Source organism: Rhodococcus mengyinensis (assembly GCF_048381435.1).
GTDB lineage: Bacteria > Actinomycetota > Actinomycetes > Mycobacteriales > Mycobacteriaceae > Rhodococcus_F > Rhodococcus_F opacus_D.
On the sequence record NZ_JBLWIT010000121.1, the window covers coordinates 115,344 to 172,011 of the forward strand.

General features: G+C 67.8%; 55 protein-coding genes and 1 pseudogene (2 of these 56 only partly in view). 32 read left to right on the plus strand and 24 right to left on the minus strand.

The annotated features are described in order from the left end of the window. From ACNJ7E_RS27490 to ACNJ7E_RS27500, 3 genes are all read left to right on the plus strand, one after another. Window positions 1-410, plus strand: the final stretch of a protein-coding gene (locus ACNJ7E_RS27490; RefSeq protein ID WP_418341450.1) for a CitMHS family transporter. 901 nt of this gene lie to the left of the window's left edge; only the last 410 of its 1,311 coding nucleotides appear in the window; the start codon falls outside the window, past its left edge; the stop codon is at window positions 408-410. Between the two features lie 67 nt (window positions 411-477). Next, a complete protein-coding gene (locus ACNJ7E_RS27495) occupies window positions 478-1,851 on the plus strand; it encodes an acyclic terpene utilization AtuA family protein (RefSeq protein WP_418341451.1) in 1,374 nt (457 codons plus the stop codon). Further along, window positions 1,848-2,168 carry an AtuA-related protein gene (locus ACNJ7E_RS27500; RefSeq protein ID WP_283330936.1) on the plus strand — a complete coding sequence of 107 codons (321 nt, stop codon included), beginning with the start codon at window positions 1,848-1,850 and terminating at the stop codon, window positions 2,166-2,168. The genes ACNJ7E_RS27495 and ACNJ7E_RS27500 overlap by 4 nt, the downstream gene beginning before the upstream one ends. A gap of 4 nt (window positions 2,169-2,172) precedes the next feature. Here ACNJ7E_RS27500 and ACNJ7E_RS27505 read toward each other — a convergent pair whose 3' ends face one another. Genes ACNJ7E_RS27505 through ACNJ7E_RS27535 form a run of 7 tightly spaced genes read right to left on the minus strand, consistent with a single transcriptional unit; the run spans window position 2,173 to window position 8,594 of the window. Next, a complete protein-coding gene (locus ACNJ7E_RS27505; RefSeq protein ID WP_418341452.1) occupies window positions 2,173-3,567 on the minus strand; it encodes an AMP-binding protein in 1,395 nt (464 codons plus the stop codon). Next, complete coding sequence (locus tag ACNJ7E_RS27510) at window positions 3,560-4,162, minus strand: energy-coupling factor transporter transmembrane component T family protein (RefSeq protein WP_105417355.1); 603 nt, start codon at window positions 4,160-4,162, stop codon at window positions 3,560-3,562. The genes ACNJ7E_RS27505 and ACNJ7E_RS27510 overlap by 8 nt, the downstream gene beginning before the upstream one ends. Continuing rightward, on the minus strand, window positions 4,159-4,839 hold the full coding sequence (locus ACNJ7E_RS27515; protein WP_317570041.1) for an energy-coupling factor ABC transporter ATP-binding protein: 681 nt from the start codon (window positions 4,837-4,839) through the stop codon (window positions 4,159-4,161). The genes ACNJ7E_RS27510 and ACNJ7E_RS27515 overlap by 4 nt, the downstream gene beginning before the upstream one ends. After that, window positions 4,836-5,963 carry a thiolase family protein gene (locus tag ACNJ7E_RS27520; RefSeq protein ID WP_317570040.1) on the minus strand — a complete coding sequence of 376 codons (1,128 nt, stop codon included), beginning with the start codon at window positions 5,961-5,963 and terminating at the stop codon, window positions 4,836-4,838. Before ACNJ7E_RS27520 ends, ACNJ7E_RS27515 begins: the two co-directional genes overlap by 4 nt. Next, window positions 5,960-7,081, minus strand: a complete 1,122-nt coding sequence (locus tag ACNJ7E_RS27525) for a class I adenylate-forming enzyme family protein (RefSeq protein ID WP_418341453.1) — start codon at window positions 7,079-7,081, stop codon at window positions 5,960-5,962. The genes ACNJ7E_RS27520 and ACNJ7E_RS27525 overlap by 4 nt, the downstream gene beginning before the upstream one ends. Further along, a complete protein-coding gene (locus ACNJ7E_RS27530) occupies window positions 7,078-7,662 on the minus strand; it encodes a biotin transporter BioY (RefSeq protein ID WP_007299149.1) in 585 nt (194 codons plus the stop codon). Before ACNJ7E_RS27530 ends, ACNJ7E_RS27525 begins: the two co-directional genes overlap by 4 nt. A gap of 41 nt (window positions 7,663-7,703) precedes the next feature. Beyond that, window positions 7,704-8,594, minus strand: coding sequence for an EamA family transporter (locus tag ACNJ7E_RS27535; RefSeq protein ID WP_418341454.1), 891 nt, complete (start codon window positions 8,592-8,594; stop codon window positions 7,704-7,706). A gap of 83 nt (window positions 8,595-8,677) precedes the next feature. Between ACNJ7E_RS27535 and ACNJ7E_RS27540 the strand changes: the two genes are divergently transcribed. Beyond that, a complete protein-coding gene (locus ACNJ7E_RS27540) occupies window positions 8,678-9,556 on the plus strand; it encodes a LysR family transcriptional regulator (protein WP_283351666.1) in 879 nt (292 codons plus the stop codon). Here the strand turns inward: ACNJ7E_RS27540 and ACNJ7E_RS27545 are convergent. Together ACNJ7E_RS27545 and ACNJ7E_RS27550 are read right to left on the minus strand one after the other, a co-directional pair. Then, window positions 9,553-10,554: a sugar phosphate isomerase/epimerase family protein gene (locus tag ACNJ7E_RS27545; protein WP_418341455.1), complete on the minus strand. Its 1,002-nt coding sequence runs from the start codon at window positions 10,552-10,554 to the stop codon at window positions 9,553-9,555. The two genes, ACNJ7E_RS27540 and ACNJ7E_RS27545, sit on opposite strands and share 4 nt — an antisense overlap. Window positions 10,555-10,619: 65 nt before the next feature. Beyond that, entirely contained in the window at window positions 10,620-11,798 is a 1,179-nt protein-coding gene (locus ACNJ7E_RS27550) for a Gfo/Idh/MocA family protein (RefSeq protein WP_283330927.1), read from the minus strand. A gap of 299 nt (window positions 11,799-12,097) precedes the next feature. Here ACNJ7E_RS27550 and ACNJ7E_RS27555 point away from each other — a divergent pair. Beyond that, window positions 12,098-12,142 (plus strand): annotated as a pseudogene (locus tag ACNJ7E_RS27555) (hypothetical protein); the annotation flags it as partial. 428 nt (window positions 12,143-12,570) lie between these two features. Beyond that, entirely contained in the window at window positions 12,571-13,113 is a 543-nt protein-coding gene (locus ACNJ7E_RS27560) for an FAD-dependent oxidoreductase (protein WP_418341456.1), read from the plus strand. 13 nt (window positions 13,114-13,126) lie between these two features. On the opposite strand, the gene ACNJ7E_RS27565 is transcribed toward ACNJ7E_RS27560, so the two are convergent. Continuing rightward, entirely contained in the window at window positions 13,127-14,194 is a 1,068-nt protein-coding gene (locus ACNJ7E_RS27565; protein ID WP_280780680.1) for a LacI family DNA-binding transcriptional regulator, read from the minus strand. A 158-nt stretch (window positions 14,195-14,352) separates the two neighbouring features. Between ACNJ7E_RS27565 and ACNJ7E_RS27570 the strand changes: the two genes are divergently transcribed. The 6 genes from ACNJ7E_RS27570 to ACNJ7E_RS27595 all read left to right on the plus strand — a co-directional run bounded on the left by ACNJ7E_RS27570 (window position 14,353) and on the right by ACNJ7E_RS27595 (window position 20,538). Continuing rightward, entirely contained in the window at window positions 14,353-16,257 is a 1,905-nt protein-coding gene (locus ACNJ7E_RS27570) for a helix-turn-helix domain-containing protein (protein WP_418341457.1), read from the plus strand. A 150-nt stretch (window positions 16,258-16,407) separates the two neighbouring features. Next, window positions 16,408-17,682, plus strand: a complete 1,275-nt coding sequence (locus ACNJ7E_RS27575; protein ID WP_418341458.1) for a hydroxymethylglutaryl-CoA reductase, degradative — start codon at window positions 16,408-16,410, stop codon at window positions 17,680-17,682. Between the two features lies 1 nt (window position 17,683). After that, window positions 17,684-18,652: a hydroxymethylglutaryl-CoA lyase gene (locus ACNJ7E_RS27580; protein ID WP_418341459.1), complete on the plus strand. Its 969-nt coding sequence runs from the start codon at window positions 17,684-17,686 to the stop codon at window positions 18,650-18,652. A 31-nt stretch (window positions 18,653-18,683) separates the two neighbouring features. Next, on the plus strand, window positions 18,684-19,163 hold the full coding sequence (locus ACNJ7E_RS27585; RefSeq protein WP_418341460.1) for a hypothetical protein: 480 nt from the start codon (window positions 18,684-18,686) through the stop codon (window positions 19,161-19,163). Continuing rightward, window positions 19,160-20,116 (plus strand): tripartite tricarboxylate transporter permease, encoded by a 957-nt coding sequence (locus ACNJ7E_RS27590; RefSeq protein ID WP_418341461.1) that lies wholly within the window; start codon window positions 19,160-19,162, stop codon window positions 20,114-20,116. Before ACNJ7E_RS27585 ends, ACNJ7E_RS27590 begins: the two co-directional genes overlap by 4 nt. 137 nt (window positions 20,117-20,253) lie before the next feature. Further along, complete coding sequence (locus ACNJ7E_RS27595; RefSeq protein ID WP_280780679.1) at window positions 20,254-20,538, plus strand: hypothetical protein; 285 nt, start codon at window positions 20,254-20,256, stop codon at window positions 20,536-20,538. A 9-nt stretch (window positions 20,539-20,547) separates the two neighbouring features. Here ACNJ7E_RS27595 and ACNJ7E_RS27600 read toward each other — a convergent pair whose 3' ends face one another. Then, window positions 20,548-21,246 (minus strand): GntR family transcriptional regulator, encoded by a 699-nt coding sequence (locus ACNJ7E_RS27600; protein WP_418341462.1) that lies wholly within the window; start codon window positions 21,244-21,246, stop codon window positions 20,548-20,550. Between the two features lie 93 nt (window positions 21,247-21,339). Here ACNJ7E_RS27600 and ACNJ7E_RS27605 point away from each other — a divergent pair, with 93 nt between their 5' ends. Continuing rightward, window positions 21,340-22,458, plus strand: a complete 1,119-nt coding sequence (locus ACNJ7E_RS27605; protein WP_418341463.1) for an AbrB family transcriptional regulator — start codon at window positions 21,340-21,342, stop codon at window positions 22,456-22,458. Between the two features lie 206 nt (window positions 22,459-22,664). Here ACNJ7E_RS27605 and ACNJ7E_RS27610 read toward each other — a convergent pair whose 3' ends face one another. Then, complete coding sequence (locus ACNJ7E_RS27610) at window positions 22,665-23,153, minus strand: FBP domain-containing protein (protein WP_280780676.1); 489 nt, start codon at window positions 23,151-23,153, stop codon at window positions 22,665-22,667. 296 nt (window positions 23,154-23,449) lie between these two features. On the opposite strand from ACNJ7E_RS27610, the gene ACNJ7E_RS27615 reads away from it, so the two are divergent. The 15 genes from ACNJ7E_RS27615 to ligD all read left to right on the plus strand — a co-directional run bounded on the left by ACNJ7E_RS27615 (window position 23,450) and on the right by ligD (window position 40,852). Beyond that, a complete protein-coding gene (locus ACNJ7E_RS27615) occupies window positions 23,450-24,406 on the plus strand; it encodes a glycosyltransferase family 2 protein (RefSeq protein ID WP_283351655.1) in 957 nt (318 codons plus the stop codon). A 129-nt stretch (window positions 24,407-24,535) separates the two neighbouring features. Continuing rightward, window positions 24,536-25,390 carry a glycosyltransferase family 2 protein gene (locus tag ACNJ7E_RS27620; RefSeq protein ID WP_418341464.1) on the plus strand — a complete coding sequence of 285 codons (855 nt, stop codon included), beginning with the start codon at window positions 24,536-24,538 and terminating at the stop codon, window positions 25,388-25,390. Then, the gene (locus ACNJ7E_RS27625) at window positions 25,380-26,375 is read left to right on the plus strand and encodes a glycosyltransferase family 2 protein (RefSeq protein ID WP_418341465.1); all 996 of its coding nucleotides are present in this window, start codon (window positions 25,380-25,382) and stop codon (window positions 26,373-26,375) included. The genes ACNJ7E_RS27620 and ACNJ7E_RS27625 overlap by 11 nt, the downstream gene beginning before the upstream one ends. Continuing rightward, window positions 26,375-27,757 (plus strand): glycosyltransferase family 2 protein, encoded by a 1,383-nt coding sequence (locus ACNJ7E_RS27630; protein ID WP_283330921.1) that lies wholly within the window; start codon window positions 26,375-26,377, stop codon window positions 27,755-27,757. The genes ACNJ7E_RS27625 and ACNJ7E_RS27630 overlap by 1 nt, the downstream gene beginning before the upstream one ends. Continuing rightward, window positions 27,754-29,088, plus strand: coding sequence for a lipopolysaccharide biosynthesis protein (locus ACNJ7E_RS27635; RefSeq protein ID WP_418341466.1), 1,335 nt, complete (start codon window positions 27,754-27,756; stop codon window positions 29,086-29,088). The genes ACNJ7E_RS27630 and ACNJ7E_RS27635 overlap by 4 nt, the downstream gene beginning before the upstream one ends. After that, entirely contained in the window at window positions 29,072-29,917 is an 846-nt protein-coding gene (locus ACNJ7E_RS27640) for a glycoside hydrolase family 16 protein (protein WP_418341467.1), read from the plus strand. Before ACNJ7E_RS27635 ends, ACNJ7E_RS27640 begins: the two co-directional genes overlap by 17 nt. Continuing rightward, the gene (locus ACNJ7E_RS27645; RefSeq protein WP_418341468.1) at window positions 29,910-32,033 is read left to right on the plus strand and encodes a hypothetical protein; all 2,124 of its coding nucleotides are present in this window, start codon (window positions 29,910-29,912) and stop codon (window positions 32,031-32,033) included. Before ACNJ7E_RS27640 ends, ACNJ7E_RS27645 begins: the two co-directional genes overlap by 8 nt. 323 nt (window positions 32,034-32,356) lie before the next feature. Next, window positions 32,357-33,286, plus strand: a complete 930-nt coding sequence (locus ACNJ7E_RS27650; protein WP_283330917.1) for a hypothetical protein — start codon at window positions 32,357-32,359, stop codon at window positions 33,284-33,286. A gap of 24 nt (window positions 33,287-33,310) precedes the next feature. Further along, entirely contained in the window at window positions 33,311-34,363 is a 1,053-nt protein-coding gene (locus tag ACNJ7E_RS27655; RefSeq protein WP_418341469.1) for an NAD-dependent epimerase/dehydratase family protein, read from the plus strand. Next, window positions 34,360-35,550 (plus strand): DegT/DnrJ/EryC1/StrS family aminotransferase, encoded by a 1,191-nt coding sequence (locus ACNJ7E_RS27660; RefSeq protein WP_418341470.1) that lies wholly within the window; start codon window positions 34,360-34,362, stop codon window positions 35,548-35,550. The genes ACNJ7E_RS27655 and ACNJ7E_RS27660 overlap by 4 nt, the downstream gene beginning before the upstream one ends. Then, a complete protein-coding gene (gene rfbF / locus ACNJ7E_RS27665) occupies window positions 35,547-36,356 on the plus strand; it encodes a glucose-1-phosphate cytidylyltransferase (protein WP_283330915.1) in 810 nt (269 codons plus the stop codon). The genes ACNJ7E_RS27660 and rfbF overlap by 4 nt, the downstream gene beginning before the upstream one ends. Further along, on the plus strand, window positions 36,340-37,572 hold the full coding sequence (locus ACNJ7E_RS27670; protein WP_418341471.1) for a methyltransferase domain-containing protein: 1,233 nt from the start codon (window positions 36,340-36,342) through the stop codon (window positions 37,570-37,572). The genes rfbF and ACNJ7E_RS27670 overlap by 17 nt, the downstream gene beginning before the upstream one ends. A gap of 100 nt (window positions 37,573-37,672) precedes the next feature. After that, entirely contained in the window at window positions 37,673-39,274 is a 1,602-nt protein-coding gene (locus ACNJ7E_RS27675) for a serine/threonine-protein kinase (RefSeq protein ID WP_418341472.1), read from the plus strand. Between the two features lie 57 nt (window positions 39,275-39,331). Further along, the gene (locus ACNJ7E_RS27680; protein ID WP_418341473.1) at window positions 39,332-39,766 is read left to right on the plus strand and encodes a PAS domain-containing protein; all 435 of its coding nucleotides are present in this window, start codon (window positions 39,332-39,334) and stop codon (window positions 39,764-39,766) included. A gap of 114 nt (window positions 39,767-39,880) precedes the next feature. Beyond that, window positions 39,881-40,852, plus strand: a complete 972-nt coding sequence (gene ligD / locus ACNJ7E_RS27685; protein WP_418341474.1) for a non-homologous end-joining DNA ligase — start codon at window positions 39,881-39,883, stop codon at window positions 40,850-40,852. Window positions 40,853-41,266: 414 nt separating this feature from the next. Here ligD and ACNJ7E_RS27690 read toward each other — a convergent pair whose 3' ends face one another. The 10 genes from ACNJ7E_RS27690 to ACNJ7E_RS27735 form a co-directional block, all read right to left on the minus strand. Further along, a complete protein-coding gene (locus tag ACNJ7E_RS27690) occupies window positions 41,267-42,484 on the minus strand; it encodes a vWA domain-containing protein (protein ID WP_418341475.1) in 1,218 nt (405 codons plus the stop codon). Further along, complete coding sequence (locus ACNJ7E_RS27695; RefSeq protein WP_280780671.1) at window positions 42,481-43,122, minus strand: SRPBCC family protein; 642 nt, start codon at window positions 43,120-43,122, stop codon at window positions 42,481-42,483. Before ACNJ7E_RS27695 ends, ACNJ7E_RS27690 begins: the two co-directional genes overlap by 4 nt. A gap of 12 nt (window positions 43,123-43,134) precedes the next feature. Further along, complete coding sequence (locus ACNJ7E_RS27700; RefSeq protein ID WP_255968770.1) at window positions 43,135-44,022, minus strand: AAA family ATPase; 888 nt, start codon at window positions 44,020-44,022, stop codon at window positions 43,135-43,137. Next, window positions 44,019-44,912 carry an XdhC family protein gene (locus ACNJ7E_RS27705; RefSeq protein WP_418341476.1) on the minus strand — a complete coding sequence of 298 codons (894 nt, stop codon included), beginning with the start codon at window positions 44,910-44,912 and terminating at the stop codon, window positions 44,019-44,021. The genes ACNJ7E_RS27700 and ACNJ7E_RS27705 overlap by 4 nt, the downstream gene beginning before the upstream one ends. A 29-nt stretch (window positions 44,913-44,941) precedes the next feature. Continuing rightward, window positions 44,942-47,344 (minus strand): aerobic carbon-monoxide dehydrogenase large subunit, encoded by a 2,403-nt coding sequence (locus ACNJ7E_RS27710; RefSeq protein ID WP_418341477.1) that lies wholly within the window; start codon window positions 47,342-47,344, stop codon window positions 44,942-44,944. Next, a complete protein-coding gene (locus ACNJ7E_RS27715) occupies window positions 47,341-47,925 on the minus strand; it encodes a (2Fe-2S)-binding protein (RefSeq protein ID WP_105417316.1) in 585 nt (194 codons plus the stop codon). Before ACNJ7E_RS27715 ends, ACNJ7E_RS27710 begins: the two co-directional genes overlap by 4 nt. Before the next feature lie 2 nt (window positions 47,926-47,927). Beyond that, complete coding sequence (locus ACNJ7E_RS27720; RefSeq protein WP_418341478.1) at window positions 47,928-48,833, minus strand: FAD binding domain-containing protein; 906 nt, start codon at window positions 48,831-48,833, stop codon at window positions 47,928-47,930. A gap of 76 nt (window positions 48,834-48,909) precedes the next feature. Continuing rightward, complete coding sequence (locus ACNJ7E_RS27725; RefSeq protein ID WP_043781187.1) at window positions 48,910-50,052, minus strand: XdhC family protein; 1,143 nt, start codon at window positions 50,050-50,052, stop codon at window positions 48,910-48,912. Between the two features lie 51 nt (window positions 50,053-50,103). Then, entirely contained in the window at window positions 50,104-51,915 is a 1,812-nt protein-coding gene (locus ACNJ7E_RS27730) for a DUF4873 domain-containing protein (RefSeq protein ID WP_418341479.1), read from the minus strand. Beyond that, window positions 51,912-52,838 carry an AurF N-oxygenase family protein gene (locus ACNJ7E_RS27735; RefSeq protein ID WP_418341480.1) on the minus strand — a complete coding sequence of 309 codons (927 nt, stop codon included), beginning with the start codon at window positions 52,836-52,838 and terminating at the stop codon, window positions 51,912-51,914. Before ACNJ7E_RS27735 ends, ACNJ7E_RS27730 begins: the two co-directional genes overlap by 4 nt. A 125-nt stretch (window positions 52,839-52,963) precedes the next feature. On the opposite strand from ACNJ7E_RS27735, the gene ACNJ7E_RS27740 reads away from it, so the two are divergent. Genes ACNJ7E_RS27740 through ACNJ7E_RS27755 form a run of 4 tightly spaced genes read left to right on the plus strand, consistent with a single transcriptional unit; the run spans window position 52,964 to window position 54,883 of the window. Then, window positions 52,964-53,581, plus strand: coding sequence for a TetR/AcrR family transcriptional regulator (locus ACNJ7E_RS27740; RefSeq protein WP_280780664.1), 618 nt, complete (start codon window positions 52,964-52,966; stop codon window positions 53,579-53,581). A gap of 32 nt (window positions 53,582-53,613) precedes the next feature. Further along, window positions 53,614-53,931 carry an ArsR/SmtB family transcription factor gene (locus ACNJ7E_RS27745; RefSeq protein ID WP_009478258.1) on the plus strand — a complete coding sequence of 106 codons (318 nt, stop codon included), beginning with the start codon at window positions 53,614-53,616 and terminating at the stop codon, window positions 53,929-53,931. Continuing rightward, the gene (locus ACNJ7E_RS27750) at window positions 53,928-54,491 is read left to right on the plus strand and encodes an SRPBCC family protein (RefSeq protein ID WP_418341481.1); all 564 of its coding nucleotides are present in this window, start codon (window positions 53,928-53,930) and stop codon (window positions 54,489-54,491) included. The genes ACNJ7E_RS27745 and ACNJ7E_RS27750 overlap by 4 nt, the downstream gene beginning before the upstream one ends. Before the next feature lie 41 nt (window positions 54,492-54,532). Further along, window positions 54,533-54,883 (plus strand): VOC family protein, encoded by a 351-nt coding sequence (locus tag ACNJ7E_RS27755; RefSeq protein WP_280780662.1) that lies wholly within the window; start codon window positions 54,533-54,535, stop codon window positions 54,881-54,883. A 6-nt stretch (window positions 54,884-54,889) separates the two neighbouring features. Here ACNJ7E_RS27755 and ACNJ7E_RS27760 read toward each other — a convergent pair whose 3' ends face one another. Continuing rightward, window positions 54,890-55,372: a sigma factor-like helix-turn-helix DNA-binding protein gene (locus ACNJ7E_RS27760; RefSeq protein ID WP_418341482.1), complete on the minus strand. Its 483-nt coding sequence runs from the start codon at window positions 55,370-55,372 to the stop codon at window positions 54,890-54,892. A 103-nt stretch (window positions 55,373-55,475) separates the two neighbouring features. Further along, on the minus strand, window positions 55,476-56,668 hold the 3' portion of the coding sequence (gene tnpB, locus ACNJ7E_RS27765; protein ID WP_418341483.1) for an IS607 family element RNA-guided endonuclease TnpB. Its footprint extends 352 nt past the window's final position; the window shows 1,193 of its 1,545 coding nt (coding positions 353-1,545); its start codon lies beyond the right edge, outside the window; its stop codon occupies window positions 55,476-55,478.

The window sequence follows — 56,668 nt, forward strand, 5'->3', positions numbered from 1 at the left end:
TGCTCACCGGAATCCTCAACGGCACCGGGATGATCACCGCGATGGCGCAGACGTTCGTCTCCTGGATTCCGCAGTCCGCCGGGTCCCTGATCCCCGTCATCACCGCCGTCACGTCGATGCCGCTCAGCCTGGTCTTCACCCCGGACGCCTACTACTTCGGCGTCGTACCGGTGCTGGCGGAAACCACGGCATCGTTTGGTGGCGATCCCGCGGAAATCGGCCGCGCCGCCATCCTCGGCCAGATGACCACCGGGTTCCCGCTCAGCCCGCTGACCGCCGCGACGTTCATCCTGATCGGACTGAGCAAGGTGGACCTCGGCAAGCACCAGCGGTTCATCTTCGGCTGGGCCTTCGGAACCACGATCGTGATGACCGTCATGGCGCTGCTCACCGGTGCCATCTCGCTGTAATCGTCCGCGGCATCACCGCAGCCGAGCCACCCCACCACCCGTCGAACAAGCAAAGGACTTCGAGCCCGTGACACCATCGAGCACCCGCGACAGAGCCTCGCGGAGCGTGCGACTCGGCGCCGGATCCGGGTTCTCCGGGGATCGCATCGACCCCGCCGAGAAACTCGCCCGGCACGCCGACCTCGACTACCTGATCTTCGAATGCCTCGGCGAACGCACTGTCGCCGCCGGAAACTCTCGCCGACTCGAGAACCCGGACGAAGGATACGATCCGCTGCTCGCCGCACGCATGCGTGCGGTTCTCCCGCACACGCTCGCGTCCGGGACCACGGTGATCACCAATGCCGGTGCCGCGAACCCTCTCGCCGCTGCTGAACTGGTCTCCGGCATCGCGGCCCGGTCCGCCGACCGGCAGGTGCGCATCGCTGCGATCACGGGCGACGCGGTGCTCGAGCAGGTGCTGCGCCACGACCCCGTCGTGTGGGAGACCGGGAGACGACTGTCGGAGCACGACGAGGAACTCGTCTCCGCGAACGCGTACATCGGGGCGGAGGCCGTGATCCCCGCGCTCGAACTGGACGCCGACATCGTCGTCACCGGGCGGCTGGCCGACCCCTCTCTCTACGTCGCCCCACTCGCCCACCATTTCGGATGGGACCTGGCCGATCACGAGACCATCGGCGCCGCAACCGCGATCGGGCACCTGCTCGAGTGCGCCGGACAACTCACGGGCGGGTACTACGCGGATCCCGTCACCAAACCGGTGAAGGGCATGGCCGATCTCGGCTTCCCGTTCGCCGACGTCCTCGCCGACGGATCGGCGACGTTCGGCAAACTCGACGGGTCCGGCGGCATACTCACGGAACGAACCTGCGCCGAGCAGCTCCTGTACGAGGTGGGAGATCCCACCTCGTATCTCACGCCGGACGTCACCGCGGACTTCGGCAACGTGTCGTTCACCAATGTGGGACCCGACCGGGTCGCCATCACCGGTGCGACGGGGCGCCCCCGGCCGCAGCAGCTGAAGGTCACCCTCGGCTTCCGTGGCGGCTGGCTCGGTGAGGGGCAGATCAGTTACGCGGGCCCGCGCGCCCACCCCCGCGCCCGGCTCGCCGCGGACATCGTCACCGAACGACTCGTCGACGTGCACGGTTTCACCGAGGACGCCGTCTCCGTCGAATACATCGGCGCCGGTGCGGCTTTCCGCGGCCTCGACACCGACACCGATGCGCACGAGGTTCGACTGCGGGTGACCGCCCGCGCACGCACCCGCGAGGAAGCCGACCTCGTCGGCTGGGAAGTGGAAAGCCTGTACACCAACGGACCGGCCGGCGGGGGCGGCGCCCGGCGCTCGGCGACCGAGGTACTCGCGATCCGCTCGTGCACCCTCCCCCGCGACCTCGTGCCCACCCGGGTGCACCTCACGGAGGTGACGACATGACCACGCCCGCAACGGTTCAGAAGATGGACTCCCTCGCCGACGTTCGTGCCGGCGACAAGGGAGACACGCTCATCCTTGCCGTGCTGGCCCGGGACCACGCCGCCTACCGTTATCTCGCCCGGAGACTGACCGAAGACGTCGTCGCCGCCCACTACGGCGAGCTGATCACCGGTCCGGCCCGGCGCACCTGCCAGCCGAACCTGATGGCGATGGTGTTCGAGTTGCCGGGCGTCCTCGGCGGCGGCGTCACGGGTTCCCCCGCACTCGACGGACACGGCAAGACGCTGGGCTATCACCTGCTGAGCCTCGAAATCTGACGGGCTACACGGGATTCCGGTCCCGCGACGCCGACAGGGTGACGGCGAGCGCCTGACGATCGAGCTTGCCGCGCGGCGTGCGCGGCAAGCTGTCGACCGCGAGTACCTGAACCGGCATGCTCGGGCTGGGTAACGTGGCGCGCAGATGCCGCCAGATCTCGCTGGAACTCGGCCCGTCGCCGTCCACCACGATCGCGGCGGCCGGTGCCTCGCCCATCCGGCTGTCGGGCACTCCGATGCACGCAGCCTCCGAGACTCCGGGGAGTGCGGTCAACGCCGCCTCGATGGCCGCGGGTTCCACATTGAGCCCCGCCCGGATCACCGTGTCGCTGTCGCGGCCGAACAACTGCAGGCTGTTGCCCGCCACCCTGCCTCGGTCCCCCACGGTCATCCACCCGTCGGCGGGGCCGTTCAGCACGCCGTCCTCGGTGAGGTAGCCGTCGAACAGCATGTCGCTGCGCACGTGAACGAGGCCCGCGCGAATCTCTGCGTCGACGCCGTGGAACAGTTCGCCTGCCGCATGCTCGTCGGCGGCGCCGAGACCCCGGTCGAAGGACACGAAGCTCAGTTCGGAGGCGCCGTAGAAGTGCACGAGCGACGCCTTCGGCAGCACCTCCTGCAACGCCTCACGCCCGGTGCGCGGCCACCGGGCCGCCGACGACAGCACCTCACGGACGCTGCCGACCGGACCGATGCCCGACCGCACCACATCCCAGGCGATGGTGGGTACCGAGTACAGATGTGTCGCTGCGTCGCGCAGCGAGTGGGTGACCGGTCGCAGATCCACCGTCGCACCACGAGTGAGCCCGTGCAGCGCGCCGTACAGGAAATGGGTGTGGTCGAGAACTCCGGGCACCGCCACGCGATCCCCGCTACCGATGTCGAACGTCGTGTCCGAGCGGTCGAGGGTCGTGGCCCACGATCGCTGGTTGCGCACGAACAGCTTCGGCTCACCGGTGGTGCCGGACGTGATGCCGACCAGCAGTTCGGTGCCGGGACGCGCCCGGCCTGCGGTGCCGTCGGATTCGAGGCTGTCCGCCGTCTCGACGGTCCCGTCGAATCCCAGTCTCCGTAGCCTGGTGTGCTGGTGCGACGCGGCCACCACGGCGCCGGGTTTCGCGAGCTCGAGCACCCGCGTCAGCTGCGCGGGCAGGAGATGCCGATGCAGTAGCACGACGCTGACTCCCGCGTGCATCGCCGCCGTCACCACGACCAGCGACCCGACATCCGACGTCGGCAGCACGGCGACCCGGTTCATGCCGTCGAGCCCGGCGGCGGTGCGTGTGACACGCGACCAGAACCGGCCGTAGTCGACGGTCTCGCGTGCGGACACGACCGCTGTCGTCTCCGGGTTCTCGGCGGCCCGTCGAGCGACACGCTCGGCGAGCAGCTCAGTCATCGTCCACTCCCCGGGCGACGAGGGCGTCGCCCATCGCATCCGCGGTCCGGAGGGCGCGGACCAGAACCGGTGTGGCCAGCGCCGTCATCGACCATTGCAACCCGCGTGCCTTCCGCGCCTGCGCCACCTCCTGCACGATCCCCGTCAACAGCGGGATACACCGGATCGCCAACGCGAGCAGGAGTCCGATCCGATCCGGGTCGACCCCGAACCTCCGGAGGGGCCCGAGTGCGCGCGACACCGTGTCGAGCATGTCGGTGACCCGGGTGGTGAGCGTGACCAACGCGGCGAGCGCCACCGAGATCAGCAGCACCCCGCACACGACGACCGCCCGCGCGGGCGACGTGATCAGCACCTGGAACACGGCGATGATCAACAACATCCACACCACCGGACGCAACTGCGCCACCGCGACCCGCCACGGAATGGCAGCCACCGCAAATAGCAGGCCCACCACCAGGATGACGACACCGACCTCGAGCGGGGTGCGCACGAACACGGTGGCCGTGACGATCGACGCGATCAACAGCAGCAGTTTCAGCCCGGCGGGCATCCTGTGCAGGAGCGAGTCGCCCGGGCGGTACAGGCCGATCATTCGACCAACTGCCGGTACGCGGGGACGGCGTCGTCCGGGCTGCCGTCGAATGCGACGAGACCGTCGTCGATGACGATGACCCGTTCGAAACTGTCCAGCAGCGCCAGTTGGTGGGTCACGACGATCACCTGCTGGTCCATCGAATCGAGTGCTTCGGCGACGACGCGGGCGTTCCGCAGATCCAGCAGTGTGGTCGGCTCGTCGGCGATGATCACCTCGGGCCTGCGGATGAGGACGGCGCCGATGGCGAGCAGCTGCTTCTGGCCACCGGACAGCAGGTGCGCGGGGTGATCGCCGTGCTGGTCGAGCCGGAACCGCACCAGGATCTCCTCGACGCGGGCGGCGATCTCCGGCTTGCTCAGACCGGACCGGCGCAGCGAGAACGCCAGGTCCTCGGACACCGTGGGCATGACGATCTGGGTGTCGGGGTCGGTGAACACGAACCCGACCTTGCGGCGCACCTGGGCGCCCTTTTTGGCGGCGTCGACACCGTCGACCGTGACGGTGCCGGAGGTGGGCTTCAGCAACCCGTTGATCATGCGGGCCAGGGTCGACTTACCGGAACCGTTGGATCCGATGATGCCGACGCGGCGCTCGGAGAAGCGCAGGTCGACGCCGCGGAGCACCGGGCGGTCCCCGAAGGCATGGGTCACCGAATCGAAGACGATCTCACTCACGACACGCGCTCCACGAGCATCGCGATGCCCTGTCCGCCGCCGATGGCGCAGGCCGCGAGCCCGAGCGCGGGTCCGTCCTCGCGCAGCATCTGACTTGCCAAGCGCACCAGCAAGATCGCCCCCGACGCTCCCCATGGGTGTCCCATGGCGATGGCGCCGCCCTGTGGGCAGATCACGGATTCGTCCAGGCCGAGTTCGTCCGACACCGCCAGGACCACCGACGCGAAGGCCTCGGTGATCTCGACGACGCCCAGATCCGCCACGTCGTATCCGGTTCTCTTCAGGAGTTTGCGGATTGCGGGGACCGGTCCGAGTCCGGGCAGCGCCGGGTCCGATCCCGCGACGGCGGAACCGAGGATTCGCAACGCAGGCAGTCCGGCGGCCAGCGACTCCGTCGTCACCGCCAGCACGGCGGCGCCGTCCGAGATGCCGCAGGAGTTCCCCGCCGTGGCCGTTCCGCCCGCACCGAAACTGGGGCGCAGCCGCGCGAGCCTGGCCTCGGTCATGCCCGCGCGAATGCGCTGGTCCCGCGCGATGTCACCGATCGGCACGATTTCCGACGAGAAGTCGGCGGCGGCCGCGAGCGTGTGCGACCGCGCCGCGTACGCGTCCTGCCGCTCACGGCTGATGCCGCGTACCCGCGCGAGCTCGTCCGCGGCCGCCCCCATGTCGGGGTCGGGGAAGCCGTGCGGCGCAAAGGGAGCACGGGTGTAGCGCACCGGATCGGCGCCCGACACCGGCGGCCAGAACCGCCACGGCGCCGTGCTCGCCGATTCGACGCCGCCGGCCAGAATCAGCTCGTCGGCACCGCTGCGCACGCGGAGCGCGGCCTGCATCACCGCGTCGAGGCCGGAACCGCACTGCCGGTCGACGGTGACCCCGGGAACCTCCACGCCCATCCCCGCCTGCAGGGCCGCGACCCGCGCGGGATCACCGCCCGGCCCGAGGCAGTTGCCGAGGACGACGTCGTCGACCTCGGCGTCGAGGCCCGACTCCCGCAGCGACGTCAGAACGTCGCGCAACACCGGGGCGGCCAGATCGGTGGTGGTCAGATCGGCGAACCCGTGCCCGGCATTGCCGATCGGCGTCCGACGCGGCGCCACCAGAACAGGGACAGAGCTCATGCCAGCCAGTCTCTCACTCGGCCACGGGCGACCTTGCCACTGGCGGTCCGCGGCATCGACTCGATCGGCACCCAGCGGCGGGGCAGGGCTTCCTTCGTCAGCATCCGGCGTGCGCGCGAACGGACGTCGCCGATGTCCGCGGTGCCGTCGAGCTCCACCACGGCGGTGACGGTCTCGCCGAGCACCGAATGCGGCGATCCGACGACGGCGGCCGCGGCGATACCGTCGACCGTCTCGAGGATGCGCTCGACGTCCTCGGCAACCACCGTGGTGCCGCCGACGTTGATCGCGGATTCGCCCCGGCCGCGCACCGTCAGCTCGCCGTCGTCACCGAGTTCGGCCAGATCACCGACGCCGAACCACTCCGGGACCCCGATCACGCTGTACGGCGACCGGACGTACAGCAGACCGTCGCGGATGTCGGCGTCGACGCCGTCGAGCAGCCGGAGCGGTTCGGGCACCCGGCGCGCCGCTACGAGGGAGAGTTCCGCGGCGCCGTAGTACTCGACGATCTCGATACCGTCCGCCACCGCGCGGGCGCCGTCGTCCAGGGCGGTCCCGGCGACGATCGCCGTGCGCAGCTTCGGGGCCTTCCCCACCACCTCACGGAGAACGGCGGGAACGGCGTGCACCACCGTCGCCCGGGACGGGTCGTCGGTGACGCACGCCCCGCGCCACAGTGCGTGCACGGCGCCGAACAGGTGCATCGTGGCGTGCAACGGGCCGGTGATCAGCACGTGGTCCGTCGCGTCGATGCCGGTGATCGCGGTGAAGGCGGGGAAGCTGTCGAACCAGGAGGCCGCGGTGCGCGCGAGCGGACGCGGGCTGCCGGTGGAGCCGGACGTCGCGACCAGCAGAAACGCGGACGGCGGAACCGCCGTGCGGTCCGGGCGCGCGTCGGGGTTCTCGACGATCACCGCCGTCCCCTGCCGCGCCGCCGCGCACACGCAGATCAGGGCGTCCGGGACCGGCAGCGTCGACGCGTCGTAGGCAGACGCACCCGAGCCGTGCTCGAGGATCCATCGGTCGATGGCACGGTCGAGTTCGGCGTAGGTGTAGGTGCGGTCTTCGAAATCGAGAGCGGGCTGATCGCCGGAGCCGCCGAGTTCGGAACTCACGTACGGATCAGGCCGGGGTACGCGCGATGCACGCTCTTGGCGACCACGGTCGCGACGACGACCTTGAGCAGGTCGCCGGGGATGAAGGCGAAGTTGGTGGTGATGGCGGCGCCGACACCCAGATCGGTGCGGAGCAGGAGTCCGACGGTGCCGAAGACGTAGATGACGACGATCCCGCCAAGGGCGTTGATCAGGAGACCGAGCGCGATCGGGTACTTCGGCAGGATCCGGGCGGTGAGGAGGCCGATGATCAGCGTCGCGGGAATCCAGCCGATGAGGTATCCGGCGCTCGGGCCTGCGAGCGCGGTCAGTCCGGTGCGGCCACCGGACAGGAGGGGCAGGCCGATGAGGGTCAGTGCGATGAAGACCGCGACGGCGGCTGTGCCCTTGCGAGCGCCGAGCACCGCGCCGGCGAGGATGACGCCGAGCGTCTGCAGTGTGATCGGCACTCCGCTGAAGCCGACCGTGATGGCGCCGGGCAGTCCCAGCGCCGCGATCAGTGCGGCGAAGACCGCGATCTGCGCCATGTCCCGCGCTGAAATACCGAGCCTCGACACCCGAGCACTCTCGACACCTGCCATGACGACTCCTCTTGCCTCAAACTTGAACGACGTTCAAGGTATCAGGTCGGTGCGGACAACGGTGCGGCAGACTCCGCGGCGTCGCCCTGGTCGGGCGTCGTACGCGACCCGGCCCGCGCCGCTCCTATTCCCGCCGCGACCACGAAGCAGATACCGGCGACGGCCGCGTGGTCCGGAATCTGGTGCAACACCACGAGCCCGATGATCAACGCGAACGCCGGTTCCAGACTCATCAGCGTCCCGAACGCGGCGGTGTTCAGCCGGCGCAGGGCGAGCATCTCCAGCGTGAACGGCACGACCGGCAGCAGTATCGCCAAACCCAGCCCGATGATCAACAGGTCCGGCGTCATCTTTCCGAGCATCGACGGCCCGCCCACCGCAGTCGCGACCAACCCGGCGACCGGCATGGACACCGCGAGCCCGTTGAGACCGGCCACCTCGTCGCCCACGCGCTGGGTGAGCACGATGTAGAGGGCCCAGCACGCGGCCGCGCCCAGCGCGAACAGGATTCCGACCGGGTCGACGCCGCCGGCCCAGGGTTGCGTCAGCAGCAGCACCCCGACGGCCGCCAATGCCGGCCACTTCAGGCGCCCGCGTCCGTGCAGAACAGCGACGCCGAGGGGCCCGAGGAACTCGATCGCGCTGGCGGTTCCCAGCGGGATCCGGTCCACCGCGGCCATGAACAGCAGGGTGACCGCCGCCGTGACCACTCCGAGCAGGACACACGCGCCGAGGGACGAACGCGTGAACGCCTTCGGACGAGGCCGCACGATCACGGCCAGCAACACCCCCGCCCATGCCAGGCGCAACCAGGCGGCACCCTCGGCGCCGACGCGTTCGGACACGCCGACGGAGATCGCGAGTCCGCTCTGCACGCACAGCATCGAGGTCAGCGCCATCGTCGCGCCGACGTGGGTCGAGTTCCTGGTCATGCCTGCATTGAATGACACCTCGACCGTTCACGTCCACGTGACTTTCATGGACAAACCGTTCGGATATCGCGAACAATGCGTGGGTGGATACCCGACGCCTCCATCTCCTGCTTGAGCTCTCCCGTCTCGGCTCCATGCGCGAGGTCGCCGAGACACACCGGCTGACCACCTCGACCGTCTCCCAGCAGATCGCCGCACTGGCGAAGGAGACGGGTGCGCAGCTCGTCGAACCGACCGGCCGCCGGGTGCGGCTCACCCCGGCCGGTCGCCGGCTGGCCGACCACGCCGTCACCATCCTCGCGGCCGTCGACGCCGCCCGGCTCGACCTCGACCCCCACGCCGAGCCGGTCGGCACCCTGCGCGTCGGGGGTTTCGCGACGGGCATCCGGGTGTCGCTGCTCCCGGTCGTCGCCGAACTGGCACGCACCCACTCTCAGGTGGACGTGGTGATCAGCGAGTACGAGCCGGTCGAGGCGTTCGCGTTGCTCGCCGACGACGAACTCGACCTCGCCCTGACCTACGACTACAACCTGGCACCGGCATCCCCGGGCACCGCGCTCGAGGCCGTCCCGTTGTGGTCGACTCCCTGGGGACTCGGCGTCCCCACGCCCGCCGGGAACGGACCCGCAGACGTCGCCGCCTATGCCGGTTCGCCCTGGATCGTGAACTCCCGCAACACTGCCGACGAGGACGCCGTCCGCACCCTGGCCTCGCTCGCGGGTTTCACACCGCACATCGCCCATCAGATCGACAGCCTCGACCTCGTCGAGGACCTCGTCGCCGCCGGCTACGGGGTGGGCCTGCTGCCCGCCGACCGTCCCACGCGCAAGGAAGTCACGGTCCGCCCGCTCACCAACCCGAAGGTCGTGCTGACGGCCTACGCCGTGACCCGTCGTGGGAGGTCGACCTGGCCGCCGCTCCGGTTGGTCCTCGACCGCCTGGCCGCCGTCACCGGTTTCTAGCGGGAGGCCACGGCGGAAGCCGCATCCTTCAGGGTGCGGGCCGCGACCTGCAGTCCTTCGAGCTGTCCCAGTTCGACGTCCTCGTGTTCGATGTTGACCGCCATGTCGTGGTCGACCCGCTGCAGCGCGGCGAGGAAACGGGACCAGAAATCGACGTCGTGTCCGCGGCCGACGGCGACGAAGTCCCACGCCGAGTCCTCGGGCCACTTGTTGACCACGTGCTTGCCACCGAGTCCGGTGGGGTTCTGGTCGGCCGGGATCCGGGTGAACCGGTCGTCGAGAACACCGTAGATCTTGCAGTTCTCGTTGATCCGGGTGTCCTTCGCGGCGGCGTGGAAGACGAGGTCGCCGAGCCAGTCGACAGCGGCGACCGGATCGATGCCCTGCCAGAACAGGTGCGACGGGTCCATCTCGGCGCCGACGTTCGTCGCACCGGTCTTCTCGACCAGACGCTTCAGGGTCGGCGGGTTGAACACCAGGTTCTGCGGATGCATCTCGATCGCGACCTTGACACCGTTCTCACGGGCGAGCGCGTCGATCTCCTTCCAGAACGGCACCGCCACCTGATCCCACTGGTAGTCGAGGGAGTCGAGATAGCCGCTGTCCCATGTGTTCACGTGCCATGCCGGCCACTGGCCGCCGGCGTGCGCGGCGGGCAGCCCGGACATCGTGACCACCCGATCCACACCGAGCAGGCCCGCCACCTTGATGGCGTTGCGCAGGTCCTCGGCGTCCTCGGGGCCCACCTCGGGATCCGCGTGCAGCGGGTTGCCGTTGCAGTTCAGGCCGGCGATGGAGACGCCGGTCTCGTCGAAGACCTTCAGGTAGTCCTGCGGTGACACCTCACCGGAGAGGAGTTCCTTGACGGGCAGGTGCGGGGTGGGCAGAAATCCGCCCGCGTTGATCTCCGCGCCCTCGAGCCCGAGGGACGCGATGGTCTCCAGCGCCTCGCGCAGGCTGCGGTCGTGCAGGACGGCGGTGTACACACCGAGTTTCATGAGGGTTCCTTGCGTCGTGGGAAGAAGTTGCGGTTCAGTAGTTTTGCGGTTCAGGGTTGTGCGGTTCAGCCGATCTTGACGGCTGCTCCGTCGGCGCGGGCGGACTCCGCGACGGCGGTGACGATCTGCATGCCGCGCAGGGCGTGGGCGAAGGACGGCAGCGGGCCGAGGACGTCGATGCCCGCGATCTGGTCGAGGAACGCCCGGGCCTGGTAGGCGAAGAACTCCGCCTTGCCGTGGCCGACTCCGCCGGCATCCATCGGCAGGCCACCCTGGATGTACGGGTGCTGCGGTCCGATGATCACCCGACGCTGACCGTTCACGGTGCGGTCGAGGCCCTCGCTGGACACCGAGAATTCCGCGGCGCGAGCCAGGTCGAACGCCGCGGAGCCGGACGTCCCGAACAGCTCGAAACCGAGTCCGTCCGGAAGCTGGTGCGCGACACGGGAAGCGGAGAACGTGCCGACCGCGCCGTTTTGGAAGCGCGCCGTGAACGTCGCGAGGTCCTCGTTCTCGACGGGTGCCATCTCACCGGTGGTCTCGGCCTTGGTGTGGCCGTAGGTGACTCCGGCAGGCACGGGACGCTCCGTGATCACCGTGGTGAAGGTCGCGCCACTGATCTCGACGATCGGCCCGCAGACGAATTCGGCCATGTCGAGCAGGTGGCTGCCGACGTCTGCCAGCGCGCCGGTTCCGGGACCTCCGCGGTACCGCCAGGTGATCGGCGAGGCGGGGTCGAGGCCGTAGTCGCACCAGTAGTGCCCGTTGAAGTGGATGATGTCGCCGAGGCGGCCCGTCGCGAGTTCGTCGCGGATCGCCTGGATGGCCGGCGACCGGCGGTAGGTGTACCCGACGGTCGCGATCGTGTCGGCGTCCGCGGCGGCCGCGACCATGGCCTCGGCGTCCGCGATCGACCCGGCCAGGGGCTTCTCGCACAGCACGTGCTTCCCGGCAGCGAGGAGGCCTTCGACGATCTCCCGGTGCAACTGGTTCGCGACGACGACGCTCACTGCGTCGATGTCCGGCGATTCGGCGATGGCCTGCCAGCTGTACTCGGCCCGCTCGTACCCGTACCGCTTCGCGGTGTCGTCGGCGACTGCCTGGTTGGTGTCGGCAATCGCGACCAGACGCACGTCGGGGCGGTCGGTTCCGAACAGCGTCGACGCCATGCGATATCCGGCGGCGTGTGCTCGTCCGGCCATGCCGCCGCCGATGACGGCGACACCGATCGAGTTGGAAGTCATGAGTGGAAGCCTTTCGGTGTGATGTTGACCCGGCGGGAGTGCACGTCGGCTACCCATAGACACCCGCACGAGTGTGAAGACGCCCTCCGGCTAGTTCGGTCTATTTAACCGGTCTAGTACGACTACTATGAGCTGAGTCACGACACCCTGTCAACCCCCGCCCCGGCGGGCCGGCTAACAGGCCGCACCCCTTGACGAACGCCCCCTTCCTGCGCACACTGAACAGAATTTCACTGAGTGTCGATTCAGTGAATAACAGTTCACGAGGGGGCGTGGAGGCCATCGTCGCAGGCGGAGGTGTGTCCGGGACCGCGACTGCAATCGCATTGCGCCGCATCGGCTCCGACGTCACCCTCTACGAAACACATCCCGACCCGGCAGGACAGGTGGGCTCATTTCTGAGTCTGGCATCCAACGGACTGCGGGGGCTGGAGGCGCTCGGTTGCCTGGACCAGGTGCAGCAGGCCGGTTTCGCGGTGCCCACTCAGCGAATGTGGTCCGGTACGGGCAGGCTGCTCGCGGATGTTCCGCGCGGACGGCTGTCGGGGGATCCGCTGTTCAGCGCGACGCTGATGCGCGATTCCCTGGTCGAGGTGCTGCGGAGGTCGGCTACTCGGTCGGTCCTCGATCCGGGCGCGCCCCGACCCGTATACGGCGGGCTCTACAGCGTCTCGGGCGTCGCCGACGGCGTCCCGGCCGAGACCGGCACGTTCAACATGGTCTTCGCGCGCTGCGGCGCCTTTCTCCACATCCCGGCTCCGGACGGAACCGTGTGGTGGTCCGCGCAGGTTGCCGATCCCCGGCACCGAAACCGACAGATATCGGCGACGACCGGTGGCTCGACCGACTCGCCGAGCTGTACCGGTTCGAGCCGAAAGCGCTCGAGATCATCAGGGCGACCACGCAATTGCACCGTCCGACGCTCATGCACACGCTGGCCGAAGTCCCCATCTGGCACGACGAACGCGTCGTCCTCGTCGGCGACGCCGCCCACCCGGTCGGCGCGGGGCAGGGCGTCTCCATGGCCATCGAAGACGCCGTGGTCCTGGCTCGGGCACTCGCCGATGCCGACTCGACCGGGGAAGGTTTCGCCGAGTACGACCGGCTCCGCCGCGCCCGAATCGGGAAGATGGCCAAGGCGGCCCGCACCAACCGCGACGCCAAGACCGTCGGCCCGATCGCGCGCCGGTTTCGCGACCTCGTCATGCCGGTCGCCTTCGGGCACTTCTACGAAAGGGCCACCACCTGGCTCTACACCCACGATCTGGGCACATTGCCCGCGCAGGCGGTGCAAACCCGGCCCGCCGAACACTGACGGCCGTCGCAGGTCAGGACACGCCCGACCGGGATCCTTCCATCGGCTCGGGCGCGGGCCCGGTGGTACGGCGCGCGACGAGCCGCGGGCGGAGGACGGTAGCCACCGATTCGGTCCTCCCCCGGTCCAGCCGCTGGATGACCGCATCCACCGCGGTGGCGGCCTGCTCCCGCGGTTGCTGATTGACCGACGTCAGATCGATGTGCGCCAGCTGGGCGAGCACGCTGTCGTCGTATCCGGAGACCGAGACGTCTTCGGGGATCCGCACACCCCGGCTGCGCAGTTCGCCGATCAGCCCGATGGCACTGCGGTCGTTGGCCGCGATCACCGCGGTGGGAAGTTGCGACCGCCCGAGCAGAGTGCCCGCGGCGACCGTTCCGGCGCTGTCGGTGAAATCGCCCTCGACGACGTCGATATCGAGTCCGTGACGACGCATGGCACGGGTGTATCCCGACCTCCGGTCGGCTGCAATCGTGCCCGTACCACCGCTGAGGTGCGTGATCCGGCGGTGTCCCAGCTCCACGAGATGGTCGACGACCGTGCCGATCCCCTTGCCGTCCGCCGTCCGCACGACGTCGACGGCGCCGTCACCGACGCGGCGACCGACCACGACCACCGGTACCCGCTCCCCGAGCGTGTCGAGCACGTCGGTGCCGAGTTCGGTGCCGAGCAGGATCAAGGCTTCGCAGCGGAAATCGAGCAGCGTTTCGACGACTTTCGGTTCGGCGTGCGTGGGAGTCAGGGCGCCGAGCACCACCTCGTACCCGTGCTCGTCGGCGGCGGCGACGATGTACTCGACCATCTCGGCGTGGAAGCTGTTGCGAATATCCGCCATCACACCCACGAGGTGGGTTCGCCGGAGCGACATCAGTGCGGCCGTACGGTTCGGTCGGTACCCGAGCTCGTCCGCGACGTCGAGGACCCGCTTCCGCGTCTCCGCACTCGGCCCGGGAACACGCCGAAACACCATGGAGACCAATGCCTTCGACACGCCCACCCGGTCGGCGATGTCCTGCATGGTGACGGCCTGCCGGGGCATCGGAACGGAGCCGCCACTCCGGGCGTCGTCGTCGCTTCGCATGTGCAGACCCTTTCGCTCGCCGAGCACGAGGCACACCCAGAGTATCCGACATAGACCGAAGTACTAGACCGGGCTACCTGACCGGACCTGACATCCCGAACACCGGCGCCGGTCTCAGCCAGTAGTTACTTCGACAACTGCCAGGGCAGAGTGTGGTCATGGATTCACGGGAGAACGGCGACGCGCTGGGGGTACTCGCCGATGCGATGGTCGGCGAACTGACGGCCGACTCGGCCGCAGTGCGCGATGCGCTCGACCGGGTCGCTGCCGGTCCGGCCGACCGGGCGGCGTTCGCGGAGAAGGTGCGCCGGCACCAGGTCGAGCTGACGCGTTTGCGGCGACGGGAGCGCGAACTCGGGGTGTTGTTCTCGAGCGCCCGTGAACTCGCCGAACTCCGTGACATCGACGCACTCCTCGGGCGGTTGGTGAGCCGCGCCCACGAGATGATGGGCACCGACGTCACCTACCTGTCCGAGTTCGATCCGGCGACCCGTGAGCTGAACGTCCGCAAGACCGCCGGCTCGGTGACGCCGCAGTTCCAGCACCTGCGCGTTCCCCCGGGAATGGGGCTGGCCAGCCAGATCGCCGATTCCCGTGCCGCGCACTGGGTTCTGCGTTATCAGGATTACGCGGAGGGACCGCACGAGGAACTCATCGACGACGCGGTCGCAGCCGAAGGGATCGTGTCGATCCTCGGGGTGCCGATGCTGTCCGACGGTCACGTGCTCGGTGTACTGTTCGCCGCCACCCGCCAGGAGTACGCCTTCACCCCGGACGAGATCGCCGTGCTGTCCGCGCTCGCCGATCACGCGTCGGTGGTGCTGCAGACCGCCAGCACCCTCGAGCAGGTTCGCAGGTCCGAAGACGAGGCCCGCACGGCACTCGACCGGCTGACCGACTACCTGCAGGTCCGCGACCGGTCCACCGTGGTGCACCAGGAACTCATCGAGGCGGTTCTGGTCGGAGGCGGATTCGAGCAGGTGGCCGACACGCTGTCCACGGCGCTCGGGCGAACGGTCACGATCGTCGACCGGGATCTTCACGCCGTCGCCTCCCACCCCCCGCCGGACGGGCAGGTGTCCGTCGAGTTGCCGCCGGTGGTGCTCGACGCCATCACGAGGAGCCGGACCACCGGCCATTGTGTTCGCGTCGACGACCCCGGGACGACGATCGTGGCCGCTGTCATCGCGGGCGAGTTGTACTTCGGCGCGGTGCTGGTCGGGTCCGGGGACCTCGAACTGGGACCGGTCGACGAGCGCACCATCGAACGCGCCGCGCAGGTCGGCGCACTGCTGGTGCTGCAGCAGAACGCGGTCGCCGACGCAGACCTGCGGGCGCGCGTCGAGTTGGTGGCGGACCTGCTCGACCCGGCGCCCGAGCGGCGCCGCGATCTGGAACGACGGGTGCGCGCTCAGCGAGTCACGCTCGCCGCCCTCGACACCGTCGTGCTGATCTCGGTCCAGGCCGAGAACCGTGCCACCGCCGCCCGCGCGGCCAGCGCCTTCGTCGGTGATCGCGGCCTGGTCGGGGAACACGCGGGTGTCGTCGTGGCCGTTCTCACCACCACCGCCCCACCCGAACTCGTCGCGGAACTGCGCGACTACCTGCGCGAAACGCTGCACGGCCCGGTCCTGGCGATCACGACGCCGCGGGCGGAGTCGCCGGACGCGCTCCCCGCCCGATTCGAGTCCGGGCTCCGCACCGCTCGCCTGCTGGCGGCGCTCGACACCACCGACGCGGCGGTCAGCACCGATGCGTATCTGCCGTATGCGCTGCTGTTCGACACCGATGCGCGGACGCTGAACGCGTTCATCGACGAGACCATCGGTCCGGTGCGCGCGTACGACGACGGTAAGGGCACAGACCTGCTCGCCACCTTGCGCGCATTCGTCCGCAACGAGGGCAGCCCGACGAAGACGGCGCGGGCTCTCAACTACCACACCAACACGATTTTGCAGCGCCTCCACCGACTGGAGATGCTGCTGGGGCCCGAGTGGCGGAGCGACGAACACCTGTTCCGCATCTCGGCTGCGGTCCGCCTCGACGAACTCCGGGAACAGTGACAGTCACACATTCCTGAAGGAAATACATGTGCGATCGATACATGTCAAGGTCGGCGGAATGCCCCTACCGTGTGAACCGAAGCACATGACAGGGTTGTCGTCGGGACGCACCACACATCCGGCCGCCCGTGATTTACGTGGAGGAACACAGTGCCCGTCAACAGCCGCATCCCCGGCCTGAAGGATTCCAGCGCGCAGCAGCGCCGCACGGTGGTCGCCGAGAGGACCGGCCTGTCCGACCTCGACGTCGCCGTGTTCGATCCCGGGCAGGGCCTCGGCGTCGAGCAGGCCGATCACATGATCGAGAACGTCGTCGGGGTGATGGGGATCCCGGTGGGTGTCGCGACCAACTTCACGGTCAACGGGCGTGACCACCTCGTGCCGATGGCCACCGAGGAACCGTCCGTGGTGGCGGCGGCCAGCAACGCCGCCCGGATGGCCCGGGTGCACGGCGGCTTCCACACGTCGAGCACCGACCCGGTGATGCAGGCCCAGATCCAGCTCCTCGACTGCCCCGACCCCGAGGCATCCCGGCTGCGGATGCTCGAGGCCCGCACGGAGATCATCGAACTGGCCAACGCGCAGGATCCGATGCTCGTGCGATTCGGCGGCGGCGCCCGCGACCTCACCGTCCGACTCGTCCCGACGCGCACCGGCGTGCACGTCGTGGTGCACATTCACGTCGACGTGCGAGATGCCATGGGCGCCAACGCCGTCAACACCATGGCCGAGGCCATCGCTCCCCGGCTCGCCGAGATCTCCGGTGGCCGCACCCTACTGCGGATCCTGACGAACAAGGCGGACCTGCGCATCACCCGGGCCCGGGCGGTGTTCGACAAGGACCTGCTCGGCGGCGACGAAGTGGTCGACGACATCGTGCATGCGTCCGCGCTCGCCGAATCCGACCCCTACCGCGCCGCGACCCACAACAAGGGCATCATGAACGGCATCACGGCCGCCGTCCTGGCCACCGGCAACGACACCCGCGCCGTCGAGGCGGGCTGCCACTCGCATGCGATCGCCGCGGACGGCCGGTACACGGCGCTCTCGCACTTCGAGAAGACCGCGGACGGTCACCTCTCCGGCACCCTCGAGGTGCCGATGGCCGTGGGACTGGTCGGCGGCGCCACCAAAGTTCACCCCGTCGCGCAGGCCGCGGTGAAGATGCTCGGCGTGTCCACCGCCTCGGAGCTGGCGGACGTGATCGTCGCGGTGGGACTCGCGCAGAACCTGGGCGCCTGCCGTGCGCTCGCCGCCGAGGGCATCCAGCGCGGCCACATGAGCCTGCACGCCCGCACCATCGCCGCCTCGGCCGGCGCCACCGGCGACGAGATCGACGTCGTGGTCAAGCGGCTCATCGACGACCAGCGCATCCGGGTCGAGCACGCGGAAAAGGTGCTCGCCGACCTTCGTTCCGGACACTGACATGACCACTCCCTCGGATCTCGAACCGGGGTGGCGTCCGGCGCCGCACGAGTTCGCCGACCCGTCGCTGCCCTCTGCGGTTCGCGTGTACGAGGTCGGACCGCGCGACGGGCTCCAGGCCGAGTCGACGCTCGTACACACCGCGGTCAAGGCCGAGTTCTGCCGTCGGCTCGTGTCCGCCGGTATCCGAACACTCGAGTTGACGAGTTTCGTTTCCCCGAAATGGATTCCGCAACTCGCCGACGCCGAAGCGCTGATGTCGAAACTCGACCTCCCCGACACCGTCCGCCAGGTCGTGCTGGCCCCCAACGCGCGGGGACTGGAGCGGGCGCTTGCCGCCGGCGCCCGGGATATCGCCGTCTTCGTCAGCGCCACCGAGACGTTCGCCGCCAAGAACCTGAACACCACCGTCGCCGGGGCACTCGACAACGCCCGGCCGGTGGTCGAGGGTGCGCGTGCCGCGGGTATCGGCACGCGTGGCTACATCTCGATGTGTTTCGGTGATCCGTGGGAGGGGTGGGTCGATCCCTGCCGTGTCGCCGACATCGCGGCGGAACTGACGGGCATGGGATGCTCGTCGATCTCGCTCGGTGACACGATCGGCGTCGCCACCCCCGGACACGTCCGCGCCGTGCTCGACGCAGTGCAGGCCGCGGGCGTTCCGGTCGGCTCGATCGCGGGACATTTCCACGACACCTACGGCCAGGCGCTGTCCAACGTGCACGCCGCGCTGATCGCGGGAGTCACCGAATTCGACACCTCGGCAGGAGGTCTCGGCAGATGTCCCTACGCGAAGGGCGCCACCGGGAATCTCGCCACCGAGGACCTGGTGTGGATGCTGCACGGCCTCGGCATCACCACGGGCATCGATCTCGACGCACTGACCGACACCACCCGCTGGATGGCCGGGCACATCGGCCATCCCAGCCTGTCGCGGGTGGCGACGGCCCTGACCGCCGCCCGCTCCTAGAGCACGACACCCTCACACGGAAGAACAGACGATGTCCATCGAAAGCCAGTCCGCACCGCAGGCTCCCCCGCCCACCGACGATCAGACGCCTCGGCCTCGTTACCTCGAGGTGTGGGGCGACACGGTGGCCGGGCGAGATCTCGCCGTCTCCGTCGTCATCGGCATCGTCGTAAGCGTCTGCGCGCTCCTCGGCGCAACCGCACTCTTCAACTCCTTCGTCACGGATTCGTCTCTGGCAGAGGCATATGCGCTGCTGGTCGGGATCGCCGCCTGCCTCGTCGCGGGCGTCGTCAGCGGGAAGCTGTTCCGCCCCAAGCGGAACATCGCCGTCGACTCGTCCGAGGGCGACACAGTCGGCTACGTCATCCGGGTGCTGCAGGACGAGCGGCAGGGGCTGGGGTCGGTCGGCGACCTGCCCGCCCAGACGGTCCGGGAGTTGAAGGATCTCGACCTCTACGACCGGTTCGTCGAGGCGGAGACGCAGGCACGCGGGACGGGAGGACGATCATGAGTGTGCTGTTCACCAACGACGTCCTGATCGCGATCGCGCTCGGCGCGATCGGCGCCATCGTGTTCTCCCTGATCGGGCTGGTGTCCGGGACCGACGAGACGGCCACCATCGCCCCGCTGACGCTGCTGGTCATCCTGCTCGGTGCCCCGCCCGCGGCGGTGTTCACCTTCTTCCTCGCCGGCGCCGTCGCCAAGCACATGACCCACGCGGTGCCCACCACGTTGCTCGGCATCCCCGGCGACACGATGGCCGTGCCGCTGATGCGGGAGGCGCGGTTGCTGCGCAGCCTCGGTGTGCCGCACATCGCCCTACGCAAGGCGATCTCGGGTGCGATCATCTCCGCGTTCATCGCCGTCCCCGTGGCGGTGCTGTTCGCCACCCTCCTCGCACCGGTGGCGGACACGGTCCAATCGGTGGCACCCTGGTTGTTCCTCGTTGCCGCCGTCGCGATCGCCTACACGACGCCGGGCAAGTGGTCCGGCGTGGCCGCGCTCGTGCCGTTCGTCGTCCTCATCCTGGCGCTCAAGTCGCTGACGACGAGCTACGACGTCTCCCTGAACATCAGCTACTTCCTCGGCATCGCGGTCGGCCCCCTCATCGCGGACCTGTTCCTCGTGCTGGGTGCGTCGGGACGCAAGGACATGGCCCGCACCGAACCGGCGACGGTCTGGCTCGCCCCGGAGATCAAGGGGTGGAAGGGATACTTCCCGAACCCGTTCCGGATGCTCGACGGAAAGCAGACCGCACAGGTCGCGGCGACCGCGACCGTCTCGAGCGCCACATTCGTCTTCAGCCCGGTCGCGATGACCGTGCTCATGGGCGAGGTCGTCGGATCCCGGGTCAAGCAGGGCTACCACCGGTTGACGTCGGTGATCGCCGCCCGCAACGGAACCACCGAATCCACCTACATCGCCGAGGCGCTCATCCCGCTCATCGCGTTCGTCTGCCGCTGAGCCCGGTCGCCGCGGGGCCCGCCGCCCCGCTGTTCAACGCGCCACCGGTCTTCACCACCGACGACGGCACCGGGCAGATCCGCAACCTGTCCACGGCACTGACGAACTGGGAGTTCCTGCTCTACGGTCTCGGCGCGGTGGTGATCGCCGCGATCATCGCGTACCCGTTCGCGATGAACTTCGCTCACCGCGCGGCCACGCTCGTCGTCCGGTACGTCAGCCACGAGGCGATCATCGCCACGTTCACCGGCCTGGTCGTCGTCATCAGCGTCTGGGAGGGCGGCATCCTCGGCCTCGCCGTCACCCTCACCGTCGGACTCGTCGGAGGCCTGCTGTCGCGGGCGTTCAAGATCCACGCAGGCGTCCTGTTCATGGGGTACTACGTGGCAGTCCTCAGCGTCCCCGCCATCCTCGCCCTCTGACCGCGCCGACTACGCGGTGATCAGGTCGATGGCGACGGCCGCTCCCTGCGGATCGACGACCGCGTCGAGAATGGTCTTCTGCGTCTGGGTCAGGTGCTCGGTGCAGGCAGCGGCAGCCGCCGGCCCGTCGCCGGCGAGGATCGCACGGCACATCGACAGGTGCTCCGCCAGCGAGACGTCCAGACGAGCCGGGCGGGAGTGGGCGATGTTGCGAAGCCTCTCCGTGTGCGGCCGGAGTTCGGCAATCGATCGGGCCAGTTGCGCGTTCCGGGTGTGCGCGATCACGGCCTGGTCGTACGTTTCCGTGAGTTCGTAGAAACGATCTCGCCGGGACTCGGACGGGGCCTCCTCGGAGATCGCCCCGAGTGCGTCCGCTACCTCTTCGAACTGCCGCCGGGCCGCGGCGTCCCGGGCGACGGCCTCGGCGACCATGCGCGCGGCGGCCGCCTCGAGCAGGATGCGTAGCTCGAACAGGTCCCGAACGCTTTTGATCGAGATGGGAGCGACCCGTGCGCCCTGCCGGTCGATGAGCGAGACCAGCCCCTCCCCCTCGAGCCGAAGGAAGGCCTGGCGAACCGGGGTGCGAGACGCCGAGAACCGCGCGCCCACGTCGATGGCACTCAGCGACTGGCCCGGGGACAGGGACCCGTTCAGGATGTCCTGCCTGAGCTGCTCGTATACCTGCTCGCTCTTGCTCCCACCCGTCATGCATACATCCTAACGTTCGCAGTGGCATCCGTTAAGGTATACATTGATGCACACTATAGAGCAGGGACAGCATCCCGGAGTAGGCGTCCACCCGTGAACGACGTGCAATCCCCCGAACGATCCGTGCCGACGCGCACGGCCGCACTGCGTCGTCACGGACTCCGATGGTTCGCACTGATCGCACTCTCGATCGGCGGCTGGGCGGTCGGCGAGAGCGTCGGACTGACAGCGGCCGGACTCTTCTCGGCTCTGATCGTCGGGGCGACCCTGGCCGTCACCGGCTGGGGCCCGTCCCGCGTGCCCCGCCCGCTGGGGAGCCTTGCCCAGGGAGTGCTGGCGAGCGCGGTCGGGCTGATGGTGCACCGGGACACAATCGCCGCCCTGGGCTCGATGTGGGTGCCGGTGGTCTCGATCGCGGCCGCGACTCTCGCGCTCAGCGTGGCGGCCGGCGCCCTCCTCGCGCTGCACCGCGACGTGGACGCGGTGACCGGATCCCTCTCCATGACCGCGGGCGGCGCCACCGGACTCGTCGCGATGGCCCGCGAACTCGGCGGCGACGACCGGGTCGTCGCAGTGGTGCAGTACCTGAGGGTGGCGCTCGTCGTCGTGTCGATGCCGATGATCGTCACGCTCGGTTTCCGCGCCGATACCGGCACGGACACCGTGACAGGCACCGATGCCGGCGGGTCCGAATGGTATGTGGCCCTACCATTCCTGGCACTGTTCATCGTGGGCGGCACCGCCGTGGTGTCACTCGTGCGACTACCCGCTCCCGCGACGCTGGGTCCGCTGGCCGTGAGCGCCGGGTTCGAACTCGGCGGCTGGAGCGACGCGGTCGCGGTCCCGCCGATGCTGATGACCGGCGCGTTGATTCTCATCGGCTGGCAGGCCGGGCTCGCGTTCGACCGGGCGAGCCTGCGGGCGATCGGACGAATCCTGCCGTATGCGGCGCTGCTCACGCTGCTGGTAGGGGCGGCCTGCGCCGGCTTGGGCGTCCTCCTCTCCCACCTCACCGGTGTGAGCCTCCTCGAGGCCTATCTCGCCACCACGCCCGGTGGCCTGGCGGCGGTGCTGGCCGTCTCGGCGTCCACCGCCTCCAACGTCACGTTCGTCGCGGCCGCGCAGGTGTTGCGCCTGGTCATCATGCTCGTCACCACCCCGATCATGGCGAAGGCGTTTGCCCACTTCAGTTCTCGGCGTCGACGAGCGTAGTTCGGGAATCCTCTCCGGACAGCACGGTCCGGCCTGCGTCCGGGCCGTCTCGACCGGAGAGGATTCCGGACACCCCGAGTGTCGTTGCAGTGTCTCCGGACTCGGGGTGCACCGGGAAGCGGGTTCCTCGAATGTCGGCGCATGGCATCTACCTCCGATTCTTGTCGGCAGCTACCGGGCTGCACGGTGGGTGGGTGTCGGATCGGTCAGCCGTAGACCCTCGAGATGAAGGCATCGAGGTTGTCGCGGACACGCTCGATCCTCTCCTCGGGCTCGAGATCCTCGCGATACTGCCTGCCCAGCGCGGGCGACTTCTTCCGGCGCGCGTAGAGCGAGCACGCGAGATCGGCACACATGTAGGTGCCGATCGAGTTGCCCCGGCGTCCGGATTCACCCGACTTGCGGGCGGTCATCAGCGAGACGCCGCCATTGGCGTGCGTGGTCATACAGACCGTGCACATTTGCGCGCGGCGATAACCGCCCGTTTCGTAGCGCAGCGCGACGCCGACCAGACCGCCGTCCCGTGGCACGACCACATAGCAGCGGCCCGGAAACGACGGGTCACCCCAGCCGAGGAAGTCGAGATCGTCCCAGGGCCGATCGTCCAGGTCACGAGGGACGGGCAGACGCTTGGCGTCGCCTTTGGAGCAGTTGATGAACGACGACCTGATGTCGCGTTCGGTGACGGGTTCCATGACGAGATGAACTCCTTCTGTCGACGGGTTACAAAGCCACGTGACAATACGGACCGCAGTGAGGTCGAGCAACGGATTTTCGACGGTCCAGGTTTCGCGGGACGCGCTCCGCCCGGCGCAGGCAACGGGAACCATATTCAGAAAAACCCGGACGCAGTTGAGTAATTCTTTCAATAACAGGGGAAAGGTATGTTTCTGGCATCGAATGTGGAACACTGGTCTGATCGGAACCCAAGCCGAGAACGCTGTAACCACGGTGCGAATCGGTGGGTGCGGGGCCGGGGTGGGAGAACAGCATGGTGACGAATTCGGACGCCGCGCACACGTCGAGGCGCGAGGCCGGCACGGAGTCCGTACCGGGCCGCGACCGGGAGCGACCACCGACCGTTTCGCTGTGTATTCCTGCCTATCAGGCGGAGCGTCATCTGCAGACGACGCTCGACAGCGTTCTGGCGCAGACCTTCACCGACCTGGAAGTCGTGATCGTCGACAACCACAGTTCGGACGGCACCCGCGATATCCTGGAGAACGTCCACGACGACCGCGTCCGGATTATCCGGAACGCGGCGACGGTGCCGATGGTGGACAATTTCAACCTCGCGATACGCGAGAGCCGAGGACGGTTCGTCAAGCTGATCTGCGCCGACGACACGATCGAGCCCGATTGTGTCGCAACACAAGCCGCGGTGCTCGAGGCCGACGACGGCGTGGCGCTGGTGTCCGTGCGAACCGATTTCATCGACGACGAGGGCGTGCTGCTGCGGCCGGCCCGGGGGCTCGGGGGAATCGTCGGGCACAATTCTGGACAAACGGTAGTCCGGCGAATCGTCCGGAGCGGAAGCAACCCCGTCGGCCCCCCGGTGGCCGGGATGTTCCGCCGGGTCGATTTCGACCGGTGCGGCGGCTTCCGGGGCGAGCTTCTCTTTCCGATGGAGCTCGACCTCTGGTCGCGGCTCGTTCGAAAGGGTGACTTCGTCGGTGTGCCGCGCACGCTGGCATCCTTCCGGATCGGCAGCGATTCGAACACCGCATTGACCTCGGCACGTTCACAACTCGCCCAGCAGCTCGAGTTCACGAGTCGATTGATCCACGATCCCGAATGGCAGATCCCGCTGTCCGACCGAGTACTCGGCCGGATCAACTCGTATGACATGCAGATGCGGCGAAGTCTACTGTTCGCTCTCAGCGCGCTCCGTGCATCGAGACGTCGGCGCGCGCTCGGATCGGAGAAGGGCCGCGAACGGCCGGGGTGAATCCTCTTGAACACGAACAGATCACCGCAACGAACAGCCTCCGGAGCACCGCATTCGTCCGGAGAGAACCCAGACTTCAGCAGGACGCGGGCACGCGAAAGCCCCTATGACGCAACGGACGTGAAGGCGATGGATGCACACGTGACCGAGATTCACCCCAACGACAATCCGAGGAAGACTACGCCCAGGCCGACCGTATCGGTGGTGATGCCGGCACTGAACGAAGCGAAGAATCTGCCGTTCGTCGCGGCCCGGATGCCGGCCGACATCGACGAACTCGTGTTCGTCGACGGCAACTCCGTCGACGACACCGTTGCCGTCGCGAAACGATTGTGGCCCGAAGCGAAGGTCCTGACGCAGACCCGAAAGGGCAAAGGCAATGCGCTGGCCTGCGGTTTCCTGCATGCCACGTCCGACATTGTGGTGATGATCGACGCAGACGGGTCCACCGACCCCGCCGAGATTCCGGCGTTCGTCGACGCGCTGGTCCGCGGTGCGGACTTCGCGAAGGGCAGCCGGTTCATCGCAGGCGGTGGAAGCGCAGACATCACGTTCACCCGAAGACTGGGCAACCGGATGCTGAATTCCTTCGTCAACATGGAATTCGCTGTCTCGTTCACCGACCTCTGCTACGGCTACAACGCGTTCTGGCGCCGGCACGTCAGCGTGATGTCGCTGCCCGCGACCGACCGCCCCGACGCCCACTGGGGTGACGGCTTCGAGATCGAGACGCTGATCAACGTCCGGATGGCGACATCCGGTCTCGGTATCGTCGAGATACCGAGCTTCGAGCGGCGCCGGATCAGTGGCAAGAGCAACCTGAACGTGGTGCGGGACGGTTTGCGGGTACTGCGCACCGTTCGGATGGAACACCGCAACGGGACGAAGATGACGGCGAAGTCGGCCGAGCGGCCGACCTCACTCACCCGCCGGTCCGTCTACTCGTGGCGGTCCCGCGATCGCGGTGATTACGTTGCCCGATGAGGTCCCGGCCACCGGGCATTCGCTTCTGGACGCGACCGACGAATTCGATGCGGAATCCCTTTCGGTCGTCATCTGCGCCTACACCACTCGGCGTTGGTTCGACCTGTGCCGGTCGGTGCAGTCGGTGCTGTCCCAGGACGGTCCCGATCCCGAACTCATCCTGGTGATCGATCACTGCGACGAGCTGTATATCCGCGCGTGCAACCGATTCCGCACCGACACGCGGGTAACAGTCCTGGCGAACGCGGATACCCGGGGACTGTCCGGGGCACGCAACACCGGTGTCCGAGCCGCCCACGGCGACGTGATCGCGTTCGTCGACGACGATGCCCGCGCCGAGCCGGGGTGGGCACAGGCCCTCATGCATCACTACCGGAATCGCGGAATTGCCGGCGTGGGCGGGTACGCGGTCCCGAGTTGGTCCGGGGCGCGTCCCCCGTGGCTTCCGGAGGAGTTCGACTGGGTCGTCGGCTGCAGCTACGTCGGTCAGCCGACACGGGTCGCGCCCGTCCGCAACCCGATCGGCTGCAACATGTCGATGCGCCGCTCGGTTCTGTACGCCGTCGGCGGATTCAGATCCGAGGTGGGCCGCGTGGGCTCCGTTCCCGTGGGCGGTGAGGAGACCGAACTCTGTATCCGCATCCGGTCGAACCCGGATTCGAACCAGATCCTGTTCGATCCGGACATGCGGGTACAGCATCATGTGTCGGCGGACCGGGCCACTCTGCGGTATTTCGTGCGGAGATGCCATCACGAAGGACTGTCGAAGGCTGTCGTCGCGGAGCTGACCACCGCAGCGGACGCGCTGAGCAGCGAGCGCACCTACACCCTCCATGTCCTACCGCGTGCGGTGCTGCGTGAAGGCCTCTCGATGCGGCGGGACGGACTCGCGCGGGCAGCCGTCGTGCTGTTGGGCCTGGCGGTCACGACCGCCGGATACGTTCAGGGCAGGGCCGCCATCCGGCTGCACACCAGGAGGACCTGATGGATCCCGCCGCACCCGCTCTCACTCTCCGCCCCGCCCTGGACAGTCCCGAGCGGCCGGACTGGGACGGTGCGGTGTGGATAGGTGAAGTGTGGGTCGACGCGATAGAGAACGCCGACCGGACCGGGCGGGCGGCGGGAATTCCGGTCCGCTGCCGGTTGGCGCGCGCGGAGGGCTACGGCCGGGCGCGACTGCTCGCGCGCGCCGACGGACGCCCGCTCGGGTTCGTCGAAATCGAGGTGTCGGAAGGTTCCGTGAACTTCGGCGAGCTCAGGCGCCGAGTCGCGGGACTGCGGGCCACCGAGTCGGACCGCCCTGTGCGGGCAGGTCCGGCTCGCGTGTCCGCGGGGAAGGCCGTGCCGGTGACGGTAGTCGTATGCACTCGCGACCGGGTGTCGATGCTGCGAGCGGCCCTCCGATCCGTACTCGCGGTGGACTATCCGACGTTCGACGTACTCGTCGTGGACAACGCCCCCGGAACCGATGCCACCCGGCAGTACGTACTCGGTCTCGCGGATCCGAGGGTGCGCCTGATCTGTGAGCCCCTCCCGGGGCTCTCACGGGCACGGAACACCGGACTGTCGGTGGCCACCGGCGACATCGTCGCGTACACCGACGACGACGTGGTCGTCGACCCGCACTGGCTCTCCGCGCTGGTCGACGGTTTCAGCCGGGGCCCGAGGGTCTCGTGCGTGTCCGGGATGGTGCCCGCCGGTGAGATCCGGACGCCGGCGCAGGCCTACTTCGATCGACGGGTCGGCTGGTCGGACTCCACCGACGCCCGCATCTTCGACTGGTCGGAGCCACCCGACGACGTGCCCTTGTTTCCCTTCACCGTTCGCTGTTACGGCACGGGCGCCAACTTCGCGGTCGAGCGCGACGTGGTTCGCCGCCTCGGCGGTTTCGACGAGGCGCTCGGCGCGGGTGCCCCGACGGGCGGGGGCGAGGACATCGACATGTTCTTCCGGATTCTGCGCTCGGGCCGCCAACTCGTTCACGACCCGGCGGCGATCGTGTGGCATCGGCACCGCGCCGACAGCGAAGGCCTTCTCGTCCAGTCCCGCGGCTACGGACTGGGACTCGGCGCGTGGCTCGCGAAGATCGCGAGCGATCCGGCAATGGCCACGCTCGCGGCGACGACGGCGGCTCGACGCGGCGGCGCGCTCGTCCGCCACCTCCGCGCCTCGTCGAAAGAGACGGCGCCACCGGCGGACCTCGCGGGACTCCTGCCGGCAGGCATCGGCTCCACCACCGCCAGGTCGATCATGAAGGGCCCCTGGGCCTACCGGTCGGCGCGTCGAGAAGGCCGGTCAGCTGCGCCGATGCGGGAACGGACCGCGCAGCGGCCGACTGCGGTCACCCACCCGAGGGTCGAGCCGTGACTCCCGGCATTCCACATATCGAGGCGCGCCGTGTCGACGCAGAGCACCCGGCCGAGCGGAACCTGCGCCTCAACACCAACTCCCTGATTCTCGCCAACGTCCTGGCGGGAGTTCTCGGGCTCGCCTTCTGGGCCGCGGCCGCCCGGCTGTTCCCCGCCCACGAAGTGGGGGTGGCCTCGGCGCTGATCACGTCCGCCGTGATGCTGTCGACATTGTCGTTACTCAGCATCGACACGATGTACGAGCGGTTCCTGCCGTTGGCGGGCACCCACACCGGCGCACTTCTCAAGCACGGTTTTCTCGTGGTGTCCGCCACGTCCCTGCTGTCGGGGACGGCGCTCGTGGCGTTCGGCCCCCGCGACCCACTGTTCCAATCCGGCTGGGCGATGGTTTGTTTCCCCGTCTTGGTGATGATTCTCGGGGTGTTCACGCTGCAGGACAAGGCCACCGCCGGACTCGGGGTGGCGAGGTGGTCGGCCGCGAAGAACGCCTTCCATGCGGCGGCCAAGCTCGTCGTCCTGCTCGCACTGGCAGGCACCGACGTGGCGGTGTCCATCGTGTCCGCGTGGGGCGCGACCGCAGCGGCGGCGGCACTGTGCATTCTGGTTGCGCTGCACCGACGATCCCGCTCCCACCCCCGGTTCCTGGCGGCACCGAACCTGCCGCCCCGCCGTGAACTGTGGTCGTACTTCGGTTCGTCCTTCGGCATCACGGCGCTCTGGGCGATCGGACCTCTCGTGGTGCCGCTGATCGTGGTCACGCAGGTCGGCGCCGAGGCGAATGCGTACTTCGCGATCGCGTGGGCGATGATCAGCGCGCTGTACCTGATGGTGCACCTGGTGGTCAGCCCGTACGTGGCGGAAGTCGCCGCCCACCCGGGCAGGGTCGCGTCGCTGTCCCGCCGATTGGTGCGCACCCTCGCGGTGGTGGCGTGTGCCGGCGGGGTGGGACTGGTGGTCGTCGGCCCCCTCCTCCTCGGTGTCGTCGGCGCCGAGTACCGCACCCACAGCACCGGATTGCTCTACCTCGCCGGCGTGTTCATTCCCCTGTCCGTGGGGGGCGCCGTCTACGAGGGACTTGCGCGGGTGCACCGCAGGCTGACGTTGGCACTGGTCGTCCGCGGCCTCTCCACGTTGGTCATCGTCGCCGGCTCCGTCATCGGCACCCGGGCGATCGGTGTCGTCGGCGTCGGCTGGGCCTACCTTGCCGCCGAGGCGGTGTCGGCGCTGATTCTGATCGGTCCGGTGATTCTCTGGCTTCGGCGGGCCTCACAAGAGCGCGGGTACGACGAGATTCCCGCAGACGATCCGGGAGGTGAGCGAGTTGAGTAGACGATCGTGGGTTCGAGCGGCCCGTGCGTCGCTGATCGGCGTGAGTGCCGTTCTGATCGCACAGGCGGCAGCTCCACCCACCGACCTTGCAGTGCAGTCGGTCTCGTCGTACCAGAAGCAGCAGGCTCTCATGTTCGACGACTTCAACGGCCCCGCCTGGGCGCCGCCGAATCCGCAGTGGTGGTCGTACGACACGGGCGGCGGCGGCTGGGGCAACGGCGAGTCCCAGACCTACACGTCCGCACCCTCGAACGTCCGATTGGACGGTGCGGGGCACCTGGTGATCGAGGCCCGCAACGACGGCGGGGAATACACGTCCGCACGCGTGACGACACAGGGACGGACGTCCCTCCTCTACGGCCGCGCCGAGGCGCGCGCCAAGCTCCCCCGCGGATCGGGAATGCACCCGGCCTTCTGGCTGCTCGGCACGGACCTCGGAGTCGTCGGCTGGCCGGACAGCGGCGAGATCGACGTGGTCGAGACGATCGGCGGTGCCGACCAGCTGTACAGCAGTGTGATCGGGCCGAGGACCTCCGGCGGCGACTGGCAAGCCGGACCGACCACCGATGTGGCGAACACCTTCGTGGACGATTTCCACACCTACTGGGTGGAGAAGGCCCCCGGCCGGGTGACGTTCGGGGTCGACGGCCAGATCACCGGCGCCGTCACCGCGGCCGGTCTCCCACCGGACGAACGGTGGGTGTTCGACAAGCCGTTCTTCCTCCTGCTCAACGTGGCCGTCGGCGGGGAATGGCCCGGGCCTCCCGACAGCAGCACGCCGTTCCCGGCCGCGATGGTCGTCGACTGGGTACGTGTCACCGATGACTAGGTCCGCGCCTCAGCTCGACACGCCCCGGCGCGCGGCAGTCGCGACCACTACGGACGCGGCGGCGCCCGATCCGTACGACACCCTCGCCTTGATATCGGCGGCGGTCGGTGCGCTCGCGCTGGCTCCGCTGTCGCCGGAACTGCGCGCGATCCTGCTCGCGACGTTCGTCCTCACGGGGCCAGGACTTGCCGTGGTGACGTGGATGCGGCTCCAGGCGCCCGCCGTCGCCGCCGCGATACCCCTGACCGGTCTGTCGATGATGACAGGTTTCACCGCGGTACTCGGGTGGGCGAATCGCTGGGTTCCCGTCCCGTTCCTGCTGGCCCTCGTGGCCGGCGTCGCCCTCTCCGCTCTGCTCCACGCGCGACACGTGGGAGGACTCGCCACTCTCGTCCCGACCATTCCCCGGGCAACGGCACCTCGCGGAAACGCACCGCTGCTCTGGACCACGGCGATGCTGGGAGCCTGGCTGGCCGTTCTGCCGGGGTTGATCGACGTGCCCTACTCCGAGTTCGGCCTGCTGGCCGTCGGCACCGGGCCGGGACTCGTCCTCGTCGTCGGATCGATGGTCGGGGCGTTCGTCTGGGCGCTGCGGAGAAACCACCTCGTCACCGCCGCGGCGATCATCGGCGCCGTGATCGTCGTGCAACGTGTGACCGTCAGCCTGATCACCGAGGTGCCGATCTACACCTGGACGTACAAACACATCGGCGTCGTGGATTACCTCCAGCAGCATCAGACGCTTCCGCCGCGCGGTATCGACGTGTACGGCGAATGGCCCGCCTTCTTCACGGCATTCGCGTGGTTCGGCGAGATCACGTCCGTCGATTCACTAGTGGTTGCACAATGGTTCGCCCCGGTGATCCATGCCCTGCTGGCGTTGCTCGTCGGCGCCCTGGCGATGTTGCTGGGGCTGGAGCTCCGGCACGCGCTCGCGGCGGCAATGATCACCGAACTGGTGAACTGGGTGGGGCAGGACTACTTCGCCCCGCAGGCGTTCGCACTGCTCATGGCGGTCGGCATCCTCGCGCTGCTCATCGCCTCCCGGACCTGTCATCATGCGGGTTACATCGCGCTCCTTGCGTTTGCCGCCCTCATCCCGACGCATCAACTGACGCCGTACTGGCTGCTCGGGGTGATCGTGGCACTGGTCGTGACTCGGCAGATCCGACCGTGGTGGCTCCCCATCCCGTATCTGGCAATGCTCGTCGGCTACCTCGTGCCACGCATGTACGTCGTGCTCCCGCACGGGTTGTTCTCGGGCGTCAATCCCGTTGCCAACGGATCCAGCAACGTCGAGTACGCGGGTTCCCTCGGCAAGCTCGTCACGTCCACAGTGTGCCGAGGACTGTCCGCCGCGGTGATCGTCCTCGCCGTCGTCGGAATAATCGTGTGGTGGCGTCAGGGCCGGCCGTTCCTCGCACCGGTGATCATCGCGTTCAGTTCGTTCTCCCTGCTCTTTCTGCAGAACTACGGCGGCGAGGCCATCTTCCGGGTGTACCTGTATGCACTGCCCGGGTGCGCGATCCTGATCGCTCCCCTGTTCCTCGCGGTGATCACCCGCACGGGTCGTCATGTCGCGCTCCACCGGGCGACCGCGGCGGTCGCCGCTGTGGGCCTGTGCGGCGCGGCCGTCGCGGGGCTGCAAGGCTATTACGGTCTGTGGTCGCTGGTCGTGGAGTATCGGTCGCAGGTCACCCTTTTCGACGACCTGACCGCAGATATTCACGGCCCCGCCATGATCACCAGCCTGGATTCGGCGGGATTCCCCAGTCGCGCCACCGCCGACTACGCCGATCTGGCCAAGCACGATCAGGACTTCGACACGCCGATCGTCGATCGCTGGCCGGAGTTCCCGAAGGACTTTCCCGATGCCCGCCAGTTCGAGGACATCACATTGGTGGCGGAATCGAGCAGTGCAGAAACCTATTTCGTGTTCACGACGCAGGCACTCGACGCCATTGACTACTACCGGTACTTCACCCCGGAGGCAGTAGCGAAATTCGAGAGTCAGTTCCGGCACAGTCCGCAGTGGTCGATCCGACTGCAGGACGACCACACGATCGTCTACCAATTCGACCGCACCGGTTCGGGCACCGTCAGCACCGGCGGCTGAGAAGCCAGAAACGAGGTCCAGGAACAAAGAGTGCATTAATAACAGGGCATAGGTTTGTTTTAGTCCACAAATGTGGAAGACTGGTCTGATCGGAACCCGAGCTGGCAACGTCCCTTCGAGGCGAGTCGGCCGGTAGGGGCCGGGGCGGGAGATCAACACGATGGCGAAATCGGATGCCGCGCTCACCGCGAAGCGCGAGACCCTGACGTTTGCGGGCCAGTCCGCGCCAGAGCACACCAGGCGGCGGACGGCGATGCCGGCGAGCAACATTCGACTCGGCCTCCGACAGTAACCGAGTATCGACACGATGTGAGGACAGACCCATGGCATTCGTTATTTCTACCGAGTCCGACGTCACGGACGAGGCCCGACGTGAGCGAATCTTCTCGGGCGAGGTGTTCTGCTTCCCGCCCCGCGACTCCATCCGCGCTTTCAGTGAATTCGCCTGGGAGTTGATCGAAGCCGCCTTCGGTGCGCACAATCCGCTGACCGCGCACGACGACCTTCCAGTCGAGGAATACGTGCGCATCCTCGGGCCGCTGAAGACGGGCTTCACCCACCATCCCCATTCCAAGGAACTCCTGCGCAACGTACTCGTCGACCTCGGAGCGGACATCACCCGGACCTACTTCGACGTGCCCAAACTGCGCGCCGTCCCCCCGGCCTCCTATCTCACGGCAGGCCTCGGATACAACTACACACCGCACCGAGACACCTGGTACTCCTCACCGCAATGCCAGAATAACTGGTGGGCACCGATTCTCGGCGTGACGGACAAGAGCTGCATGGCGTTCCACCCCGAATTCTGGCAGCGACCCACCGACAATTCGAGCGCCGAGTTCGACGCCTACGAATGGAATCGCTCCTCCCGTCGCGACGCCGCGCTCTACATCAAGGAGGACCCGCGGCCGCACCCCCGGCTCAGCGGACAGGGTCCCGGCAGCGAAGTCCGGATCGTCGGTGAGGTCGGATCGATCCTGTCGTTCTCGGGCGCACAACTGCACGCAACGGTGCCGAACACGACCGGTCAGGCCCGATTCAGTTTCGATTTCCGCACGATCAGTCTCGACGATCTGATCGCGAAAGCGGGCCCCCCGAACGTCGATTCCCATTCGACCGGAACTTCTGTCCGCGACTACCTGCGCGCCGACACCTACGACCGGGTACCCGACGAGATCGTTGCGCTGTACGACCGGGGCGGCAGCACCGACGGCGTCCTCGTGTTCGACCCGTCCGTACTCGAAGTCACGTAGAACGATCATCGAGGAGCCGGTGGAATGACCGACAGCACATCATCACCTATGAGAATTCTGGTCACCGGACACCTGGGTTACCTGGGCGCCGAGATGACTCCGCTGCTCGTCCTCCTCGGACACGAGGTCGTCGGCCTCGACACCGGCTACTTCGACGGTTGCGACTTCCTCGCGCCTCCCGATCCGGTGCCGACGCTGGATCTCGACGTCCGGGACGTCACCCCGGCGGACCTCGAAGGATTCGATGCCGTCGTCCACCTCGCCGCCCTGTCGAACGATCCACTGTCCGACATCGATCCGCACCTGACGTACGACATCAACCTCGCCGCATCCGTCCGGCTCGCGAAGGCGGCCAAGGCGGCGGGCGTCGGCCGGTTCGTGTTCTCGTCCTCGTGCAGCCTGTACGGCGCGGGCAGTGATCTCGAATTGGACGAGGGGGCGGCGTTCAACCCCGTGACACCGTACGGGGAATCGAAGGTGCGAGTCGAGCAGGAATTGTCCCGGCTCGCGGACGACGACTTCTCGCCGGTGTACCTGCGGAACGCCACGGCGTACGGCTTCTCACGGCGACTGCGTGCGGACGTCGTCGTCAACAACCTACTCGGGCACGCGGTGACCACGGGCAAGGTACTGCTGCAGAGCGACGGCACGCCGTGGCGGCCTCTCGTCCATGTCCTTGACATCGCGCACGCATTCGCACAGGTGCTCGCAGCGCCGAGACAGGTCGTCCACGATCAGGCTTTCAACGTCGGACGGGTCGGCGAGAACTATCAGGTGCTCGACATCGCGCGACTCGTCGCCGATGTCGTGCCCGATTGCGTCGTCGGACATTCCGAGGGTGCCACGGCCGACATCCGCGACTACCGCGTCGACTTCTCCAAGATCGAGAGGGAGCTGCCGGGTTACCGGCCCCAGTGGACCCTGCGCCAGGGAATCGAGGAGTTGTTGGTGGCGTATTCCGACGGCGGCATGACCGCGGAGCACTTCGAAGGACCACGGTTCTTCCGGCTGAGGACCATCCAGCAGCACCTCGACCGAGGCCGACTCGACTGCGATCTGCGCTGGGTGGCAACATGATCGAGCCGAAGACGGTCCCGGATGTCGAGGAGCGAGCGGCCCTGCGCGAGCGGGACCGTATTCCCGTTGCCGGGCCGTGGGTGACCGACCTCGAGGTCCGGTACGTCGCCGAGGCCGCAGCGAACGACTGGTACACCCACGCCGGCGAATCGGTCGGCCTCTTCGAGACCGAGTTCGCCGACTACCTCGGCACCGACTTCGCAGCGGCCGTGCCGCACTGCACCTCCGCGTTGCATCTCGCGATGCTCGCCCTCGGCCTGGGACCGGGCGATGAGGTGATCGTGCCGGAATCGACGTGGGTGGCGACGGCAGCCCCCGTCACCTATGTCGGCGCGACCCCTGTCTTCGCCGATATCGACGCCGACACCTGGTGCCTGTCACCCGAATCGCTCGCGAGGTGCGTCAGCTCCCGGACCGCGGCCATCGTCACCGTCGACCTGTACGGCGGCATACCGGACATGGCGGACGTCCGGTCCGTCGCGGCCGGCATTCCGATCATCGAGGACGCAGCCCAGGCCATCGGCGGCAAGCTGGACGGGCGACTCGCCGGCACGCTGGGCGACATCGGAACCTTCAGCTTCCACGGCACGAAAACGTTGACGACCGGTGAGGGTGGAATGGTCGTAACGGATCGGAGCGACCTCGCGGAACGGATCCAGCGGTTACGGGACCACGGTCGCACACCGGCGGACCACCGGTTCTTCACCACCGAGGAGCTGGGTTTCAAATACCGGATGAGCAGTTTGCAGGCCGCGTTCGGCCGGGCCCAGCTGGCCCGCATCGACGAACTCCTGGACAAGAAGCAGCAGATCTTCGCGTGGTACGAGGAGCGTCTCGCGGACGTTCCCGGCCTGGAGCTGAATCACCGGCGGGACGGGCTCACCAACACGTTCTGGATGGTCACCGCCGTTCTCCACCCGGACTACCGGCTGCGTGCCCGCCGGATGATGGAGCTGTTCGATCTGCATTCGGTGGACACCCGCCCCTTCCTGCCGCCCCTGAGTTCACTGCCCGCGTTCGCGGGATACCACACCGCGGTGACAGCGGCGCGTCGAAACAAGACCGCCTACGACATCGCGTCGCGCTCGATCAATCTGCCTTCGGCGCTCATGCTGACCGAAGCGCAGGTCGACCGGGTGTGCGACGTACTACACACCATTCTTCGACCACGTAAGGAACTGTCATGAAGGCCGTCATTCTCGCCGGTGGACGCGGCACTCGAATCAGCGAGGAGTCGCAGAGTCGGCCCAAGCCCATGGTCGAGATCGGTGGGCGACCGATCCTCTGGCACATCATGAAGATCTACGGCGAAGCCGGCGTCACCGAATTCATCATCCTGCTCGGTTACAAGGGCTACATGATCAAGGAGTACTTCGCCAACTACTTCCTGCACATGTCCGACGTGACCATCGATCTGGCCACCGACACGACCAAGACGCTCTCGTCCAAGACCGAGCCGTGGACCGTCACACTGCTCGACACGGGCGCCTCCACCATGACCGGTGGACGCCTGCTGCGGGCCAAAGAGCACATCGGCGACGACGTCTTCTCGTTCACGTACGGCGACGGCGTCACCGACGTGGACATTCGCCGGGTCGCCGAGTTCCATCGGGAGTCCGGTTCGATCGCGACGGTCACCGCGGTGCAACCGCCCGGCCGCTACGGCGCACTCCTGATGGAGGAAGACCGGGTGCAGTTCGAGGAGAAGCCCCGCGGCAGCAGCGGCTGGGTCAACGGCGGATTCTTCGTGGCCCACCCGTCCGTCCTCGACTACATCGACGGCGACGACACCGTCTTCGAAGGTGCCCCGCTGGAGCGCCTTTCATCCGACGGTGAACTCTCCGCGTACCAGCACCCCGGTTTCTGGCGCGGTATGGACACGTTGTGGGACAAGATCTACCTCAACGAACTCTGGGACAACGACAAGGCCCCCTGGAAGATCTGGAACGACGGACTGGGCTGCGAGGGGGACGATCATGAGTACTCCCTGTAGGCATTGCGGTACTCCTCTGGAGCAGTCGTTCTGCGACCTCGGGATGTCGCCACTCGCCAACTCGTACCTCGCCGCCGATCAACTGGATCGACGAGAAGTGTTCTACCCGTTGCATGCGTACGTGTGCTCGAAGTGCCTTCTCGTCCAACTCGCCGAGTTCGAATCGGCCGAGTTCATCTTCACCGACTACCTCTACTTCTCGTCGTATTCGCAGAGCTGGCTCGATCATGCCCATGCGTATGTCCGGGACACGACGGCACGGTTCCACCTCGACAGTTCGAAGCAGGTCGTCGAGATCGCCAGCAACGACGGGTATCTGCTCCAGTACTTCGTGGAGTCCGGTATCCCGTCGCTCGGCATCGAGCCGGCCGAGAACGTGGCCGAGGTCGCCATACGACGCGGGATCGACACCCGGATAGGGTTTTTCGGAATCTCGATGGCGAGCAAACTCGTCGGGGAGGACATTCAGGCAGACCTCCTGATCGGCAACAACGTCCTGGCGCACGTTCCCGACCTGAACGACTTCGTCGCCGGAATGGCGACCGTGCTCGCGGCGGACGGCGTGATCACCATGGAATTCCCTCACTTACTCCAGCTGATCGAACACAACCAGTTCGACACGATCTACCATGAGCACTTCTCCTACTTCTCGCTGCTGACCGTCACACGCGTGTTCGCGGCCCACGGCCTGCGGCTGTTCGACGTCGAACAACTCCCCACCCACGGCGGTTCCCTGCGGATCTACGCCTGTCACGCCGAGTATCCCCGTCACATCACGTCCCGGCGACTGCGGGAGCTGGGCGAACTCGAACAGGCCGCCGGCCTCCACCTTCCGGAGGGCTACACCGCGTTCCCGGAGCGAGTGAAGCGCACCAAACGAGCGTTGCTCGAATTCCTTGTCGATGCACGCAACCGCGGACTGTCGACGGCCGCCTACGGCGCGCCGGCCAAGGGCAACACCCTGCTCAACTACTGCGGGATCCGAGACGACCTGCTCGACTACACCGTCGACCGGAGCCCCCACAAGCAGGGCAGGTTCCTGCCGGGAACCCACCTTCCCATCCACGCGCCCGACCACATCCGCGACACCCGCCCCGACTACCTGCTGATCCTCCCGTGGAACCTACGGGACGAGGTGATTCGGGACATGTCGTACATCCGCGACTGGGGTGGCAGATTCGTCGTCCCCGTCCCCGAGCTGGCCGTGCTCGACTGAGCCCAGATCCCCTACTGCGGGAACCGAATTCGTCACCCCGGACCGGACAGCGCGACACCTGCGTGTATCGTGCTGTTTCCGGCTTCGAGGGGAAACGGCAATGGCGGCAGGTACACGGGTCGGCTCGCAGTTCGGGCAATACCATCTCAGGGCGCTGCTCGGCCGAGGCGGAATGGGTGAGGTGTACGAGGCGTACGACACCACCAAGGATCGCACCGTCGCCCTCAAGATCCTCGACGTCGACCTCGCGAAAGACCCCACCTATCAGCAGCGGTTTCGTCGCGAATCGCATGCCGCGGCCCGGTTGCAGGAGCCGCACGTCATTCCGATTCACGACTGGGGCGAAATCGACGGCGTGCTCTACATCGACATGCGCCTGGTCGTGGGACAGGACCTGCGTTCGCTGCTCCGCACACGGGGCCCGATGGGTCCCGCACACGCGGTCGCGATCGTCGACCAGATCGCGGCGGCACTCGACGCCGCGCACACCGACGGTCTCATCCACCGCGACGTCAAGCCGGAGAACATTCTCGTCACGGCGGGTGAGTTCGCGTACCTCGTCGACTTCGGTATCGCACACTCGAGTTCCGACCTCCGCCTCACCACCCTCGGCAGCGCTGTCGGCTCCTACGCGTACATGGCGCCCGAGCGGTTCGACAATGCGCCGGTCTATGCGCGCGCGGACGTCTACTCGCTGGCATGTGTCCTCTACGAATGCCTCACCGGGTCCATCCCGTTCCCGTCCACCAGCATCAGCAGCGCGATCCGCGCCCACCTCACGACGCCGGTGCCCAGCCCCAGCTCGATTCGACCCGACGTGCCCGCCACGTTCGACGAGGTGATCGCCCGAGGTCTGGCCAAGGACCCCCGTGATCGGTACCCGACGGCCGGCGGCTTCGCGGCCGCCGCCCGGTCCGCGTTGACCGCTCGCGAGCGGAAGACCGAAACCGACATCGTGACCCGCCCGGAACCCTCGCCGGGCATGCGGTCCGAACCGACGCGCGTCGACGACCGCGGCCGTCCCCCCGTCTACCCGCCGACCGCGTTCCACAGCGGTCCGCCCGCGCCGCCCCCGGCGGCGCTGTACTACCCCGCGACTCCCTACGCCGCCCCGCCGCCGGCTCGACGGTCGGTGGCCGTGCCGGTGATCGTCACCGTGCTGGTGATCGCGCTGCTGGCACTCGGCGGGGTGGTCGGATGGCTCGTGCTGGATCGGAACACCCCGGACGCGTCCACTGTCGCCGCCGCCACCAGCAGTCGGGTCCGCATCCCGGCCACGGAGGACGTACCCGTCACGTCGGCGGCGCCGACGACGGTCCCACCTGCCGTGACGACACCCAGAACGACGACGGCTACCCCGCCGCCGATCGCCGGCGAGGTGTCGGGCGCCGACGGGCAGGGTTTCCTGCCCCCGTCCGATGCACGGTGCAACTACACCAACCCGGCGGTGTTCGTCGGTCGCACCACGAAGTCTCTCGTCGTGGTATGCGAGACCGGAGTGGGGCGCTATTACTACCAGGGCGTGCGCATCAGCGACGGCGCCTCCATCTCCGTCGACGACCCGATCTCGAGCGGTTCCGGCTTCGTGGCCACCGGCGACGGCGGCACCCAGTACCGGCTCACCCCGTCCGCCCTGACCATCGTCGGCGGCGACGGACGGATCCTCGCGACCGAACCGATGGTCGAGTCCGCACACCGCTGAACCGCCGACTACGACGACAACGGGACGAGCGGTCGGAATCGGTGAGAGTATAGGGCTGTGAGCGCACAGGCAGAGCATGAGGAGAGACGTCGCCCGACCCCGGAAACTCCCTTGGGCTACCTCGAGCAGCTACCCGCCCTCGTCCTGCTCGAACGCCTTCCGGTTCCCGTCCTTGCGGTCGAGAGCGACGGCACCGTCGTCCACGCGAACAGCGCTTTCGAGGAGATGCTGGGTCATCCCGTCGCGTCACTGCGCGGACACCCGGTGTCCGAACTGCTCGACCTGGACGACGCACCGACGGGTGCCGGCGCGGTCGAGCACCTCCGCGAGTCCGCCACCACACCCGTCGACCTCGCACATCAGGACGGATCCCGAGTACGCGCACTCGTCAGCCGGCCCATCCTCCGCCGGCAGGACGATCCGGTGACCCTCGTCTGCTTCCACGACGTCACCGAACAACTGTGGAACGGCGGCCGGGCGCCCGGCTTCTGACCCCGCCCCACAGACGCACGGACATTTGCCGGATTCACACGCAATTGCCTGGGATCCCGGCGAAACCGTCTGCAAACAGCGCGGGAGGGATCGAGTGCGGGTTAGGTTGACTGCATGGCGACCGGCAAGAGCAAGGCTCCCGCTGTCGAATTGGAGGTCGGCGACCGGACCGTGCGGATCTCGCACCCGGAACGCGTCTACTTCCCCGCCACCGGTGCCACGAAGCTCGACCTCGCGAATTACTACCTGAGCGTCGGCGACGGGATCGTCCGCGCCCTGCGCGAACGTCCCTGCATGATGCACCGCTTTCCGGACGGCCTGAGCGGCGAGAAGGTGCACCAGAAACGGTTGCCGCACGGTGCACCGGATTGGGTCCAGACGGTGCGGGTGACGTTTCCGCGGTACAACCGTCACGCCGACGAACTGTGCGTGACGCACCCGGCGGACGTGATCTGGGCGGTGCAGATGTCCACGGTCGAGTTCCATCCGTGGAACTCGCGCCGCGCGGACGTCGAACGCCCCGACGAGTGGCGGATCGATCTCGATCCGATGCCCGAGTGCGGTTTCGATACGGTGCGGCGCGTGGCCGGGGTGGTGCACGAGGTGCTCGACGAACTGGGTGCGACGGGCTGGCCGAAGACGTCCGGCGGAAGCGGCATGCACGTCTACGTCCGGATCCGGCCCGACTGGAGTTTCGGCGATGTCCGGCGGGCCGCGCTGGCCTTCGCCCGCGAGGCGGAGCGCCGGGCCCCGCAGGACGTCACCACCACCTGGTGGCGGAAGGACCGGGATCCGCGCAAGCTGTTCGTCGACTACAACCAGAACGCCCGCGATCACACCATCGCCAGCGCGTACTCGGTGCGGGGTGTGCCCGACGCGACCGTGTCCACACCGGTGACGTGGGACGAGATCGACGACGTGGACCCCCATGAGTTCACGATCGCCACCGTCCCCGACCGCTTCGCGAAACTCGGTGACCTGCATGCCGGAATCGACGACGCCGTGTTCTCGCTCGAACCGCTGCTCGAGTGGGCCGACCGCGACGAGGCCGAAGGCAAATCGGATCCCGGCGGCGCGGAGGACTGATCGCGGGCAACTGACCGAGGGCGTCCCCACAACGCGACACACGCCCCGACCGTGCGGCCGAGGCGCGTGTCTCGCATGCCGAACTCTTCCCTACCGTGGCGGCGGGGGCGGTGGCGGCGGAGGCGGTGGTGGGTTGGGATTGCAGAGTTGGCAGCCGTCGACCGGCGGCTTGGGAACCGGTGCGTGACAATCGTTCTGACATGGTCTGGCGCCGGCGATTTCGGCCGTCCCCACCAGTGAGATCGAGAGGGCTGCGAGGGCCGCCCCGATGGCAGCCACGATTCTGGCGGAAGTTCTGGAAGTCGACATGTGGGTTCCTCCTGTGAGCTGAAGAACGGTGTGCACCGTCCATAGAGCTTCGGCGAAACACATGACGGCGGCCAGGCACCCTGGGGGTGGAAATCGCGCCACCCGCTATCCCATCCGGCTGATCACGTCCAGCACGTCGCGGAGCGCCGACACGGAATGCGCGGGGAGGAATGCATCGCAGAGAGGCAGCGCGGCCGCCATCGATCCGGCGAGTGGCCGGAAGTCGGGATCACCGGCGCGGGGGTTGAGCCACACCAGTCGATGGGCGCGGCGCCGGACCCGGGTGAGGGCCTGCGCCAGGCGAGTCGGGTCGTCGCTGTCCCAGCCGTCGGACGCGATGACCACGACTGCGCCGCGCAGCGCGTTGCCGTGCGGGGACGCCAGCAGTTCGCTCACGCTGCCCGCGATGTGGGTGCCACCGAATCTGTCGACCACCTTGTCGTTCGCCTTACGGACCGCGGTCTCGGCGCTGCGGTGGGCGAGCACGGGCGTGAGCCTCGTCAGCGACGTGGAGAACGCGAACACCTCCGGCCTGCCCGCGGTCTGTCGTTGCACCGCCGCCCGCATCAGATGGAGATAGATCGCGGCGTACGGCTGCATCGACCGGCTCACGTCGCACAGCATCACGATGCGCCGCGGACGGCTCCGCGGACGGCTGCGCGCGAGGACCACCGGCTCCCAGCCCGTGGCCCTCGACCGGTTCATGGTGGCGCGCAGGTCGATACGCCGGCCGCGGCGATGCACTTCGCGACGTCGGGTGCGGCGGGACGGCCACGCGGCGGTGGCCTGCTCCAGCCAGGACCCGAGGAGCCGGAGGTCGCCGGCGTCGAATCGGGCGAAGGGTTCGTCGGCGCGGGCCACGAGCCTGCTGGGCAGGGTGTCCGGTACGGCGGTGAGCGCGTCGTGAATGTCGTCCTCGTCGCTGTCGTCGCCGCCGGTCATCATCGGTCGTGTCATCCACGGCACGCCCTCGACGTCCTGCGCCTCACCGGGCCGGTCGCGGCCGTCTCGGACACCGGCGAGGGCGGTCTCTCGTCCCGCAGCGCCGCGTCGCGCGTGCGGATCCAGGGACAGCACGGCGTCCTCGAAAACCGCGGAGAACACCGCGTCGAACGACGCGAGGTCGTCGACGCGGTTGACCAGCGTCAGACGTGCCGACCAGTACAGCCGCGACCGCGAAGCCGGCGGCGACAGATGAAGTGCCTGCACGAACACCGCGGGGCCACTCGCCGAGACGACGACACCACGTGAGCGCAACCGGGCGACGAGTGCCACCGCGAACGCCGCGAGATCGACGCCCCGCAGGACGCCCGACGCGCTCATCGCCTGCGGCGGCCCACCACGAGGACGACCACGATCCCGGCGAGGATGGCAGCGAAGATCGGGGCGTACCGTTTCCACGCACCCGCACCGGACAGCGCCAGCAGGTCCAGCGGCGCCGGTTCGGCGGCAGGCCGGGCCACGGAAAGGTTCGTGGTGCCGGCCGCCTCGGGCGCGGCCGTGGGCTGGTCGGCGGGTCCCCCGGCGAGCTTCGCTTCCAGCGACTCCGCGAACTGCCCCATGAGTTTCTCCGACACCTGCTGGATCATTCCGCTACCGAACTGCGCGAGTTTGCCGACGATCTTCATGTCGGTGTCCACGGTGACGCGGGTGCGGTCGCCGACCTCGTGCAACTGGGCGATGATCGTCGCGGACGCGTTGCCGGACCCGCGCGAGTCCCTCCCGCGGGCATCGATCACGGCGCGATGCTCCTTCGGGTCACGCTCGACGAAGGCGGCCTTGCCTTTGAACTCGCTGGTCACCGGGCCCACCTTGACCTTCACCTTCCCCAGGTAATCGTCACCCTCCCGCCCTGTCATCTGAGCTCCGGGGAGCAGGGGAGCAACCTCCTCGAGGTCGCTGAGCACCTCCCAGGCCTGCTCGATCGGGGCGCTGACGGTGAACTCGTTGGCGATCTTCATGGCAGTTGCCTCTCATCCGGTGGCCAGGCCGTGCGCGTAGTCGGTGAATGCGTCCTGAACTATTGTGCGGTCGTCCGGGGTCTTCGCGAGGGCACTCAGGCTCTGGATCGCGTCGTCGCGCACCAGATCGGCCACTCCCAGCGCCGCGAGTGCGGACACCCAGTCGATCGTCTCGGCGATTCCGGGCGGCTTGTCGAGATCGAGTTCGCGGGCCCGGCCGACGAAGCGGGTGGCGTGCTCGATGAGGGGCGACGCCGCCACGGGCACCGTGCGGCGCACGATGGCGGCCGCCCGCGCCGGCTCCGGATAGTCGATCCAGTGGTAGAGGCATCGTCTGCGCAGCGCGTCGTGGAGGTCGCGACTCCGGTTGGACGTCAGCACGACGACGGGATGCTGTTCGGCCGTGAACGTTCCCAGTTCCGGAACGGTGACCGATGCCTCCCCCAGGAACTCGAGGAGGAGTGCCTCGAACTCGTCGTCGGCTCGGTCTATTTCGTCGATCAGCAGTACAGGCGGGGTCGGTCCTCGGTATCTCACACAATGGAGGATCGGACGTTCCAGCAGGAACTCCTCGGTGAACAGGTCGTCCTCGGTCAGGCCGTCGCCCCGCGATTCGGCCAGTCGGATGGTGAGCAACTGCCGCTGGTAGTTCCAGTCGTAGAGGGCTTCGTTCGCGGTGAGGCCCTCGTAGCACTGCAACCGGATCAGCGGGGCGCCGAGGACGGTCGCGAGAGCCTTCGCCGCGGTGGTCTTGCCGACTCCGGGTTCGCCTTCGAGCAGGAGCGGGCGGCGCAGGGCCGCCGCGAGATACAGAGCCGACGCGGTTCCGAAGTCCAGGAGATAGTCCTCGGCATCGAAGCGCCGGACCACGTCGGCCACGTCCTCGAATGCCGCCGTCATACCGCTCCCGTCTCCTGCGCGAACGATGCCCGGCAACCCGGCCCGCAGAACCAGAAATCGTCGCCGCCGCGCCGTAGGTGGGCGGTGTCCCGTCCCACGACGACGCGCATCCCGCACACCGGATCGACCGCCTCGGTCACCGCCGCTCGCGGAGTCGAATCATCCTCGGGCGCGCGAAGTCCCGCGGTCCGCAGTTCCTGCACCAACTCGGCCGCGATCGACACCGCGATCTCCGCCGACGTCCGCGCCCCGATGTCGAGACCGACGGGGGTGTGTACCCGCGACCGTTCGGACTCGGTGAGACCCAGGGTGTCGAGGATGGCCCCACCGCGTAGTCGGCTGGCGACGAGCCCGACATACCCGACCCCGGCGTCGAGCGCCGCACGGATGACCTCCGCTTCGGGTCCGCCGTGACCGGCGAGCACCACCGCCGTGGTGCCGGAGAACTGCTCGACACCGGCGTCGTCGTGCTCGACGGTGAATCCCAGCAGTTCCGCTATGCCCCCCAACGCCTGCGCGATCGGCGTGGTGCCGAAGATCCGCACCAACGGCGGTGGCAGTTGCGGCTCCAGGAAGATCTCCATGGCGCCGCCGGACAGGCACGGATTCACCACGACGGACGCGCCCGGAGTCTCGGGGAACTGCACCGCCCCGTCGGGAAGGACCCGCAGCAACACGCTCTCGTTGGTTGCCAGCGCGCCCAGGGCGGCCATGCGTACCGAATTCTGCGCGCACTGACCGCCGACGAACCCCTCGATCGTCCCGTCCTGCAGGAGGATCGCCTCGTCGCCGGTGTGGCTGGACGTGGGCGGCTGCGCCCGCACCACGGTCGCATGGACGAACGGCCTGCGGTCGCGCGCCAGTTGCGCCGCACGCTCTTTCAGATCCATCGGGCCTCCTCGCAGCCGACGGGCGACATTCAGACCGGGGGCGTCGCGCGGCCCTGCATGGCCTCCCACACCCGGGACGGGGTGAGCGGCATGTCGGCGTGCCGGACACCGAACGGGGCGAGCGCATCCACGACCGCGTTCACCACGGCCGCGGGCGATCCGACCGTCGCGGACTCGCCGATGCCCTTCGCGCCGATCGGGTGATGCGGCGACGGGGTCACGGTGAAACCGGTCTCGAGCTTCGGGACCTCGAGCGCGGTGGGGATCAGGTAGTCCATCAGTGATCCGCCGAGACAGTTGCCGTCCTCGTCGAACTCGATGATCTGCATGAGCGCCATACCGATGCCGTCGACGATGCCGCCGTGGACCTGCCCCTCGATGATCATCGGGTTGATGCGCGTGCCGCAGTCGTCGACGGCGAGGAACCGCCGCACCTTCACCACCGCGGTGCCGGGATCGACGTCGACGACGCAGAAGTACGCGCCGTAGGGGTACGTCAGATTCTCGGGGTTGTAACAGATCTGCGCGTCGAGTCCGCCTTCGATTCCCTCCGGCAGGTCGCCGGCGCCGTGCGCCCGCATCGCGATGTCCTGGATGGTCACCTTCGCCGAGGGATCGCCCTTCACATGGAATTCGCCCTTCTCCCATTCCAGATCCGCGACCGAGGCCTCGAGCATGCCCGAGGCGATGATCTTCGCCTTGTCCCGCACCTTGCGGGCCACCAGCGCCGCGGCCGCCCCCGAGACCGGTGTCGACCGGCTGCCGTACGTGCCGAGCCCGAACGGCGTGTTGTCGGTGTCTCCGTGCACGACGTCGATGTCGTCCGGTGGGATCCCCAGTTCCTCCGCCACGATCTGTGCGAACGTCGTCTCGTGACCCTGCCCCTGGGTCTGCACCGACAACCGCACGACGGCCTTGCCCGTCGGGTGGACGCGCAGTTCGCAGCCGTCGGCCATGCCCAGGCCGAGGATGTCCATGTCCTTCCGGGGGCCGGCACCGACGGCTTCGGTGAAGAACGACATGCCGATTCCCATCAGCTCGCCGCGTTCGCGGCGTTCCTTCTGCTCCTCCCGCAACTGCTGGTAGCCGATCATGTCCATGGCCTTGCGCATGGTGGTCTCGTAGTCACCCGAGTCGTACACCCACCCGGTCTTGCTGGTGTACGGGAACTGTTCCGGCCTGAGCAGATTCTTCAGCCGCAGCTCCGCCGGATCCATCTTCAGGTCGAACGCCAGGCAGTCGACGAGCCGCTCGACCAGATACACGGCCTCGGTGATGCGGAACGAGCAGGCGTACGCCACCCCGCCGGGCGCCTTGTTCGTGTAGACCGCCGTCATCGCGCAGTGCGCAGCCTCGATGTCGTAGCTGCCGGTGAAGACGCCGAAGAAACCGGCCGGATACTTCACCGGGGCCGCCGTGCCGTTGAACGCACCGTGATCGGCTAGTACCTTCGTGCGGATCGCGAGGATCTTGCCCTCGCTGGTCGCCGCGATCTCGCCGACCATGATGTAGTCGCGGGCGAAGCCCGTGCTCATCAGGTTCTCGCTGCGATCCTCCATCCACTTCACCGGTTTGCCCGTCACGAGCGACGCCACGATCGCGCACACGTATCCCGGGTAGATCGGGACCTTGTTGCCGAATCCGCCGCCGATGTCCGGGGACACCACCCGGATCTTGTGCTCCGGGATCCCCGAGACCAAGGCGTAGACCGTCCGGTGCGCGTGCGGGGCCTGCGACGTGGTGTACAGGGTGAGCTTGCCGGACACCTTGTCGATGTCGGCGATCGCACCGCACGTCTCCATCGGAGCCGGATGCACCCTGGGGTAGACGATCTCCTGCTTCACCACCACGTCCGCCTTCGCGAACACCGCCTCGGTCGCGGCGGCATCGCCTGTCTCCCAGTCGAAGCAGTGATTGTCCGTCTTGCCCTCGAGGTCGTCGCGGATCACCGGCGCGTCGGGCGAGAGCGCGGCGCGCGCGTCGACGACGGGATCGAGCATGTCGTATTCGACGTCGATCAGTTCCAGCGCGTCCCGGGCCGAATAGCGGTCCTCGGCGATGACGAACGCCACCTCCTGGCCCTGGAATCGCACCTTGTCGGTGGCCAGCACGGCCTGCACGTCGTTGGACAACGTCGGCATCCAGGCGAGGTTCTTCGCGGCGAGGTCGGCACCCGTCACCACTGCCGTCACCTTCGGGTGTTCCTGTGCGGCAGTGGTATCGATGTTCACGATCCGCGCGTGCGCGACCGGCGACCGCAGGATCGCCAGGTGCAGCATGCCGGGGAGAGTGATGTCGTCGACGTAATTTCCGAGCCCCCGGATGAAGCGGGGGTCCTCCTTGCGCAGCATGCGGCCGTGGCCGCAGGGTTTCTTGTCGTTGTCGACGATATCCGCGCCGCCAGACGGCGGGCGGGATTCGACGGTGGTCATGATGCACTTCCAGTCGTCGCGTGTTCCTCGACTGTCATCGGTGCGCCCTCGGCGCCCCGCGTCTTGTCCTCCTGCACGTCCGCGTCGAAGTCGCCTGCCGGTTCCGGCTCGGCGGCCTCGCCCGCCCGATGGTCGGCAGCCCACTGGATCGAGCGCACGATCGTGGTGTACCCGGTGCAGCGGCAGATCTGCCCGGAGATCGCTTCCCGGATGGTGGCCTCGTCGGGGCTCTCCTCCCGGTCGAGCAGTGCCCGCGCCGTCATCATCATGCCGGGGGTGCAGAACCCGCACTGCAGTCCGTGGCACTGCATGAAGCCCTGCTGGACGGGATCGAGTTCGCCGTCGTGTTCGAGGCCCTCGACCGTGCGAACGTCGTGTCCGCTCGCCATCGCGGCGAGCATCGTGCACGACTTCACCGGATCACCGTCCACGGTGACGACGCACGTGCCGCAGTTGCTGGTGTCGCAGCCCCAGTGGGTTCCGGTCAGGCCGAGCTGGTCGCGGAGGAAATGGACCAGCAGCATGCGCGGTTCCACCTCGGCGCTCACTGCTTCACCGTTGACGGTCATGTTCACCTGCATGGCTATGCCTCTTCTCCGGTCGGCTCGTGCTCCACGTCGCTGCGGAGCACCCGGTCGACCGCTGTACGGAGTGTGCGGATCGTGAGTTCGGATGCGAGATGGCGTTTGTAGTCGACGGTGCCGCGGGCGTCGGCGACGGGTTTGCAGGCCTGCGCGGCCATCCGCCCGGCCTGGGCGAACGCCTCCTCGGACGGGGGACGTCCGGTCAGGTAGTCGGCGACATCCGAAAGTCCGGACGGATCCGGGTTGACTGCCGTGAGGCCGACCGCTGCCCGGGCGATCTCGCCGCCCTCCACCGTGACGGCCGCTCCGGCCGCGGTGACCGCCCAATCCCCGGTCCGCCGTTCGACCTTGGCGTACGCGCTGGAGCTGTGGCCGTGGACGGGTATCACGATCTCGATGAGCATCTCGTTGTGTGCGAGCGCCGTCTCGTACGGCCCGACGAGGAACTCGGACATGGGGATCTCGCGGCGTCCGCCGGGCCCGCGCACCACGCAGGTGGCGTCGAGAACAGAGCAGACAGTGGTGAGGTCCTCGGCCGGATCCGCCTGGCACAGCGATCCGCCGATTGTCCCGCGGTTGCGGACCACCGGGTCGGCGATCACCTTCTCCGCGTCGCGGAAGAGGGGGAACGCCACCGCGAGTTCGTCCGATTCGAGCAGCCGGCGGTGCCGTGTCATCGCACCGATCCGCAGCCTCGACCGCTCGGTCGTGATGTAGCCGAGTTCGCCCTCGAGGTCGTTGATGTCGATGAGGTACTCGGGATTGGCGAGGCGAAGTTTCATCATGGGGAGCAGGCTGTGGCCGCCTGCGACGAGGCGGGCTTCGTCGCCCAGCCGGTCGAGCAGGGCGATGGCGTCCTCGACGCCCGTTGCACGCTCGTATTCGAAGGATCCTGGTACTTGCATTGTGACCTACCTCACAAACATTGATCCTTTCAGCCTGCGCAAGAACCGGTGGTCCGTCAACCCCGGGTGAACCGCCCTAGTCGACGAAGGAATCGACGGGTTCCTCGTGGTGAATCCGGCCGCTCGACTCCGCCAGCGGGCGCCCCGTGCCACCCCACCGGCGGGCGATGATCTCGGCGGCGATGGACACCGCAGTCTCCTCGGGTGTCCGGGCGCCGATGTCCAGGCCGATGGGGCTCGACAGCCGGTCGAGTTCGGTGTCGGTCAGACCGGCCTCGCGTAGGCGTTCACGCCGGTCCAGGTCCGTTCTGCGGGAGCCCATGGCGCCGATGAACGCGACGTCCGGGAGGCGCAGCGCCGTCTCGAGGAGAGGGACGTCGAACTTGGGGTCGTGGGTGAGTACGCAGATCACGGTCCGGCCGTCGATGGCCTGGGCCTCGGCCTGCGCAGCGAGATACCGGTGCGGCCAGTCCACCACCACCTCGTCGGCCGTCGGGAACCGCGCGTGGGTCGCGAACACCGGACGGGCGTCGCAGACCGTCACCCGATATCCCATGAAGGCGCCCTGCCGGGCCACCGCGGCGGCGAAGTCGATGGCCCCGAACACGAGCATGCGCGGCCTCGGCGCGTAACTGGCGACGAACACCTCCATGCCCTCGCCGCGACGCTGGCCGTCGGTGCCGTACGTCAGGACGGTGCTGCCGCCCGCCGCGAGGAGGCCCCGGGCGTCGTCGGTGACCGCGGAATCGGCCCGGTCCGAGCCGAGCGAACCGCTCACGCTCTCGGGCCGGACGACCAGCCGGCGCCCCACCCGAGCCGCATCGGGATGCGCCACGACGGTCGCGACCGCGACCGGCAGGTGATTGTCGATGTCCCGGGTGATCTCGCCGAGCTCCGGAAAATTGTCCCGCGACACGGGCTCGACGAAGATGTCGATGATTCCACCGCAGGTGAGACCCACCTCGAACGCGTTCTCGTCGCTGATCCCGTACCGCTGCAGCACCGGCGTGCCGGATGCCGTGACCTCGGATGCGAGTTCGTAGACCGCCCCCTCGACGCACCCGCCGGACACCGAACCGGACGCGCTGCCGTCGGGCGCCACGACCATCGACGCCCCCGGCGGTCGCGGCGCGGAGCGGAACGTGCGGACCACCGTCCCGACACCCGCCGTTCCGCCCGCGGTCCACACCGCCATCAGGTCCGCCAGCACGTCGCGCATCAGCACCCTTCCCGCTCGAGTCCGACGTGTGATACACGCTCAGCAACAAGCTTATTCCGCCGAGGCGAGTTTGGCCCGGGAGATCGGAACCTCGACTTCGACCGGCGCCAGCGGGAACGGGGGCGTGCCCACCCCGGCGATCCGGAAGTGGCCCCACGGGTCGCGCTCGGCGAGCGCCGCGGGCACTTCCGGACCGTCCCCGATGGTGAGGAACAACGGGGTGCGGTTGCGCCCTTTCGCCGCGTCGACGCCGTCGCCGACGACGCGGCCGTACCAGTGGTAGAGGCCGTCCAGTGGTTCGATGTGACCGTTCAGGAAGACCTCGACGGCCACGGTCAGGTCGCCGGACGTGAGCACGCCGGGCCCGCGGTACTCGGTGTCGTCCTCGCGCTCGGCGAGCGAACTCAGCTCGAAGTGCCGGTCGTCGGGGGTGCGCGTGTGCCGCCAGTAGGATGCGCTCGACCCGGGCCACGCCGCCCGATTGTGGCCGGTGGAATCGAGGTACCAGCTGTCGCAACCACCCGAATTCCACACCGAGCCCGCGAGTTTGCGGTGGACCACCCGGTTGAATTCGCGCTGCGCGCCCGCGCGCACCTCGATCCGGGTCGCGTCGCGCTTCTTCATCAGCGCCAGGCATCGGGTGATGTAGTGCGCCTGGGCCTCGATGACGAAGACGATCGACTGGTTGCCGCCACCGGAATTCGGCCCCATCATGAGGAAGAAGTTCGGGAACCCCGCGACCGCGACGCCCAGGTACGCCTCCATGCCGTCGCGCCAGGCCCGCTGGATCGTCAGGCCGCGGCGTCCCACGATGTGCTCGTTCTCGAATCGGTCACCGACCGCGAATCCCGTGCCGTAGACGATGACGTCCGCCTCGTGCATCGTTCCGTCTTCGGTGCGGATCCCGCGTTCGGTGACCTCCGAGATACCCGAAGTGACCAGATCGACGTTCCCGCGTTGCAGGGCCGGGTAGAAATTGCTGGACACCAGAATCCGCTTGCAGCCGATGATGTAGTCGGGGGTCAGTGTGGCACGCAGTTCGGGATCACGCACCTGCCTGCGCAGCAGACCCCGGGCGGCCGACTCCAGCACCGTCATCAGTCGCGGGTGCAGGAACCCGGCGATCAGCGATTCGTGACTCCAGTAGATCGCACCGCGGTAAGCCTTCTGGACTCCGGGAACAGCCTTGAACACCGCCTTCTCCCCGGCGGTGATCGGACGGTCCAGCTTCGGCAGGATCCAGTGCGGCGTCCGCTGGAAGACGTCGACGTGCGCGGCCGTCCTCGCGATCTCCGGGACGAACTGCACGGCACTCGCTCCGGTGCCGATCACCGCCACCCGCTTACCGCTCATGTCGACCGAGTGATCCCACTCGGCGGAATGGAATGCCGCACCCGAGAACGACTTCCGGCCGGAAAAATCCGGGACGCTGGGTTTGTGCAGCGGTCCAGGGCCGGCGACGACGATACGGGGGTGATAGACGGAACCCGACCGGGTCTCCACCCGCCACCGGTCGGTGGTCTCGTCGAACTCGTAGGAGATCACCTCGGAGCCGAACCGGATGTGTGGTGCCAGATCGTAGTCGCGGACCACCCGTTCGATGTAGTCGAGAATCTCGGGTTGCCGGGCGTACATCCGCGTCCATTTCCGGTTGGGCGCGAAGGAGAACGAGTACATCAGCGACATCACGTCGCAGCCGCACCCGGGATACGTGTTCTCCCGCCACGTTCCACCCACCCGATCGGCTTTCTCGAGGACGACGAAGTTCTCCTCCCCCGCCTCCTTCAGTTTGATCGCCATACACAATCCGGCGAATCCGGTGCCAACGACGAGGACGTCCGGCTCGGCGACCCCGGGGGTCACAGGAATCCCCCGCGCCGCCACAGCGCGCGGGACGTCGCTCGCATCAGGCCGTTCTCCTCGAGGAACGCGGCCAGCGACTCGAACCCCCGTCGTTGATTCTCGCGAAAGTTCGGATTTGCCAGCGCCTCTCGACGCGCTTCCTTCGGATCCAGCCCGGCCCGCTCGTACATGGCCGGGTTGGTGAACAGCCGCTGGAACAGCGGGCCGCCGATCCCCTGCAGCGTTCCGACCCACAGCCGGTCGATCCGGTGGCCTTCCGCGACGCGGCGACGCACCCCCTCGCGCGCGAATCGGATGTGCCGGGACTCCTCGGTGACGTGGATCCGCATCAGCCGGGAAATCATCGGCTGCAACTGCGGGTCCTCGAGGACGCGCCGCTGCGTGGCATCGAAGATCTCCTCACCGATCAGCGCGGCCACCCACAGCATAGTCCCGCGAAATGTCTTGGGCAGCACGTTGACCACGACTGCCTGATACCACCGGAGCTGGAAGGGCTTGGCGCCCATCTGCTCGATGGCACGCCCGAACATCGTCATGTGCCTGCACTCGTCGCCCATCTCGGTGAGCATGTACCGGGTGTGCAGCGAGCTCGGGTCGGTGTGCAGCAGCGCGCGCAGGAGCGCCTGGTTGAGGATGTTCTCGAACCAGATTCCGACACTGAGAATGTTCGCCGATTCCTGCCGGGACAGCTCGATGCGCTGCGCCTCGCTCATCCGGTCCCACATCTCGGTTCCCCACAGGGACAGGACCTGCGGCGGCAGGAAGTACCTGCCGTCCTCGAGGGGCGCGTCCCAGTCGATATCGACCACGGGGGCGTACGAACGCTTGACGGAGCCTGCGAGGAGCCGGCCGGCGACTTCCTCCTGACCGATCGTGTGTGAACGCTGAGACATCGCTGATCCCTTCGTCGAGCGCGATTCCATCTCGTTGCCGTTTATAGGTAAAACGTAAACCCGGGTGTGACGCAGGTCAATGGTTATCTGTGACCCGAGTTCACATTTGCCGCTTCTGTTTGCGCCCACCCCACCCGAACAGCACAATCAGGGCCGTGAGGACGCAGCCGACGACACCGACGCCCGGCGAACTCCGGGAACGGATCCTCGACGCGGCCGAGGAATGCCTGATCGAACTCGGTTACAGCACCCGGCTTCACGCGGTCATCGCCGAGCGAGCGGGACTGTCCCGGCCCACGCTCTACAAACACGTCGGCGATCAGTCCGCCATCCTCGAGGCCCTCTTCCAGCGGGAGATCTCGCGGTTCTTCGTCGTGCTCGACCCGGTGCTGCGGGGACGGCAGAGCCAACTCCAGGTGCGATTCGTCGACGCCGTCGTGTTCGCGGTCCAGTACGCACGCGGACACCGGTTGCTACAGAAGGGATTGCGCGACGACCCCGACGTGGTGCTCCCCTGGTTCACGATCAAGGCGAAGCCGATGATCGAACTCGGGGCGCAACTTCTGACCCCCCACTTCGAGCGCCTTTTCGCTCCCGAGCAACTGTCGGGAGTGAGCCCCACCGCCATCTCCGAGTGGGCGTTCCGCATCATCGGCTCGCTCATCATCACGGAGGGGATCGTGGACACGTCCGACGAGCGGGCTCTGCGAGAGTTCGTCCGGTCCCTTCTGGCGATCGCGTTCATGCCGCAACCGGACATTCATATTCCTTGACGCGTATATACGCGTAGGCGCATACTCGGGTCATGGCACCGGACGTGTTCACCGTGGTCGCCGAACCACAGCGCCGCAGAATCCTCGAACGGCTGCGGGCCGGCCACGCCAGCGTCGGCGAACTCGTCGACCAACTCGCCCTGCCCCAGCCGACCGTGTCCAAACACCTGCGGGTGTTGCGGCAGGCCGGATTCGTCACCTGCCGCACCGCGGCCCAGCAACGCATCTACAGCCTGCACCGCGAACCGTTCGACGAGTTCGACGCGTGGCTGCAGCCCTACCGCCGGCTGTGGGCGAATCACCTCGATGCGCTCGAGCGGCACCTCGAATCGAAGGAGACCCCGTCATGACCGAATCAGACGCACGCCGCGACTACCGCCCCGGCCCACTGCGGCACGTCGAAGCACGACCCGACGGCACCCGATGGGCTCTGACCTTCGTTCGCGACTTCACCCACTCGCCGGCGGCGCTGTGGACCGCGCTCACGGACCCCGGCGAACTTCCACAGTGGGCGCCGTACACCGCGGACCGGAACCTCGGAACAGTCGGTCCCGCGACCCTGATCATGGTCGACGGGCAGAACCGCACCGAACTCGACGGCACCGTGACCCGGGCCGACTCACCTCACGCCCTCGAACACGCCTGGGGTGACGACGTCCTGCTCTGGACGATCGAGGAAACCGACGCCTTCACCCGACTGACCCTGCGCCACACTGTCGACGACCAGCGAACCGCGGCGATGACGGCCGCCGGGTGGCACATGTGTCTGGACGTCGCCGAGGCCCTACTCGGCGGCAATCCGATCGGACCGATCGTCGGCGCCGAGGCGATGAACTACGGCTGGCGCGAACTCAACGAGCAGTACTCCGAACGCTTCGGCGTCGAACCGATCGATCCGACGCTGCAGTGAAATCGGAGACGGGCGTCCGCCGCTCCCCGTACCGTTGACGCATGGGACTGCAATGGGAAGCCGTGGTGGTCAACGCTCTCGATCCGACAGCCCTGGGACGCTGGTGGGCCGAGGCCCTGGGCTGGGGCGCCGTGACCGACTCCGACGGCGACGTCCACATCCGGCCCCGGGCCGACAGCCACCCGGAGATCCTGTTCGTGGCGGTTCCGGACCGGAAGCAGATACCGAACCGCCTGCATCTCGACTTCCAGCCCGACGATCAGCAGGCCGAGGTCGCGCGGCTTCTCGGGCTCGGCGCCCGGCACGCGGATGTCGGTCAGGGCGAGCAGAGTTGGGTGGTGCTCGCCGATCCCGAGGGCAACGAGTTCTGCGTCCTGTCCAGCCGGCGCTGACGCCGATCAGGCCACCTTCGCCCACAGGGTCCGCAGCGTCTCGTGCTGCACGACGAGGACCCGGCCCACCGGGAGCCCGAGCAGGCCCGCGGTGTCGTGCACGGACAGCCCGTCGATGACCCGCAGCAGGACGATCTCCCGGGCGGTGGCGTCGAGATGGCGTAGCAGCACGGCCACTTCCGCCGGAATGTCCGGACTTCCGACCGCGCTGCCGTGGGCGTCCGCGACGGTCCGGCTCACGACGCGATACACCTCGCGGACCGGATGATCACTGCGAGCGAGAGCCGGAAGTTCGCGCGCCACTGCGAGCAGCGCTTCGTGCGCCACCTCGTCCGCCGGCCGCGTGACCTGCGTGGAATTCCCCACGCGGGTACGGCAATAGCGCACCACCTGCGGCCACAGCGTCGTCATCACCCGCTCGACAGCCTCGCGATCCCCCGCCGCGGCGGCCGTCGCTGCCGAATGTAATTCCTCGTCAAGCACACTCATATGACCCTCGATCCCCCGACCTCGCCGTCTCCGGTCATCCGTCACGGCGCTTCCGTACTCATCTTCCGGCACACCAGGGGTCAACACATCCGGGAGATTCCGTTCATGCTGAGTGTTGTTTAGTGCATTCTGCATGAGTGTCCGGGTTACCCCGGTCACGTTCACCACTCAGTGGTGTTCCCGCAGCAATACCGTCAGCCCACCGAGCGGCGGGTCTTATGGTTGGTTTCTGTCGGGCGTCTTTTACGTCTCGTCCGCAACTCGCCGAAGACGCACCACCGTCAACCGCTGCGAGGGCAGCGAGGTTGAGAGCAGCATTGTGATCACGATCAGCGCGGAATCCGCACGCATCGCAGGTGAACACCCGAACCTTCAGGGGTAGTTTGGCTTTCACTACCTGACAGTTCGAGCAGGTCTTACTCGACGGATACCAACGGTCCGCCACCTGCAGACCGGTGCCAGCCCACTCGCACTTATAGGTCAGTTGTCGCCGGATCTCGGCGAACGCCGCATCCTGCAGAGCCCGGTTCAACCCCCGCTTGTAGGCGCCACCGGAACGGGTCATTCCCGCGACGTTGAGGTCTTCGACGACGACGGTATCGAAGTCCCGCACCAGTCGGGTGGTGAGTTTGTGCAGGTGATCGCGGCGACTGTTCGCGATGCGGATGCGCACCGCCCGGATCTGTTCCTGGGTGCGCAGCCAGTGCCGGGAGGGTTGTTGACCGGTGCGACGATCCGGGCCGACACGGCGGGACGCACGGCGCCCGAGGCTACGAAGTTGTTTCGCATGCCTGCGTGCGTGCGTCGGATTCTCGATCATCTCCCCGTTCGAGAGGACTGCGAGGTGTTTGACCCCCACATCGACTCCGACCACCACACCGCAATCGCCGACCGCGGCGGAGGTACCGGTGGTGGCGGATGGCAGTGCCCGCGCGGGGAGAGCGATTTCGACCGAGAACGACACCTGCCACCGGCCCCGACGAAACGAGAGGGTCGCCGACCGAATCCGCGCCGTCCCGGCGATCGTCTTTCGTGCCAATTTGCGGGTCGATTCGGCAGACCGGACCACGCCGATCCGTGGTAGTTGGATGTGGCGTCGATCCCCGCTGTCGGTGACCAACCCGAAACTGCCGGTGGTGAACCGGCACGACAGCACCGCCCGTTTGCCCTTGAAGCGGGGGAATCCCATCGGACCTTTGCGTTTTCCGGATCGGGCGTCGGACCAGTTCGATAGGGCGGCCGCGCAGTTCGCGAGTCCGGAACTGTAGGCCTCTTTCGAGTTCTCCGGCCACCACA

Excerpts from the sequence above, each read along its gene's own strand:
- ACNJ7E_RS27500 (WP_283330936.1), top strand. The coding sequence starts at position 1,848 with ATGACCACGCCCGCAACGGTTCAGAAGATGGACTCCCTCGCCGACGTT.
- ACNJ7E_RS27505 (WP_418341452.1), bottom strand. The coding sequence starts at position 3,567 with ATGACTGAGCTGCTCGCCGAGCGTGTCGCTCGACGGGCCGCCGAGAAC.
- ACNJ7E_RS27510 (WP_105417355.1), bottom strand. The coding sequence starts at position 4,162 with ATGATCGGCCTGTACCGCCCGGGCGACTCGCTCCTGCACAGGATGCCC.
- ACNJ7E_RS27520 (WP_317570040.1), bottom strand. The coding sequence starts at position 5,963 with ATGAGCTCTGTCCCTGTTCTGGTGGCGCCGCGTCGGACGCCGATCGGC.
- ACNJ7E_RS27530 (WP_007299149.1), bottom strand. The coding sequence starts at position 7,662 with ATGGCAGGTGTCGAGAGTGCTCGGGTGTCGAGGCTCGGTATTTCAGCG.
- ACNJ7E_RS27535 (WP_418341454.1), bottom strand. The coding sequence starts at position 8,594 with ATGACCAGGAACTCGACCCACGTCGGCGCGACGATGGCGCTGACCTCG.
- ACNJ7E_RS27545 (WP_418341455.1), bottom strand. The coding sequence starts at position 10,554 with ATGAAACTCGGTGTGTACACCGCCGTCCTGCACGACCGCAGCCTGCGC.
- ACNJ7E_RS27550 (WP_283330927.1), bottom strand. The coding sequence starts at position 11,798 with ATGACTTCCAACTCGATCGGTGTCGCCGTCATCGGCGGCGGCATGGCC.
- ACNJ7E_RS27565 (WP_280780680.1), bottom strand. The coding sequence starts at position 14,194 with ATGCGAAGCGACGACGACGCCCGGAGTGGCGGCTCCGTTCCGATGCCC.
- ACNJ7E_RS27570 (WP_418341457.1), top strand. The coding sequence starts at position 14,353 with ATGGATTCACGGGAGAACGGCGACGCGCTGGGGGTACTCGCCGATGCG.
- ACNJ7E_RS27580 (WP_418341459.1), top strand. The coding sequence starts at position 17,684 with ATGACCACTCCCTCGGATCTCGAACCGGGGTGGCGTCCGGCGCCGCAC.
- ACNJ7E_RS27585 (WP_418341460.1), top strand. The coding sequence starts at position 18,684 with ATGTCCATCGAAAGCCAGTCCGCACCGCAGGCTCCCCCGCCCACCGAC.
- ACNJ7E_RS27590 (WP_418341461.1), top strand. The coding sequence starts at position 19,160 with ATGAGTGTGCTGTTCACCAACGACGTCCTGATCGCGATCGCGCTCGGC.
- ACNJ7E_RS27600 (WP_418341462.1), bottom strand. The coding sequence starts at position 21,246 with ATGACGGGTGGGAGCAAGAGCGAGCAGGTATACGAGCAGCTCAGGCAG.
- ACNJ7E_RS27610 (WP_280780676.1), bottom strand. The coding sequence starts at position 23,153 with ATGGAACCCGTCACCGAACGCGACATCAGGTCGTCGTTCATCAACTGC.
- ACNJ7E_RS27615 (WP_283351655.1), top strand. The coding sequence starts at position 23,450 with ATGGTGACGAATTCGGACGCCGCGCACACGTCGAGGCGCGAGGCCGGC.
- ACNJ7E_RS27620 (WP_418341464.1), top strand. The coding sequence starts at position 24,536 with ATGGATGCACACGTGACCGAGATTCACCCCAACGACAATCCGAGGAAG.
- ACNJ7E_RS27630 (WP_283330921.1), top strand. The coding sequence starts at position 26,375 with ATGGATCCCGCCGCACCCGCTCTCACTCTCCGCCCCGCCCTGGACAGT.
- ACNJ7E_RS27645 (WP_418341468.1), top strand. The coding sequence starts at position 29,910 with ATGACTAGGTCCGCGCCTCAGCTCGACACGCCCCGGCGCGCGGCAGTC.
- ACNJ7E_RS27650 (WP_283330917.1), top strand. The coding sequence starts at position 32,357 with ATGGCATTCGTTATTTCTACCGAGTCCGACGTCACGGACGAGGCCCGA.
- ACNJ7E_RS27655 (WP_418341469.1), top strand. The coding sequence starts at position 33,311 with ATGACCGACAGCACATCATCACCTATGAGAATTCTGGTCACCGGACAC.
- ACNJ7E_RS27660 (WP_418341470.1), top strand. The coding sequence starts at position 34,360 with ATGATCGAGCCGAAGACGGTCCCGGATGTCGAGGAGCGAGCGGCCCTG.
- rfbF (WP_283330915.1), top strand. The coding sequence starts at position 35,547 with ATGAAGGCCGTCATTCTCGCCGGTGGACGCGGCACTCGAATCAGCGAG.
- ACNJ7E_RS27670 (WP_418341471.1), top strand. The coding sequence starts at position 36,340 with ATGAGTACTCCCTGTAGGCATTGCGGTACTCCTCTGGAGCAGTCGTTC.
- ACNJ7E_RS27675 (WP_418341472.1), top strand. The coding sequence starts at position 37,673 with ATGGCGGCAGGTACACGGGTCGGCTCGCAGTTCGGGCAATACCATCTC.
- ligD (WP_418341474.1), top strand. The coding sequence starts at position 39,881 with ATGGCGACCGGCAAGAGCAAGGCTCCCGCTGTCGAATTGGAGGTCGGC.
- ACNJ7E_RS27690 (WP_418341475.1), bottom strand. The coding sequence starts at position 42,484 with ATGAGCGCGTCGGGCGTCCTGCGGGGCGTCGATCTCGCGGCGTTCGCG.
- ACNJ7E_RS27695 (WP_280780671.1), bottom strand. The coding sequence starts at position 43,122 with ATGAAGATCGCCAACGAGTTCACCGTCAGCGCCCCGATCGAGCAGGCC.
- ACNJ7E_RS27700 (WP_255968770.1), bottom strand. The coding sequence starts at position 44,022 with ATGACGGCGGCATTCGAGGACGTGGCCGACGTGGTCCGGCGCTTCGAT.
- ACNJ7E_RS27705 (WP_418341476.1), bottom strand. The coding sequence starts at position 44,912 with ATGGATCTGAAAGAGCGTGCGGCGCAACTGGCGCGCGACCGCAGGCCG.
- ACNJ7E_RS27710 (WP_418341477.1), bottom strand. The coding sequence starts at position 47,344 with ATGACCACCGTCGAATCCCGCCCGCCGTCTGGCGGCGCGGATATCGTC.
- ACNJ7E_RS27715 (WP_105417316.1), bottom strand. The coding sequence starts at position 47,925 with ATGCAGGTGAACATGACCGTCAACGGTGAAGCAGTGAGCGCCGAGGTG.
- ACNJ7E_RS27720 (WP_418341478.1), bottom strand. The coding sequence starts at position 48,833 with ATGCAAGTACCAGGATCCTTCGAATACGAGCGTGCAACGGGCGTCGAG.
- ACNJ7E_RS27725 (WP_043781187.1), bottom strand. The coding sequence starts at position 50,052 with ATGCGCGACGTGCTGGCGGACCTGATGGCGGTGTGGACCGCGGGCGGA.
- ACNJ7E_RS27735 (WP_418341480.1), bottom strand. The coding sequence starts at position 52,838 with ATGGAATCGCGCTCGACGAAGGGATCAGCGATGTCTCAGCGTTCACAC.
- ACNJ7E_RS27745 (WP_009478258.1), top strand. The coding sequence starts at position 53,614 with ATGGCACCGGACGTGTTCACCGTGGTCGCCGAACCACAGCGCCGCAGA.
- ACNJ7E_RS27750 (WP_418341481.1), top strand. The coding sequence starts at position 53,928 with ATGACCGAATCAGACGCACGCCGCGACTACCGCCCCGGCCCACTGCGG.
- ACNJ7E_RS27755 (WP_280780662.1), top strand. The coding sequence starts at position 54,533 with ATGGGACTGCAATGGGAAGCCGTGGTGGTCAACGCTCTCGATCCGACA.
- ACNJ7E_RS27760 (WP_418341482.1), bottom strand. The coding sequence starts at position 55,372 with ATGAGTGTGCTTGACGAGGAATTACATTCGGCAGCGACGGCCGCCGCG.